The organism is Streptomyces tamarix, assembly GCF_032423885.1.
GTDB lineage: Bacteria > Actinomycetota > Actinomycetes > Streptomycetales > Streptomycetaceae > Streptomyces > Streptomyces tamarix.
Genome location: NZ_JAWCTQ010000002.1, coordinates 113,072 through 170,094 on the forward strand (window position 1 = coordinate 113,072; position 57,023 = coordinate 170,094).

Here is a 57,023-nt window from a genome sequence, read left to right on the forward strand (position 1 = left end):
TCGTCACCTGCATGATCGACACGGCGAAGGGCAGGGTCATCCGCGCGGAGCACGACGTCAGCTCCCCCCGCCCCTACAGCCGCATCAACTCCCTCGCCGGAAGCCGCGGCATCTTCGAGGACTACGCCGGGGTCGCCTCGGCCGGCGGCGGTCGGATCTACCTGGAACCGGACCACACCGGCCACGCCTGGCGCGACTTCGCCCCGTACCGCGAGGAGTTCGACCACTGGCTGTGGAAGAAGGTCGGCGACGACGCGGCGAACAACGGCGGCCACGGCGGCATGGACTACGTCCTGCAGTGGCGCACCGTCCAGCTGATGCGCACCGGCGCGGTCCCCGACATCGACGTCTACGACGCGGCGGCCTGGTGCGCTCCCGTACCGCTCAGCGTCGCCTCCCTCGCCGCCGGCGGACGCCCGGTGGCCGTACCGGACTTCACCCGCGGCGAATGGGTCAACCTGCGGACCGGACTCGACTCCCGGCCCTCCGACATGCCGCCCGCCGCCTGACGCCCCGCCAGCGGGGCCGGTGGACCGGGCCGTACGGCCCTTCCCGTGCGACGTCGGCGCCACCTCGCCGGCGCGGTCGCCGCCTTCGTCCGGTCCCTGCCCCGCGCGACGTCGGCGGCGCCCCGCCGCAGACGCCACGGCACGGGCCGGGTTCCGGGGCCGGGTCCCCGAACGGCCCCGGAACCCAGGGCCCGGGCGCGGCGCGCCCGGCGGACCCTCAGACTGCGATCACTTCGATGCCCGCGTCCGCGAGCCCGGCCGCCGCGTCCGGGGGGAGGTCGGAGTCGGTGACGACGACGTCGATCCGGTCCAGGCCGCAGATCCTCGCGAAGGCGCGCCGGCCCATCTTGGAGGAGTCCGTCGCCAGGATCACCCTGCGGGCGCGTTCCGCGAAGTGCCGGCTGATGCCCGCCTCGTCCTCGTGGTGGGTCATGACGCCCAGTCGGGGGTCCACGCCGTCGACCCCGAGGACGGCGACGTCGAGCACCACCTCGTTCAGCACCCCTCCCGTCAGCGGGCCCACCAGTTCGTAGGTCTGCGGGCGCGCCACACCACCCGTGACCACGATCTTGAACTGCGGCCGCACCGCCAGCTCGCCGGCGATGTTCAGCGCGTTGGTGACGACGGTGTACGACGGGCCGGACCGGTCCTCACCCGTCCGCAGGGCCAGCGCCCGCGCCACCTCGGTGGTCGTCGTGCCTCCGTTGAGGCCGACCACGTCCCCCACGCTCAGGAGGTCCGCCACGGCTCCGGCGATCCGCTGCTTCTCGGAGGCCCTGCGGGAGGACTTGTACCGCAGGGGCAGCTCGTACGAGACACCGTGCGCGATCGCCCCCCCGCGGGTGCGGACGAGCAGCCGCTGCTCGGCGAGCTCGTCGAGGTCCCTGCGGATGGTGGCGGGCGACACCGCCACGGACGCGGCCGCCTCCTCCACGTCCAACCTGCCCTCGACGGCCAGCAATTCGAGCAGCCTGCTCCACCGCTCCTGCTTGGACATGTGCCGCACCTTTCCGGGCCCCTGGGACGTCCGACCGCGCGCTCGGGCCTGCCGGCCGCGTGGGGCCCGCAGCGGGCCGAAGGAGCGTGCGCGAAGTTGATCGTAGCGCGGCCGACACCGAGCACCGCCGATCGTCCCGGACAGGGCCGCGGGGCACGTCCCGCACACGAGTCCAGCCATTACTACTGTTCATCTCTGCTCGAATCAGCGATTTATCGAGCATCAATTGACATCAAGAGTGGGCGTGACCGAGCATGTGCCGGACGGGGCACCGCCTGGTGCGGCGCCCCGTCCCCGCCCCGCCCGCGGCCCCGTCCCGCCTCGCCTCCCCGCCCCCACCGAGCCCAAGGAGTCGCGTGACCGCATCCGAGCCCTCCCTCACCTCCGTCGAGATCGCCTCCCAACCGGACACCTGGAGGCGCGCGGCCGAATCCGTCGCCCCCCTCGCCCAGGCCCTGCCCCGGCGGGGCGAGCGCGTGGCGGTCGTGGGCTGCGGGACGTCCTGGTTCATGGCCCTCGCCTACGCCGGACTGCGCGAGGGCGGCGGCCACGGCGAGACCGACGCCTTCGCCGCGTCCGAGTTCCCGTACGGTCGGGCCTACGACCGCGTCATCGCCCTCACGCGCTCCGGCACCACCACCGAGGTCCTCGACCTCCTCGCCCGAACCAGGGGCACCGTCGCCACCGTCGCGATCACGGCCGACCCCGAGACCCCTGTGGTGACGGCCGCGGACGAGGTCGCCGTGCTGGACTTCGCCGACGAGGGGTCCGTCGTCCAGACCAGGTTCGCCACCTCCGCCCTGGCCCTGCTGCGCGCGCACCTCGAAGCCGAGGACGCCCTGCCCGCCGGGGTGCGCCCACTGGCACGGGCCGTCGAGGACGCCGAGCGCGCCGTCGCCGAGCCGCTGGACCCCGCCGTCCGCAGCGCCGAGCAGTTCACCTTCCTCGGCACCGGCTGGACCTACGGCCTGGCCCTCGAAGCCGCCCTCAAGATGCGCGAGGCCGCCGGCGCGTGGACCGAGGCGTACCCGGCCATGGAGTACCGGCACGGCCCCGTCAGCATCACCGGGCCCAACCGCGTCGCCTGGATCCTCGGCCCCGCGCCGCACGGCCTCACCGACGACGTCGCCCGCGCCGGCGGCCTCTGCTCCGCCGCCTCCGGCGACCGGGCCGACGCCCTCGACCCGCTCGCCGACCTCATCCGGGCCCAGCGCCTCGCCGTCCACCTCGCCGAAGCCCGCGGCCACGACCCCGACCGCCCCCGCAACCTCACCCGCTCCGTCGTCCTCGGTGGCGCCGGCGCCTGAACACCCGCCCGTACGGGTGCGACCGGCACGGGCAGGGCCCCCGGCCCGCGTCGACCGCGCCCCGGCGCCGGCGGCCCTCGCCGCCGCGACCGCCCGGCCCGCCTCACCGGCCGTTCCCCCCGCCACCGCTCCGTGGAGAACCCCATGCCGCTGACCCCCACCGACCACATCGTCGGGCCCGCCCGCGCCGCCCGCATCGGTGTCGGAGCGTTCAACGTCGTGCAGATCGAGCACGCCGAGGCGATCGTCACGGGCGCCGAGCGCGCCGCGCTCCCGGTCATCCTCCAGATCAGCGAGAACACCGTCCGCTACCACGGCGCCCTCGCCCCGATCGGCCTGGCCGGCCTCGCCATCGCGCGTGCCGCCGCCGTTCCGGTGGCGGTCCACCTCGACCACGCCGAGTCGCAGCAGCTCGTCCACGAGGCGGTGGAACTCGGCTTCACGTCGGTCATGTTCGACGCCTCGAAGCTGCCGTACGCCTCCAACGTCGCCGCCACCCGCGTCGTCACCGACCACTGCCACCGGGCCGGCGTCTGGGTCGAGGCGGAGCTCGGCGAGATCGGCGGCAAGGACGGCGTCCACGCCCCCGGCGCGCGCACGGACCCCGGCGAGGCCCGCGAGTTCACCCGTGCGACGGGCGTGGACGCCCTGGCCGTCGCCGTGGGCAGTTCGCACGCCATGCTCACCCGCGACGCCGTACTCGACCTCGACCTCGTCGCGCGGCTCAGGGCCTCTCTCGACGTGCCGCTCGTGCTCCACGGTTCCTCGGGCGTCGACGACGAGGGCCTGGCGAAGTCCGTCGCGGCGGGGATGACGAAGGTCAACGTCTCCACCCGTCTCAACCAGCTCTTCACCCGCACGGTGCGCGACCGGCTGGAGGTGTCCCCCGCCGTGGCCGATCCGCGCAAGTACCTGGGCCCGGCGCGCGACGCGGTGGCCGCCGAGGTGGCCAGGCTGCTGGGCGTGCTGGCCGGCCGCTGACCGACGTGCGCCCGCAGCGGCCGGCGACCACGTGCGTTCGCGCCCCCGGTGATCACGTCGGAGGCCGCCTCCACCAGGCGGTTCCGGCGTCCCGGCCGTTCGGCCCCGCCGGCTCCCCGCCTCGGTCTCCCCTTCCTCCGGCCCTCCACCAGCGTGTACGTTTGCGCATTCTCGTCCGAAGGGGACTCCGTCCCCGTTGAGTTTGGATCGAACCTGTTGTGATGGATCCGGCCACACGCCGTCGCCGCACGGCACTGTTCCTCTTCTTCCTGATGCCCGGCCTGTCGATCTCCTCCTGGGTGACCCGGACCCCCGACATCAGGGACCAGCTGGGCGCCTCGACCGCGGAGATGGGCCTCGTCCTGTTCGGTCTGTCCGCCGGCTCCATGCTCGGCATCCTCGGTTCCGGGGCGCTGGTGGCCCGGTTCGGCACCAGGCCGGTCATGGGTGTGGGGACCTCGCTGGTGGTGCTCAGCCTGGCGGTGGTCGGCGGCGGCACCCTGCTCTCCTCCGCGCCCGCCGTCACGGCCGGGCTGTTCCTCTTCGGCGCCGGCATGGGCGGCGGGGAGGTCGCGGTCAACGTCGACGGCGCCGAGGTCGAGCGGATCACCGGCCGGGCGGTACTCCCCACCCTGCACGGCTTCTTCAGCCTCGGCACCGTCGTGGGGGCGGTGCTCGGCATCCTGTGCACCACCGTCGGTTTCCCGGTGCACCGGCACCTGGCCGCCGTGGCCGTCGTCACGGCCGGGATGTTCGCCTACGCCCTGAGGGCCGTCCCCTCCGGCGTCGGCAGGACCCGCGGCGGGCCGGAGCGGACCGGGGCCGGCCCGCGGTCGGCCGGGGCGGTGCCCTGGAAGGACCGGCGCCTGCTGCTGATCGGCGGCATCGTCCTCACCATGGCCCTGGCGGAGGGCGCCGCCAACGACTGGCTGCCGCTCCTCATGGTCGACGGCCACGGCATGGACCCCGCCCTGGGGTCGGCCGTCTACGCGGGCTTCGCCGCCGCCATGGCGGTCGGCCGCTTCGGCGGCGGGTTCTTCATCGAACGCCTCGGCCGCGCCCCCGTCGTCCGCGCCAGCGCGGTCTCCGCGGCGCTCGGCCTCGCCGTCGTCGTCTTCGCCGACTCCCCCGTGCTCGCCGGCGTGGCGGTGCTCCTGTGGGGGCTGGGAGCCTCGCTCGGCTTCCCCCTCGCCCTCTCCGCGGCCGGTGACTCCGGTCCCGACTCGGCGGCCCGCGTCAGCACGGTGGCGATGATCGGCTACGTCGCGTTCCTCGTGGGGCCGCCCGCTCTGGGCTTCCTCGGCGACCACTACGGCCTGCGCGCCGCGATGACCGTCGTCCTCGTCCTCGTCGCCGCAGCGGTCTTCCTGGCCCCGGCGGTCGACGTCCGCCGCGTGCCGTCCGCCCCCCTCGTCCCGGAGCGGCGGCCGTCACCGGCGGACGGCTCCCCCCACCGCCGGCGCCGCTGACCGCGCGGCCCCGGCGGGGCCGCCGGACGCCGCGCCGCCCGGGCGCGGGCCCGGCCGCTCACCGCCGGTGCCGGTCCTCACCGGTCAGCGCCGCCGCCCGGGGCGGCGGGCCCTTCGCCACCGGCCCCCGCGTCCCGGAAGACCGCCTCGTCGAAGTCGGCCGGCAAGCCACCCCCGGCCAGGTCCCAGGCACACAGACCGGCGAACGCGCCGGTGAAGCCCAGGGAGCGTATCCGCCCGTCGACGATCTCCTCGGCGTGCTCGTCGGACAGCACGGACGTGTCGAGGGGCAGCCCGACGGGGCTCCAGCCGCCGCCGGTGTCGTACCGGAAGCGCGCAGCCGGGGTCCCTCGAAGTCGAGGCCCAGGCAGAGCCGTGCCGTGTCGCCGAACGGTTCCTGCCCGGCTTCGTCCACGCTCACCGCGCCCCGGTCGCTGGTCGCCACCCGCAGCACCGCGCGCCCTTCGTCGTCGGTGACGTGCAGGAAGTACCAGTCGCGGGAGTTGTAGTAGGCGGTGATGCCCGCCGGGTGCTGGAAGCCGCGGGGCCGGTACTCCATCGTGGCCTCCAGCGCGTAGTGCCAGGAGGTGATCCGCCGGGCGACCAGGCTGGCCCCGCTCAGGCTCTGCGGGAAGCGGCCACCGTGCAGCCGCAGGTGCGAGGGGCGCGCGGTGAGGTCGCACCACTCGGGCGCGGCGGGGCGGCGCAGGGTCGACCAGTGCGGTCCCAGGGCGGGCGCGTCGAACCCGTCGATCTCCTGTGCGTACGGGTCGCCGCCCTCCCGGGCGGGGACCTCGCCGGGCCTCGGGGCGGGACCTCGACGCCTGGCGGGCCGGGTGGCTGGACACCGCGGGTCCTGACCGGCTGACCCTCCGCCATGAGTCCGGTGGCGTGGTGTTGCACGCGGTTGGGCCGTCCGGTTCCGCGCCCCGCCCGCACGTCCTGGCCGTGGGTGCCCACCGCCGCCACGGTCTACACGGGCCGGCTCCTGCCGCGGTTCGCGATCGACGGCGGCTTCCCCGACCAGGTACTGGAAGCGGCCGAGGCGGCGCCCCCGGTCGTGCGCAAGACACTGACCGAACACACCGACGTCACACGCCGCATGCTCCGCTCACGGAGCACCCCGGTGTAGGGCTCGCCGGCGGCCGGGAGGGGCCCGCGCCGCGGCGGGGTGCCCCGGCCGCCGGGCCCGGGGCCGATGCTCCCATGGCGCGCCCCACTTGACCTTGACACCGTGACAAGGTCTTCACTGGGGCCCAGGAGGTGGTCCCGATGACCATGCCGGAACAGGACACGGATACGGTGCGAGCGCTCCAGGGACTGGAGGACGGCCGCCCGTCGGTGCGGCTGCGGGCCGCGCTGGCGGTCGGCACGGCCCCCGACCCGCGGTTCGTCGACAAGCTCGTCGAGCGCTGCGCGGTCGAGCCCGAGTTCCAAGTGCGCGAAATGCTCACCTGGGCGCTCGTCCGCCACGCGGCGGCGGCGACGGTCCCGCGGCTCGTCGGCGAACTCTGCTCGGAGCGGACGCAGGCGCGGAGCCAGGCGTTGCACACCCTGTCCAAGATCGGGGACCGGCGGGCGTGGCCGGCGGTCACGCGGGCGCTCCTGACCGACGCCGACGACGAGGTGGCGCGCAGCGCCTGGCGGGCGGCGGTCGCGCTGGTGCCCGAGGGCGAGGAGCCCGGACTGGCCGGGGTGCTGGCGACGCAGCTCGGTCGCGGCGGGCGCGAGACGCAGCTGAGCCTCAGCCGGGCGCTGGTCGCGCTCGGCGAGGTGATCCTGCCGACCCTGCGCGCCGCGGCGGCGGATCCCGACCCCCGCGTGCGCCGGCACGCGATCGCCACGGAACGGCTGCTGCGCGACCCGGACGCCGGATTCGAGTTCGCGGTCGAGGAGGCGAAGCGCATCGTGCTCCTCGGCGGGGCCGGCCGGGAGGGATGACCGACCGTGCTGATCGGTGACGTGGCCCGGCGCTCCGGGGTCAGCGCCCGCATGCTCAGGCACTACGACTCGCTCGGCCTGGTGCGGCCGACGGGCCGTACCGAGGCCGGCTACCGCGAGTACTCCGACGAGGACATCCGGCGGATCTTCCACATCGAGAGCCTGCGGTCGCTGGGGCTGTCGCTGCGTGACGTCGGGCGCGCGCTGGACGACCCCGGCTTCGCGCCCTCGGAGCTCGTCGACGACCTCGTCCGCCGGACGCGGGAACGCATCGCGGCGGAGACGGAGCTGCTCACGCGACTGCGCCGGATCGGCGCCGCGGAACCCGCCGGCTGGGAGGACGTCCTGCGGACCGTCGCCCTCCTCAAGGCGCTGGGGTCGAAGAGCCCCGGGAAGCGCCAGCGCGCGGCCCTGTCCTCGGCCGAGGGGGCCCCGGTGCCGGTGGAAGCGCTGGTCGAGGCCGTGTTGGGCGAGAAGGACCCGAACGTCGCCGGGGCCCTGCGATGGGCCCTGGCGCGGTCGGGCGGGGGCGTGTCGGCGCTGCTGGCGGAGGGCCTCGACTCACCCGTGGCCGAGGTCCGGGAACGCGCCGTCCAGTGCCTCGCCGAGATGCCGGACGACGAGGCGGCCGCGCTGCTGCGGGACGCCCTCGCGCACCCCGACGCCGTGGTGCGCGGGCACGCCGCCTTGGCGCTCGGGGCACGCGGGGTGGCCGACGCGGTCCCGACGCTCGTCGACATGGTCGTAGAGGAGGTGAACGACGTCGACGCGGCCGACGCCCTGAGCGCGCTGGCGGGCGACCCCGCGTCGGCGGACCGGATCGCCGCCCTGCTCGTCGACCGCCTCGCCCGCGGCGCCGCCGGCCCGTCCGTGCGGCGGCGGCTGACCCAGGCGCTCGCGGACATCCCGGGGGCCACGGCGTCACGTGCCCTCGCGGACCTGTCGCACGACGAAGACCGTGGTGTCGCGCTCACCGCGACGTACGTCCTGCGGATGCGCGACGCGCGGTGACGGGCCCTTCGGGGTGTTGCGCGCGCCACCGGCCACCCGCTTCGTCTCGGCGGCCCGGCGGCGATGCCGGCTCCCGGGCCACGCGCGGGAGGACGGCCCGGACGCGCCGCCGGCCGGGGGCGGGCGGCGCCTCGGGTGTCGCCGGCCAGTCCGCAAGTCCGTCCTCGAAGTCCTCGATGGTGGCGTTGCCCGACGGGCACATCGACATCAGGTACAGCGGCTTGGTCAGGTCGGCCAGGGCCTGTTGCGAGAGTGGATCTTGTTCGTTGATCATCACGTCTGCGGGGCGTGGGGACCTGACGAACGGCCAGTGGGCCCGGCTGGAGCCTTTGCTACCGAGGGGCATCAAGCCGGGTCGGCCGCAGGTGTGGACGCGGCGGCAGCTGATAGACGGCATACGGCTGCGGACCCGGACCCGGTGCCCCCTGGCAGGACGTACCCGAGCGTTATGGGCCATGGGACCGCGTCTACGACCTGTTCCGGCGCTGGCAGCGGGACGGCACCTGGGCAAGGATCCTCACCCGGCTCCAAGCCGAGGCGGACGCCAAGGGCCTGATCACCTGGGACGTGAACGTCGACTCCACCGTCTGCCGGGCCCACCAGCACGCCGCCGGAGCGGCGAAAAGGGGGACCTGCAGAAGGAACCGCCCGGCGGGACCTTCGTCGAGCCGGCCGGCCACGGCCTTGGACGCTCCCGCGGCGGGCTGACCAGCAAGATCCACCTCGCGGTCGAGCAAGGGCAAAAGCCCTTGTCGGTGGTGATCACGGCCGGGCAGCGGGGCGACTGCCCGCGGTTCGAAGCGGTCCTGGAAGCCATCCGGGTGCCGAGGCTGGGGCTGGGCAGGCCGCGCAAGCGCCCGGAGCGGGTCCGGGCCGACAAGGCGTACGACTCGCGCGGCAATCGCTCCTACCTGCGCAGAAGCGGTATCAAGGCCACCATCCCGGTCCCGGCGGACTGGGTCCGCAACCGCCTCAAGCGCGGATCGCGCGGCGAGCGACCGCCGAAGTTCGACAAGGGACGACTACAAGCAGCGGCACGCGGTCGAGTGCGGGATCAACCGGCTCAAGCACCACCGGGCCGTCGCCACCCGGTACGACAAACTCGCCGTCCGCTACGAAGCGACGGTACTGGTCGCAGCCATCAACGAGTGGCTGCGACCAGCACTTTCACAACAGGCCCTATGGTCCCGACGCCGCCCAGCCGTCTTTCTTGGAGGCACTGCCTGGGGCGTGTGCGACAGGGGAGGTGGCAGCGGTGCGTCCTAACGAGTTGGGGCGTGATAGCGGGTCACCGACGGCTGCCGCCAACCCCGACCATGAACCCGGCCATGGCTGGTCAGTGGAGCCTGGCCGGCCGCCCCCGGCGCCACGAGCGTGGCGCAAGTCCAGGAAGCAGCGCGGCCGTACACCGGGCTCGCCGGGCTCCAGGCTCGTACGGTCCGCCGGTGCGATCGCACGGAGCGGCGGGCAACTCCTGGACCGCGGGCGCGGTTTCGTCATCGGCTTCTCGCGATCTCCACTATCGCCGGAGATCGCGAGAAGCCGGGCGAGCCGGGCGCCGCGTGGACGACAGCGGCTGGGTGAAGGTGCCCGCGGGGGCGCCCACTTGGGGTGTCGCGGGCCGAGTGCGGCTGTCCGTCCTTCAGGTGCGCAGGAAGTCGGCATGACGGGCGTGGGGTCCGGCCGTCTTCCGGCCGACGGCGGTGGAGAGCACGCTGCGGTGGAGCCGGGCTCCCTGCCGGTCGCACCGGAGCCGGTACGGCACTCGGTTCGACGGTTCGGTCGGCGTCCAGCCGTGCGTGGACGTCGAGCCGTACGTCTTCACGGAGTCCGTCGAGAAGGTGGCTTTCCCGGCACCGCACCCGGCTGCACGTGCGACTCCGTGTTTCAATTCCGACCCCCGAGTATCTGGTTGGTATTAATCATTTGTAGATCGAATGTAAATCGGGGCCCATGAGGATGCCTGTGCCGTCTGATCACAGACTGCTACGCCAAGAGGAAAGGCATACTCATGAGATACGGCAGAACCAGCCTGTGGGCTGCGGGTTCGGCCCTGGCCGCGGCGATGGCGCTCGTCGGCACCCTCGCTCCGGGCGCCAGCGCCGAGCAGCAGCGCGACGGTAACAGCGAGAAGAGCGTCCCGATCTCACAGGTTGTCGGCGCCGACAACCTGCGGAAGATGAACGAGCAGCGACCCCTCGTCGCCGCTGCGAGCATCCTGGCCAAGGCCCAGGAGCGGGGCCACTACGAGGGCTACACGGGCATCGGCCTTCAGGAAGACCACGTCACCCTGTGGTGGAAGGGCGACCTGCCCGAGCCCGTACAGCGGGCCGCGGAGCGGGCCCGCAGAACCGCCCCCGTGCACATCGTCGCCGCGGACCACTCGCTGGCCGAGCTCAAGGACGCCTCCGAGCTGTTACAAGCCCGGCTGGAGAAGGACCCCTCGCTCGGCCACAGTGTCAAGATCCCCACTGACGGCAGCGGACTGGTCCTGGCACAGGACACCACCCGCGCAGCACGCACCGCCTCCGTCGCGCAGGACCACAGCACGGTCGACCGGATCGCCGGCGTGTCCGTGAAGACGATCAGCGAGGAGCCTCTCCAGGAACGCTCGCGTGTGAACGACGGTGCGCCGTGGTCGGGCGGAGCACAGATAAACTTCAATGGCGGGGCGTGCACGGCCGGATTCGGTGTGCGTGACGCAAGCGCGACCTACCTGCTCACCGCTGAGCACTGCGGTCGGAGCGGCAATCGGTTCACCAACCCGCAGGGCACCTACATCGGCACCTCCACCAAGTCCAGTGACGCCCACGACGTGATGCTCATCCCCACGAACTCCGACAACTTCATGTACACCGGGGGACCCGACAGCGACGCGGGCGTGCGGGTCGACGGCTGGGACCACGTCTTCCCGGGTGAGTACCTGTGCCAGTCCGGAATCACCAGCGCACGAGTCACGGGCGGCCCGGTCTGCAACATGAAGGTCCTCTTCTTCTACAACGACTCCGAAGACCTGGTGGAGGCGGAGCAGATGGACGGCCGGGAGGCGGCCCGCAGCGGTGACAGCGGCGGCCCGATCTACACCGCCTCGGCCACCGGCGGCGCGATCGCCAAGGGCACGGTGACCCGTAGTGCGGGGGCGCGCCTGGGCTTCCAGGACTTCTACACGGCCACGCGGGACTTCGGCATCTGGATCAACAGGTAGATCCGTCCTCGCGGCCCGTGCCAGGGCCCGCCCGGCGTCCTCGGCGGCCGTGAAGGCCGGGAGGACGCCGGCTTCCGTCGCGGCGGCCTCGGCGAGCCGCAGCGCCTGGCGGCGGGAGCCGAGGCGGGACGGCTGTCAGTGCGGCAGTTCCTGTCCCCGCACCAGCGGCAGGGTGTCGGCGAGCCGGACCGCTGGTGGGCCAGGCGCCGCCGGACGGGGCCGGGGACGCCCGGCAGCCGCAGCAGCCGCTCGCCGGCGGCGCGCAGGATGCGATTCTCGGCGGTGTCAGCGGTGTACGCGTCGTAGCCGTACACCAACGCGGCGGCGGCCGAGGAGGAGTTGCACTCGATGTCCCGGGCCGCCACCCAGCGCGCCCCGGGGCCGGCCGGGGCGTCCACGAGCGCGCCGCTCGCCCGCAGTTCCGCCCGGAACCGGCGTGCTACGACAACGGCTTCTGAGACAGCCTGCTCCTTGCCTGACCGACCCGCCCAGCCAGGGCTGGCCGCTCGCCACACCGGGCTCCACGCGGCCGTGGATCCCGCTCCCGCACGGTCGCTGTCGAATGCGGCCGGTACTTCCGCGCGGTCCGCGTGCGCGCCGACATCGCCGCGCCAGCCCTCCAGCGCCTTGGAAGCGGCAGTCGAACACACAGGCCAGTAATTCACTCAGGAGTTCGAACTCCTCGTCGGGCAGAGCGACGCGGTTGGCCCACGTCCGCAGTGTCCGCACCGCCTGCGCGGAGTGGTCGGTCATGTCGTGCGCGGCCTTCGTCCCGCTCGACCGGGCGTCGCCGATCGTGCTCTCCCGGTTCCGCCAGAACTCCGCGAGGATCTGGTGGGGAACCCACACGCGGTCTTCCAGTGCGGCGAGCGCTTCGAGGAGGTCGGTTCGCGCCTGCTCCGTGTAGCGATAGAGATTCAGCAGGACATTGGCGTCCGGGACGACCAGGCCACCTCTCAGTACGACCGTGAAGTCCTCGGTCGTCGGGCTCCGAAAGGCCCCGAAGTCGTCGAAGAGCCCCCGACCCTCCGCGTCCGCTGTCCCCGGCTCCATGACCACGCCCCCATGCGCCCCCGCACCGGCCCCCGCCGGTGTGTCAGGGGGTTGACCATAACGCCTGGTGCGCTGTCCATGACGGTGAACGGCAAGGCTCTAGGGACTATCTTCAGCTGTGATCAAAACCGGGTTCTGGCCCCGCCCGGGTGCGAGGCGTGCCGGGGGGAGGCCGGCTGCGCTGTCGGCACGTGGCAGCGAATGTCCCTTGGCGGGCTGCCCGGCAGCGCGGGTTGTCCTGTGCCATCGAACTTTGAGCATGTGCCATCGAAGATTGGGCGGCGTGGGCCACTACAGGCGGTTGGTGGGATGCGAGCCGCAAGTCCTCTTCCCCGCCTTCGGGGCTTCGTCGGGGCTTCAGTCCGCGGGTGCCCCGACGGTGCCCGACGTTTGTCGCGGGTCAGGCCGTGTTGGAGCGGGTCGAGGTGATCACGACGGATGTGTAGGGCACGGTGGCGTGGCCGCCGAGGATGTCGATCGCGTTCCCGGCGCGGTCCAGGACCTCGGCCATTTTGTCTGCGGGGAGTTGGGTGAGGCCGCCGAAGGTGGGGAGTTGGTCGAGCCACTCCTCTCGGGAGTAGGTGCGCTCCCAGGTGAAGTGCCACTGTTCCGGCTCGCTGAAGCTGCCGGTCTGCCGGATCCCGTCGACGATCTTCGCGAACAGCGGCTGGTACGCGTCCACGGCCGATCCCCTCAGTAGACCGGGGTTGAACGGGGAGTCGGGAGCGACCCGTTGAAGTGCTTCGGCGAGGGCGTCGATCACCTCGGCCGGAAGCTGGGGGACGTGGTGGAAGGGGGCGAGTCGGCCGCCGGGCCGGAGCACTTGGGCTGCCTTGGCCGCGCCGGCGACGGGGTCGACCCAGTGCCAGGCGGTGCCTGCGATGACCGCGTCGAACTGCCGCCCGGCCGGTTGCCAGTCCTCGAACCTGGCGACCTCGACCTCGATACGGCTGCGTCGCGCGAAGGCGGCCATCCGCTCGTCGGGCTCGACACCGAGCACCGTGCAACCGGCCGCCTGGAACTGCCGGGCCTCGATGCCGGTCCCGGCGCCGATGTCGAGGACGTGCCGACCGGGGCTTGCCGCGACGATCCTGTCCACCAGGGGCTGGGGATACGGCGGTCGGGCGCGGTCGTAGCGTTCGGCGTCCACGCCGAACGACTCGGCCGTCTGCCGGTGGCGGTGGGGCTCGGGTCCGGACTCGTCCGGCTGTCCCTGCGATAAAGTGGGCATGCGCCCACACTAATGGGCGGTTGCCCACTTGTTAAGGCGAGGGTGGCGCGGAAAGGGAGACGATGCCGACAGGGGTGCACATCCACAACGTGCGCGGCCAGCTGTTCGAAGCCGCCGAGCGCGTCCTGCTCCGGGACGGGCCCGACGCGTTGACCAGCCGGGCCGTCACGGAGGAGGCGAACTGCGCCAAGGGTGTGCTGCACCGGCACTTCACCGACTTCGACGCTTTCCTGGCGGAACTGGTCCTCGACCGCGTCCGCGGCATCGAGGACCAGACCACGACTCTGCGCGCGGCCGCCGGCACCGGCAGCGTGGTGGACAACATCGCCGACGCGCTGCAGGACCTGTTCGGACCGGTCACGGTGGCGATCGTCGCGCTCATCACCTTCCGCGACGGCCTCCGCGCCCGGCTGCGCGAGGCCGGTCTGACCGGCCTCCCACTGGCCATGCAGGGCACGGCCATGATCGCCGCATACCTCACCGCCGAGCGGGAGTCGGGGCGCCTGGCCGGCGACGCCGACATCGACACACTCGCCCCCACCCTCGTCGGGGCCGGGCACCTACTGTTCGCCGACCGGACAAGCGCCCCACCGCAGACCGCCGCCGTCCGCAAAATGGTGACCACCGTCATCGCCGGCGCCTTGCGACCGCCTCAGCCGTGACCAAAACCCCCAGGTCGCACATCGCGCCACTCCCGCCCCCTCGGGTCTGAGCTGCCCCGTGCCACCGAGCCTGAGTGACCTGGGTCACTCGAAGCGCGGGTCGACGCCCGCCGGTGCACCGACCGGGGCAGCCTTCCGCGCAGCCGGGCGGCGCGACGGCGACGTGCTCCTGGTGGCACGCGCCGGACCCGACGCGATCACCGGAGCAGCAGGGGTGGGGCAGCGTGTTCACTGGCGCGGCCTCGGCCGCGGCCTCGGGCCCCTGCCCCGGGGACGGGACCCGCGCTTTTGCCACCGGGGCGGGAGGCGCGCCGGTGAACGCGGCCGGCACCTCGGCGGCGACTTTCCGGGACGGTGCGGCCACGGGGCCGGGGAGCGACGTGGCCGCCGCAGGGGCGGGGCCGGCCGCGTCAGTCGGGGCGGGGTGGAGCTCGGCGAGCTTGTCCAGCAGCCGCGCGTACGCGTCGCGCTCCGGCGGCCGCGGCTCGGTCTTGCCCGACTCCCACTCGCTGACCGTGGCCCGACGCACTCGCAGCGCGGTCGCCACCTCGTCGATCTTCGGCCCGCCCTGGTGCCTCCGGCGGCCTGGAGACGCCGGCCGACGTGCTCGTCGAACTCTGGCCGCGCCCGCCCGCCGCCAGCAGGAACACCGCTCCGTCACCGCCTCCTGCCTCGCCGCCGTCGTCGTCGTAACGGACGCAACTGCTGCCCGCCGAGCTGCACGAGATGGCCGTGTACCACCTCGCCAAAGCCCACCGCGACCTCGGCGACACCACCGCCTCCCGCCACGGAATGCAAACCGTCACCGACGGCGACGGCCGCCTCACCCCCGCCGCCCGCCGCGGACTTGCCCACCTCGCCCGCCTCGCCGGCGACTCCCCCACCGCGTACACCACCGCCCGCACCCTCGGCTGGGCTGGCCGCCGGCACCGCGTCGAAGGCGACATCCACTGGCCCCACGGCGACATGACCCGCGCCGCCGCATACGCCGCCGCCCGCTACCAGGCCGAGCGCACGGCGTCGCCGGCGAACGCGCCACCAGCCAGGCCCACCGCGCCCTCGTCCCGGCCTTCGCCGACCCCGACACCGCCGACGACGAAACCCACCTCGCCCAGCAACTCCTCACCGGCCTCGACCTGCGCCCCACCGGCTTCACCGTGAGGATCACCGCCCTCGTCCGCGACGCCGGCACCCCACACTGCCTCGAAGCCGCCCGCGCGCTGCGCGCCGAGATCCGCGACGCCGGCATCACCGCAATCGAAGCCGTCCTCGAACTCGCCTTCCACACGCCGTGTGGGGCGAGCATGACAAGGTCCGCGCCGTCATCGACCGGCGCGAGCACTCCGAGAGACGGTCACACGAGCCCTTTGAGCTGCGACTTCAAGGGGGCGGAAGCTCCGTGTGAGGCATCGCGGTCTCCCCGCCCTCAAGGTGATCGCGCTCAACCGAACAGCCCGGAACCGAGCGGGCGTCGCCGGTCGAAGCCGGGGAGGACCAGGAAGGTCGCGCTCGCGGTTGTGGTGGTGAAGGGCAGCAGCGCGTCGGAGGTCTCCATGTGGGTGAGGGTGGCGGTGAAGGTCCGCAGGTCGTTCTGGAAGCTGATGAAGAACAGGCCGGGGGCGGGCTCGTCGGTGCTGTAGGAGCGGCGGAGCATGAGGCCGACCCCGACCACGGTGGCGTGCGCCCTGCGCACATGGGCGTCCGCGGGGACGAGATAGCGCCCGTCCGGTGTCTTGGCTCCGAGTTCCGGGCCCGAGGCGGCGGTACCGCCGGAGAGGGGGACGCCGCCGGCCCGGCGCCGCCCGATGACCGCTTCCTGTTCGGCTACGGACAGGGCGGCGAACCGCGGCAGGTCGAGTTCCATACGTCGCAGTACGGCAAGGGTGCCGCCGGCGACCGCAGGGGGCCCCGCCAGCCACAGGTCGCGTCGTTGTTCGGCGGTCGTGTGGGGGCCCACGATGCCGTCGATGAAACCGAGCGGGTTGCGCGGCGCGGCAAGGCCGTCGCCGACGGATACGTTCGTACCGCGGCGTGCGGACTGGCGCCAGCGTTCGCGGATGCGGTCACCGGCCTGGTCCACAAGCGCGGCGGCGACGACCGGTGGGAGCAACGCGTCGCTGGCGCAGATCTGGATCAGCAGGTCACCGCCGCGTGCTTGCGGGGCGATCCGCTCGCGGGAGAACCGCGGGAGGTCGGCCGCGCCGGGCAGCGAGGCACCGGCCGCGCGCACCAGCCGGGGGCCTACGCCGACGGTCACGGTGAGGTCGCCCGGCGGCAGGCCCAGGAGCCGCGCGTCCGTCCCCGATGTGAGGGTGCGGATGGCCTCGCCGAGTTCGGCCAGCAACGGACCGGGAGCCACGGTGGCACCGAGATCCGCCACCACGGCGAGCAGGTGGGGCTGGACCGGCTGGGGAAGCGTGATGCCCGCCTGATGGCGGCCCGTCGCCGACACCTGCGGGGGCGTGGCCCCTGGGGCAGGGGCGTGCCGGCCCGGCCGGGTGGAGTCCGATGTGCACCCGGCGGTCAGACCGGCAACCATCATGGCGCCGGTGACTTCGAGGAACGTGCGGCGTGTCGGGTGGTGATCGGCTCGGCGCATGGGGGCAGGGTGCCACACCCGCATCGCGCGTGCTGCTCAACATGGCAATTCTGGCGTGGAATTGGGTGGCATGTCAGACTGGGATCATGCCTCGATTAGCTCTTCGCGTGCTGGCGGCGGTAGTGGGCGCGCTGACCCTGGTGGCCGGCTGCGGTGGCGATGGCGGATCGGGCAAGGGATCGGGAAAAGGCCGGCGTCCGGCCGGTGCGCACGTGACGATCCGGGTACCTGCCGACGCCCCGACGATCTCGGATGCGGTGTCCTTGGCCCGGCCCGGTGACCTGGTCCTGGTCGCGCCGGGCGTGTACCACGAGTCGGTGAGGATCGACACGGCGCGCATCACTCTTCGCGGTCTGTCCCGGGACCAGGTCGTCATCGACGGGCGGTTGCAGCAGCCCAGCGGCGTCGTCGTCTCGGCGCCTGGGGTGGCCGTGGAGAACCTGACCGTGAAGAACAACACGCAGAACGGGGTCCTGGTCACCGGTTCGGCGAAGGCGGCCGCCGGTCTGCCCGGGGGAAGCGGCGGCTACGACACCGGCGACGAGCCCGTCACCTTCCTGAAGTCGTTCCTGGTCTCCCACGTGACCGCGACCCGCAACGGCCTGTACGGCATCTACGCGTTCTCCGCCCAGAACGGTGTCATCGAGCACTCGTACGCCTCGGGCGGCGCCGACTCGGGGATCTACGTCGGCCAGTGCAAGCCCTGCAACATCGTGGTGCGGGACAACGTCGCCGAGCTCAACGCGGTCGGCTACGAGGGCACCAACGCCAGCGAGAACATGTACGTGGTCGGCAACCGCCTGGTGGGCAACCGGGTCGGACTCACCACCAACTCCAACCACCAGGAGAAACTGCTCCCGCAGAAGGGTTCCGTCATCGCGGGCAATCTGATCGCCGCCAACCAGCAGACGGCCACCCCGGAGCAGGCCGACGGCGGGTGGGGCATCGGCGCCGGCGTCGACGGCGGCAGCGACAACCGATTCGTCCGCAACCGCATCACCGGCAACCGCAACGCCGGGCTGGTGATCACCGCGACCGCCGACATACCTCCGACCGGCAACCAGATCGTGGACAACGCGTTCACCGGCAACGGCGTCGACGTCGGCTGGACGTTCCCCACCGCCACGCGGGGACGGGGCAACTGCCTGCGGGGCAACGACCTGCGCACCACCGTGCCCGCCCGGCTCGCGACGACCGCGGTCTGTCCGCTGCCGGCCGGGTCGTCCTCGCCGGCCGGCACCTGGGCGGCGCCGACGGCCCCCGGTGGCATCCCGTTCACCGAGGTCGCGGCGCCTGCTCCGCAGCCGCAGTTCCCCGACGCCGCCACCGCCGGCGCGACCGTCGTCCCGCCCGTCCCGGACCTGCCGAAGACGGAGGACATCCGGCTGCCGCCGGCGTCCCTGCTCGCCGCGCACGCGCGGGTGCGGACGTCCTGAACGGCGGCTACCGGGCCGGGGTGGTTCCGGGTACCGGCTCGACCGGAACGTAGGTGTGGGTGTCGAAATCGATGACCACCGGCTCCGGCTGCGAACCCACGCTGACGCGGACCCGGTACATGGTGCCGTCGGAGCCGATCCAGTAGCGCACATTGCCCGCCGTACCGGAGCGGTCAGGGGAGGACGGCCCGGCCATGACATCCACCCATCGCCCGTCCACCCGCTCCCGTCCCCACCAGGCGGCGCCGTTCTGCGGTAGCAGTTCGGCGTTGTCCGGCCGGTCGCCGCCAAGGCCGAGCGCGATGGACAGGGAGGTGTCCAGCGCGCTGCCGGATGACAGCAGCGGACGGTCGTACCAGCCCGAACGGGGCGGCGACGCGGGCGCGTGCGCCGGAGCGTCCGTCATCGGGCGGACGCGCACCGAGGTGGGCGTCCATTGGATCAGCCCGTCGCTGGACTCGCTGCGCCCGCTCCCGTGCACCACGCCGTAACCGACCTTGCGCCGATAGTCGACGGACCCGGTGACGGTCACCCCGCCGGCAGTGCCCGGTACGGTGATCGTCACCGCGCGGCCCTGTGCCTGGTAGTTACGGAATCGCGTGATGGCCAGTCGGTTCGCCTCGTCCGTCGTCAGCGAGCGCGGGCCGTCACCGCCGGATTCGCCGTCGGCGATCAGGAAGGCGGTCACCGCGGCCAGTGTGGCCACCGCGATGCCGATGGCGGCTGCAGCCCGGCCGTACCGGTGTTCGCCAGCGAACCCCCGCCTCCACCGGCCGGGGCCGGGTGGTTGGCGGGAGGTGCGGGCGACGGCGGCGTGGAGGCCGCCGGCGGCGTCGGAGCCGGTGTCGGGGTCGGTGTGGGAGACGGGGTTGGTGTGGGAGTCGGGGTCGGTGTTTCCTTCGGGATGTACACCCCGGCGTCGATCGTGTGATCGACCCCGCCCGGCTTGTCCGGGGCGGTGACAGGCGCGTAGCCGTTGCACAACCGCCCGGTGGTGGGCGGGGTCACGTTGGAGTCGTGCGCACGGTCGGCACCGGCCCGCGGCAGCGTGAACCTCAGCTCACTCGCCGGGGGCTGCTCGGGCACCTTGCTGGTGTCCGCGGTGCACACGTCGAACTGCACCGTGTACTTCGCGCCCGGCGTGAGCTCGTACGCGGCGCCGACACCACCGAAGTAGTACTCGCCGGCGGCATTGGTCCTGGTCGTGGCGACCTGTTTGCCGTCCGCGTCCAGCAGGTTGACCGTCGCCCCCGGCAGCAGCACGTGCCCCGGGTCCTGGATCCCGTTGCGGTCGCCGTCGAACCACACGACGTTGCCGATCTGGATCGGCGCGTTCGCCGCCGCGTACGCGATGTCACCGAGCCCGCCGGCCTTGCCGAACCCGCCCTGTTCCGCGCTGACGAACTGGAACCCGTTGGCGGTCGGGTCATTGCCCGGGCCCTGACCGGTCGTGATGTGGTGGTACCCGGTCCCCGAGGTCGCGACCTCGACGACCGGGTCGAACTCCGTGCTGACGACCCACTGCTGCTGCGGAATATAGGCAACCGACCCCAGCGCGGTCTCCTGGTGCGCGCCGCGCCCGTAGAAGTCGCCCGGGAAGTACTCGACGACATCGGCGTCCTGGGTGCCGCTGTTGGCCGGGGTGGCGCGGTTGGGGCAGCTCCCGGTGCCTTCCCACTCGTACCCACCGGTGGGAGTTGCGCAGACCATGGTGATGTCACCACCGGACATGCCGTTTTGCGGCGTGTCGTTCCCCGGGCGCGGGTCCAGCCCTCCCCAACTGAGCACGTCCATGAACCGGTCACGGAAACCCAGGATCATCGAACCGTCGCGGGTGAAGGCGAGTGAGGCCAGCTCCGGCTGCGGACTGATGAAGGTGTTGCGCACCTTCCGGTCGTCCCATGTGTCCAGGCTGGTGTTCCACGGGTTCCAGTGGGTGGCATGGTCGGCGTCGGAACGGTGGACGCTGCCACGTTTGGCTGTGAGCGGATGGCTCAGCAGTGTGGTGAACCGCTTGCCGTCGAAGGTGTGGACGACGGCTTTCAGGTCCGTGCGCTGCTGCGTGCTCTCCGCGCTGCACACGCCACCGACGTACAGCCTGTTGTCGTGGACCTCGAGACCGAAGGGCCGCCAGTCCTCGGGGCTCGCGCACCCCGGGTCCGGGATCGGGACCGTGGACCTGGGCGCCGCGGCGGTGGCCCCGGTCGCGTCGAAGCTCACCAGGCTGCGGGTCCGCAGGTTCACCGCGTACAGCGTGGAGCCGTCCTCCGACAGGGCCAGGCCACCGATGCTCTCCTTGCCCGGCGCGTCGGTGAACCCGGCGTCCTTGATCATGTTGGTGGTGTCGTGCGGCGTCACCGCGGCGTCCGGCACCCGCGCGAACAGCTTCGGCGCGCCCGAGCCGTTGACCGGCACCGTGTAGATCGCGCCCCCGCCCTGGGGCCCGTACGGGGCGTACCGGCGGGCGAACGCGCTCTGGAACAGCCGGGTCCGGTACTTGTCGTACGCCAGCCCGAACGTCGTGCCCACCTGGTCCTGTGTGGCCAGCGTGGTCGGGCACGCCGCATCGGTGGGACACGTGCCCCGGGCCTTCGTACCGAACGCCACCAAGGCCCGGTTGTCGGTCGCGTTGGGGCCGTTGTGGACCGGCACGAAGTACCGGGAGTCCGGCAGCGTGTAGTCGGCCGGATTCCACACCGCCGTCACCACCGAGGCGTTCTTTCCGTCCGACACGTCCACGAACGACGTGAAGCTGTCGAAGTGGTTCTCCGCCGTGGATGCGGGCGCCGCCCGCAGATGGTCGCTGTACGGCGCCGGGATGCTGACGTCGACGCGGTACCGGCCGCCGCTCAGCGCGGCCGACGGCGACACCACGACCTTTCCGGTGGCATCCGTGACGCCGGTGACCACGTGCCCGGCGGGGTCGGTGACCGCCACCTTCATGCCCCGCTGCGGCACGTCCATCGTCGCGTTGATCACGCCGGTGCCGAAGAAGTCACGCAGCACCTCGACCGTCAGCGTGCCGTCGGCGGTCGAAGCGGCGGCCGGTCCAGCCGTCGCCCCCACGGCGCCGCCTGCCAGGAGGAGAACGGATAACGCGATGCGCGCCGGCGGCTCCGCGAGCCTCCGGGGTAACCGGCGCGCGGTCCTGCCTGATCGGTTCATGGCATCACACTCCAGATTTCTCTCGTCGTGAAAACGAAGCACCCGCTTCTCGCTGCGCGTCCGCTTCCTGACCCCGGGCGCGGACACCGGCCGCGAACGTCACGGAAGGAAAAAGGGTCCACTCCTGTTGCGTGGACCGCTTCGTGGTGATCGCAGGAAGATTGTGGGTGAGTGGTAAGCGCCGCAGGCAAGGAAAAGCAAACATACGTTCACGACTTCGGGCGGGACCGCTGCGGGTTACGTGTTTTTGCAGCTCAACCATGGTGCCCTCTCCCCCAGCCCCCGACCTCACCGACTGCCGACGCAAGCAGCGCGCGATATCCTATCCCTGGCATCTCGCCGTCACCGGCAGGATCCCTCACATCCATCGGCATCCGCGATCGTTTCCGAGCGCTCGGAGAATGGCAACCGGAAAGAATGTGCGACAGTGAAAGTGATGGCCGAATCCGGTCCCTTCAGGACTAGTACCGTCCGGATGACGCGAGTACTCCGAACAGGTGGGCTCCTCCAGGACGCCCAGGACGGCTGCACCCCCCGATTCTGCCGATGTGAGACGCCGCGTCCCCGGCCCCTGGCGGGCCCGGCTCTCGCTGGGTCTGGGCCGGCAGGACGGCGTGATCGTGCTCCTCGACTCCCCGGCCGGGGAGGATGACCGGGCCGGCACGGTGCGCGGGGCCGGGCTGGTGCGGGCCGTGGCCGACGCCTGCGGCGCCGCGAGGCCGGACCGCGGCGGCGCGCTGTGGCTGGTGACCGGGAAGACCGGTCGTTCCCGGAGCCGACCGGGCCCGGACATCCCGCCGACGCCGCAGTGTGGGGGACGGACGCGTGCTGGCCAACGAGCGACCGGGGCCGGCGGTCCGCCGGCTGTCGGTGGAGCACCGCGCCGACCCGTCCACGGCTGCCGGGCGGATCACGCGGGAACTGCTCGACCCCACCGGTGACGACGAGGTGGTCCTCACCCGGCGGGGCAGATTCGTGCCCAGGCCCTTCGACTGCGCTCCCACCGCGTGGGAGGAGGACGGCGCCGGCCGCCCCCACGCCCTCCGGCTGCGCGAACCAGGGCTCGCACACCGGCCGGCGTGGGTGCCCGGCGGGCCGGCGCTCGGTCTCGAACGCACCGGGGACGTCGTCACCGTCGGACCAGGGGGGACGGAACCCGCGCCCAGGGACCGGGTGTTCGCGTTCGGTCACGGCCCGCTCGCCTCCCACGTACGGGTGCGAACCGAGCAGACCGGACGCATCCCCGACGGCATGGGTCACGGCGAGGCCGCGACCCTGCCCGCGGTCTACCTCCCCGTGCAGCACAGCCTGGAAGAGCTGGCCCGGCTGGCGCCCGGGGAGAGGCTGCTGGTGCACGGCGGGGCCGACGGGCCGGTCTCACAGCACTGCGGTACGCCCGCGACCTGGGCGTCGCACGGCCCTTGGGCACCGTCCTGGCAGACGACCTTCACGGTCGTCGTCACGGGGCAGTCGTTCCCGGGCTGCGTGTACCGCCGGCTTCCATGCAGGACGGCGCAGGAAGGTGCCCGCTCCGTGGCGGAGGCCGCGCCGCTCCAGGGCCGTGGCGACCTGAGGGCGTCAGTGCCGACGTCCCCGGGCGGACCAGCCGCTGCCGACGCCCGCGACGTGCAGGGCCAACAGGGCGAGCCCGACGAGCATGAAGTTGGTCGAGGCGAAGACGTCGTTGGTGGCGATGTCCGCCGCGTTGATCAGGAAGGCGATGAGGAACAGGACGGCGGCGACGATGGCGAGCACGGGACCTCCTGGGGGTGAACGGCGCCGCCCGGCGCCGTGACACCCGTATGCCCTCGACCGGGACCGAAACACGGGGCCGGGCGGACCGGTGCGGCCCCGTACGGTGGAAGGATCGTCGAACCGTTCGCCCGTCGGCAGGATGACGCGTACATCCTCGGCCGCACGCAGTTCCGCCTGCGGTGGCTGCCAGAGAGGATCGGTGATCCTCCTCCACCACAGGGCCCGGGTCTCGGTCTGCGCGGGCTTCGGCAGTCCCGGCCGGCTCTCCACGGTCCGGTCGAGTCGGCCGGATCCGACGAGCGCAGCGAGCTGCTGCTGCGTCTGGAGACGCTGCTGCTCGGCTTCCGCAGCTCGCTGGTCGGCTTTCTGGACGACGGCGTCGGTCTCCGGAGCGTAGCCGCCGATGGTGGTGGTGGTGAACAGCCGCACGGTGCACCCCCACTCGGCGACTTCGGCCAGGCCGCGTTCGTCATCGACCAGGTCCTGGCGGTCGTGGTCGAGATGCTGCCGCGGCCGGGTTTCCTCGAGCACGGCCGCGGCCTCGGTCGCGGTCATTCCGGCGGCTCGTCGGCGGACCGCACGGCGGCCGGCCTTCGCTGGTCCCGCTCCACCGGCGTCCTCGAAGGCTGGATCGCCGCCGACGTGTGCGCGGCACCGGGGCGCCGGCGAAGCAGCCGACGCGTCCGTCGGTCCGGAGCGATCGATCGCGCCGAGCCGGCCGGGAGACACCGAGCCCGCCCCGGCGCACGTCCATCAGGATGCCGGGCAGAGTGCGCGGGGGCGGGGCCCGGCGGCACGTTGTCACGCCATCGGTCGGCGGTGAAGGCGCCCTTGGCCCATCTGCACAGTGACCGCACCGGATCCACAGTCGCCTCGATGTTCCACACCCGTGCCGTGCCGTCCCTGCCCCAGCTGACCATCGTGCTACCGCCGGGGTCGAAGGCCACACCGGTGACGTCAGCGCTGTGTCCGTCGAGCGGATCGCCGATCTCGCGCCCGGTGGCGACGTCCCAGAGCCTGACCGTGCGGTCCATGCCGCCAGTGACCAGGATCGTCCCGTTGGGGCTGAACTCCACGGACGTGACGCCGCTGCGGTGGCCGGTCAGTGCATCCCCGATCTGCTCGCGTGTGGCCGCGTGGCCCCGGCCGGCTCCTGGACGCCGCGCGCGGGCACCTCCCCGGCGCCGACCGGCACCTCGCGCGTGCCCTGCTCACCGACATCGACGTCCTGGGCGATCCGGTGGCCGCCTGGACGGAGTTGTCCGCCGGCCCCGACGGCGCGGCTGCGGCATTCCGGCTCCTGGCGGCGCTCGCCGCGTTCACCCCGCGCCGGCCGGGCCCCCGGCGACGCCCCGCTGGAGCTGGCCGCCCGCACCGGGGTGGCAGCGGCAGCACGGTGGTGGACCGCGGCGCTGGACGCCGACCTGTCGCCCGGCGCCGCCCTTGACGACGAGGCGTGGCTGCCGCTGGCCCGGCACAACGCCGCTCACCTCCCGGCCCAGACCCGCGCTGGCGACATCGCCGCACGCGCCACCGCCCACCCGCACAGCCCCGATGCCCTGCTCCTGCTCACCCGCCTCGCCCCGCCCCGCCCCGTGGCACGACGGTGATGTCCGCCGCCACGCCCGCACCCTGCTCCTGGCCGCCGAGGCCTTGCTCGCTCCCGACTGCCCTGCCGCCACGGAGCGGCTGCACCGAGTACTGGTGGAGGCCGGGGAGGTGGACCTCACCCGGACGCCGTCGACGGCCGACTGATCGGCGACCTGCTCGTCGGCCGACGCGGTCTGGGGCCGACGCGGCTCGCCGCTCCGGGCGCCGGAGGAGGCGTGCTGCCGGCCGAAGCCGAGGTGCTGCTCGCTTCGCCGGCCCGCCGCAGGCTCACCTAGGTCTGCGTTGTGCCGCTCGTCCCGCCGGTCCTGCCGGACTTGCTCTGCGGCACCGGGAAGTTGCTGCCCGCCGCTGTCCGCACGACCTCATTCCTGCCGCGCCAGCCCCGCCCACCCCTGCTTCAGGCCCGCGCCCGTCGGCCGGGTGCCGCCGCTGTTCCGGCGTACGGCGCCGGGGTGCTGTTCGCCCCCGCCGGGGCCTCGTCCCGGCTCGCGTGGCGCCGCCGCCGTCGACGCTGCCGGCAAGCCCTCCCGCCACCCTCGCCGACGCCGCGTCGCCCTCCCCCTCCCCAATCGGCTCCGTGTCGCGCGGCAGGTAGGGCGTGGGCCCAGGCGGGGCGCGGGGACGCCGAGCGCCGGGTACGGGGTGGGTAGGCGCGCTGGGGCGCGGCACGGAGACCGGAGCGCGGTGGGACAACGCGCAGGCGCGGGGCGAGCGAGACGTGCAGCGAACCGAGCGGCGGCGTGGGACGGGGCGGGGCGAAACGACGGTCCTCAGCGAGCCGCATCGGGCAGGCCGGGCGGCGAAGCGGGCGGGATCGCGCGAACAGGGGACGGCAGGCGGACATGGCGCGGCCGGTACGGCGCGCGGCCAGGCGGACCGGCGGGTGGGTGAGCAATACCTCGGCGTCGGATACCGGAACCACGGTGCCGAGCGGGAGGAGCAACACGGATACGCAACCGACGGGTCGAGACCGCGCGGGTGGCGGGGGCACGGTCCGAAGCGCCGAGGCGGGGAGAGATCACGGATCATCGAGCAGCGCGGTCGAGACCGACGGTCAGTCGTGGTCGGTGCACGACGATGGCACGGCGACGAGCGCAAGGCCAGCAACAGCTCCCCCGGTGCCCGGAGCGCTGCAACGATGGGTTACGGCGGTCGGCGGGACGGCGCGCGGGCAAAGGCCAGTCGGCCTCCGATCAGGGCAGGAGCAGCGCGACGCCCGTGGTGTTCCCGAGCGGTGGAACGCTCGATACGTCCGTCCAACTCGCTGACGTGCGACGGTTTCAGGTATCGGAACTCATCCGAGGTATCTCAACTCGGCATGGGGCCCGGTACGAAGGCGAGGTAGGTGGCGGTGGTCAGCCCGCTGAAGGTGACGAGCTGGCGGGGCTTGAGGAGTGTGAAGGCGGCGTGCATGGCGATTCCGGCGGTGACGGCGTACGGCATCGTCTGCTCGATCAGCAGCATCGGGGTGAGGGCGATCTCCAGCGTGATGACGGTGGCCGCGGCCAGGCGCCACAGGAGGATGTCGCGGTCGGTGAGGTTGCCCACGTGGCGGTGGACGGCGGCGGGGACGGCGAACTGCCGGGGGCAGGGCAGTTGGTCGCGGACCTGGTGGAGGGTGTGCACCCACTGGACGAGGTAGAGCCCGGAGCGGAACTGCGGTGAGTGGATCTTCTGCCAGGCGGAGTTCCAGTAGATGTCGGTGGTTATCAGGACGATCAGGCACTGGGCCCAGGTGTTCGCGGTGCTGGCGCCGTGCTGGGCGTGCAGGCCGGTGCCGAGGTCGCCGACGAGGAGCAGACAGGCGCCGGTGAGCAGGGTGTGGCGGATCGCGTTGGGGCTGCGCAGGTAGAGCAGTTCCATGGCGGCGCCGGCCAGGACGAGGACGAGGGCCGGGCGCGGGAGGACGCCGAGGGTCAGGGCGAGGGCGGCGGCCGTGCGGGCCAGGAGTACGGGCCGGTAGACGGCTGTCAGCAGGCGGGCCCGGCCGGGCCCGAAGCGCTCGATCGCGAGGCGGGTGCTCAGCGAGTTGGGGGTGAAGCGGTCTCAGCCGCCTTGGCCGAGGGCCAGGGCGAAGCGCGCGGTGAGGACCGCGCCGAAGACGATCCGCAGCCAGTGCGGGCGGGCGGGGTCGGTCGGGGTCTGGAAGCCGGAGGCGAGGGCGTCAAAGAACCACACGGCTGCCCACCACCTTCACGGGCTGCTCGCCGCGGGCGGACAGGACGCGGCCGTAGCCGTCGATGCGGGTGTAGCGGCCGGTGGCGGTGAGGTGGTCGAGCACGGTCTGGAGCTGGGGCGGGCCGAGGACGAAGGAGCCGGGGGAGAGATAGGCGTAGACGTTGACCGGCTCGGTGCGGCCGTCGGGGGTGGTGCCGGTGAGGCTGGTGATGGTGAAGGTGGCCCGGCAGAACATCTTCCAGCGCAGCCAGCGGCCGGGCAGCGGGGTGAAGCCGGTGATCATCCAGATGACCAGGGCGGCGGTGACCGCGTACTGGACGGCGACAGCACGGATACGTACATGACGAGAACCTCCGTGGCGGGAGGGCGAAGGACGGGGGCGGGCCCGCCCCGGGGCGGGCCCGGGGCCCGGGGGGTCAGCGCTCGGGCTTGGGGGGCCGCTGCATCAGCGCGGCCGCGGCCTGGTCGAGGGTGACCTGCTCGTGCAGCAGGGCGGAGATGACGTCCGTGATCGGCATCTCGACACCGTGGGCGCGGGCCAGCTCCAGGACGGCGGCCGCGGACTTGACGCCCTCGGTGGTCTGCCGGGTGGCGGCCGTCGCCTCCTTCACGCTCATCCCCTTGCCGAGGTGGGTGCCGAAGGTGCGGTTGCGGGAGAGCGGCGAGGAGCAGGTGGCCACCAGGTCGCCCACCCCGGCCAGGCCGGCGAGGGTGGCGGGGTCGGCGCCCATCGCGGCGGCCAGGCGGGTGGCCTCCGCCAGCCCGCGGGTGATGAGCATCGCGGTCGCGTTGTCGCCCAGACCCATACCGGTGGCGATGCCGACCGCCAGGGCGATGACGTTCTTCACCGCGCCGCCCAGCTCGCAGCCGATCACGTCGGCGGACGTGTAGGGGCGGAAGTACGGGGTGTGGCACGCCTGCTGGAAGCGGCGGGCGGCGTCTTCGTCGGGGCAGGCGACGGTGGCGGCCGCGGGCTGCCCGGCCATGATCTCCCGGGCCAGGTTCGGGCCGGACAGCACCGCGACCCGGTGCTCGGGCAGCCCGGTCACCTCGGTGATGACCTGACTCGCCCGCAGCCCGGAGTGCTGCTCGATGCCCTTCATCAGCGACACGACCACCGTGCCGGGTCCGATGTGCGGGGCCCAGGCGGCGAGGCTGGTGCGCAGGGACTGCGCGGGGATCGACAGGACGAGGAAGTCCGCGCCCGCGAGCGCGGCGGCCGGGTCGGTCGTCGCGGTCAGGTTGGAGGGCAGTTCGACGTCCGGGAAGTAGCCGGGGTTGCGCCGGGTGGTGTTGATGCCGTCGGCGATCTCGGGTCGGCGGGCGTGCACGACGACGCTGCTGCCGGCATCCGCGAGGACCTTGGCCATCGCGGTGCCCCAGGACCCGGCCGAGAACACCGCCGCGCGGACGGAAGCGTGGGTCACGGGAGGATCCTCTCGGGGGCGGCGGGCCGGGCGTCGGGCTCTTTCGGCGCGGCCATCGTAACGGCCCGGCCCGGCCCGGCCGGTCCGGTCGGCGGGCGCCGCAGGGTGAGCAAGACCGCGCGCCGGCCGCGCAGGGTGGGCAGGACCTGGTGCGCCTCGTGCAGCATCCGCTCGGCCGGGCCTGGGCCGAGTTCGGTGCGGAGCTGGTCGGCGTGGTCGATCCACAGCCCGTAGAGCCGTTCCCACATCGCGGGCTCGCCGGGCCGCTCATCCACGTGCTCCTCGTGCAGCCCGGCGGCGTCGACCTGCTCGTGCCACCCCGGTTGTGCGCCGCGCCGCAGCGCCCGGGTGACGACCAGTCGCCCGCCCGGGGCCAGGAGGCGGGCGAGTTCGCGCAGCGCGGCCCCGCGGTCGCCGGCGTGTCCGAGGGCGTCCACGCAGACGACGCCGTGGGCGCAGCCGGTCGGCAGGCCGGTGTCCTCCAGCTCGGCGACACGGAAGACGGCGCGTTCGGGGCCGGCGGGGAGGAAGTGCGGGCAGCGGGCCGCGGCCTGGGCCACGGCGATCGGGGAGAGGTCGAAGCCTTGCAGGCGGGCGCCGGTGGCGCGGGCCAGCCACAGGCCGACGCCGCCGGTGCCGCACCCGGCGTCGACCAGGAGCTGGCCGGGAGCCAGGCGCAGGCGTGCGGTCGCCAGCCCGAGCAGGGGCCAGTCGCAGGAGCTGGAGGCGGCGATCTCGGCCGGGTGGTCCTCTCCCATCGCCTCGGCGTACAGGCGGGCGACCAGGTCGGTGCGGGCCCGGGCGGCGTAGAGCTTGTCGTACTGGACGGCCCGGCCGGCCCGGACGTCCCCGTCGTGGTCGGGGGCGGTGGGGTTCGTGGTGGGCTTCATCATCGCGGCATCGACCTTCGGATGCGGGAGCGGGCGCCGGGACAGATCACCTGCACAGCGTGGACGGGTAAGGCCGGGTCGGCGGTCAACTCCAGGGCGATGGGCTGGTGCCCGGTGACCTGCTGGACGCGCCCGGCCACGGCGCGCACGCGGTCGGCGAAGTCGCCGCCGGGCGGCGGGGGCAGGTAGGCGGTGGCCTGCGGCCACGGGGCCAGCCCGGTGGTCTCGGCCGGGCGGAAACAGGAGGGGTCGACGGGGGCGACTTCGACGGGCAGGTCGTCGCGGGTGCCGGCGATGACGGCCAGCCGGGACTGCGCCGCCTCGTTGACCGCCCGGGTCAGCGCGATGCCCGGGTGGGTGTGGCAGCCGCCCCCGGCGAAGATCGTCGGGTGGTCCTCGGACCACAGGTAGGCGAGGCACACCGGCAAGTCGTAGGGGCCGTCCACCAGGGCGATCTCCACTGCCATGCCCGCGGCCGCCAGGCGGTCGAGCAGGTCGCGGCCGTGCGGGTCCTCCACGGTGGCCGGGTCGATCAGGGTGCGCCGCCACCCGTCCACCGCGGCGTCCCGGTGCAGCACGTCGCGCTCCACCACCTCCAGCAGACCGTGCAGCACCGCTTCGGCGTAGGTGTTGCCGGCCGCCAGGCCGGTACTGGTGGCGCGCAGCAGGTCCGGGGCCCACTTGGGCCGCTGGGCCCGGCGGCACACCAGGTCCACCGGCAGCAGCTGCTCGGCGCCGTCGACCAGGCCGGTGCCCGACATCCACTCCCACGCCACCCGGGCGAGCTCCCGCTCAGGGTGGGAAGCGAGGAGCGGGAGCGCGGCCACCGGGCAGTCGGGGGCGACCTCGACGGCCGGACCGTAGGCGGTGATGGGCAGCGGCTGCTCGACGTGCCACAGCTCGATCGCCTCCATCACCGCCGAGACCTTCGCCAGCACAGGGGTGGCGCCCTTGCCCTGGGAGGTGCTCACCGACATCCTCGTTCAGCGACAGGCCGGCCAGCACATCCGCGCGCATCGCCTCCCACCGCGGCCCCTCCGGCAACCGCGCTCGCGGGTCGGCCCACCGGTTGGAGGGGGAAGCAAAGACATCCCGCCGATTCAGCGCCCGGTGCAGTTGCTCCAGCACGCACACCACGTACGCGTCGCGGTTGACGGCGCCCCGCGGCAACTTGGCGTTGGAGAACACCACCCGCCACCACACCGCCGGCACCAGTTCGGCGTCCACCTCGCGCAGCAGCAGCGGACGCTCCTTGGCCCGCCGCCTCGACAGCGCCAGCAGCCGCCGTACCGCCTTCAGGACGTGCTTGCCGCCCTGGGCCGCGCCCAGCGCCGCCTGCCGCTGCACCGCCTCCGCGATGGCCAAGTCCACCTGGTACAGCCGGACGACCTGGCGGTGCGCCTCGACCACGCGGCGATAGCTCTCCGGCGGTGTCCGGCGCTCCATCGGTGTGACGGGCACAGACATCTGCGGGCCGGGTCGGCGGCCGCCGTGGTGGGGCCGGCCCTTCCCGGGACGATGTCGGCGCGGAAAAGGACGGGGTGCCTGCGGGCAGGGCTCGCACGGCGCGCACTGCGGCGACTGGGCGAGCCCTCGCGGTCCAGGGGCTCGGAGGGACTACCCCCGCGGGTGCGGGGGTAGTCCGCGGACTCCATCCGTCGGCACCTGCGGGCCATCGTCGTCCCCGTATCCGCAGGTGATGACGCTGGAGGACGCCACCGTCCGGTCGTCCCCGCACCCGCGGAGGTGGTCCCTTGTCCCGGCACGCCGGCCCGGGTGGGTGGTCCGGTCGCGGATCGCCCGGGCTCCGCCGGGCGGCCGGGCGCCTGGCTCACCCTTCGTCCCGGCCGCCGGTGGAGGGGTGCCGGCCCCGCGTGATGGCGAGGACGCCGCCCGCGACGGCGATCACGGCGATGGCCAGCGCGATGCTGACCCCGCCTTCGGTGTCCCAGTACACGTCCTCCAGGCTGATCAGCAGCGCCGCCTCGTCCAGGACCAGCGCCAGTCCCACCCCGTAGGCGAGGCCCATCCAGGCGCGCGTCCGCGCGGAGCGCTGGACCAGGCCTACCACCCCCACGGCCGCGAGCATGAGGATGCCCCACACGTAGTGGTGGATGTGCACCCCGCCGGCCTGGACGTCGCCCAGGCCCGCCACATCGATGTGGATGAGCCAGGTGAGCAGGCGCATCCCGCCGAAGGTGAGGGCGAACCCCCACCAGGCCAGCACCAGGCCACGCCGCTCCGGGGAGACGCCGGGCAGGACGCGCCGGTGCAAGGGCCTTCCCCCGTGCCCGGTCCGGGTACGGGGGGAAGTCTTCGACGGCTCCACGGGCGCCCTCCTGTCGAGAATGCTCTGGTCAGCGCGGCCATCACGCCCGGCGCACTGTAGTGGGCCGCGTGCGCGACGCCCGGGACCTCGGCGACGTGTCCGTCGACGACCGTGCGCGCCACTCGCCACACCCGGGTGCCGGAGGCGACAGGGCCGCTCGCCCCGCGCACGACGGGCACCGGCGCCCGGACCCGGGCCGGGCCCGTCTCGAAACCCCGCACGAGACGTACGGGCGGACCTACCCGGGCCAGACCGTCCCGCGATCCGCCGGACCGTCCCGCGGTCCCGCCTCCGTCAGGACCGGACCGATGCCGCTTCCCGCCGGTTCGGCTCGGGGGCCAGTCAAACCCCCCGGCCCCGCCACCGTCGGCGCAGCCAGCGGTCGTGGCCGGCGACCACGGCTGCAGACCGGGGTGCACGACGCGCTCGTGGGACCGGGCGGTGTGCCGGACGTTGCAGCGGCCTGCAGGAAGCTCGCCCAGGACCAGGAAGAAGCTGTCCGGCGGGGCGCCGCGCAGATCTCGGCGTGGACAGGCGACACAAGGTGTTGACCTGAATCGGCCTGCCCGTGGGCTGGTTCATGCAGCCGTTGCTTGTGGGAGGCGGGGTTCGTAGAAGGTGCCGTCGCGGAGCATTGCGAACAGCACGCTGATCCGCTGTCGGGCCCTGCCCGGCCCACCCAGCCCATGCCGACCGCAACACCGTGCGCGGCAGCGGGGACACCCATGGCCGGACTGCGGCCGGGCGGTGGCCTCCAGCTGTGCCGCACCCGCCGCGCCGCCACGAGCCGTCACGGCCTGGACCTGTCGGGGCCCGCTCGGCGCGGGCACGACGCGGGCCTGCTTTTCGGCGACGCGGGGTGACAGCCGGGTCGACGCGCCGTTCGGGCAGGCCGGCGATGGCGGCCTGGTGGGCGGCGAGGGCTTGGCGGTAGCGGGGTGAGGCCGTCTCCCCGGTCTTCACCGGCCCGGCAACCATGCTCCCCGCGCCCGCGGGGATGTTTCCTCCGCGTCGGCCGAACGGTCGACACGCGGCGAGTCCTCGCCACCGCCGTGGTCATAGTTTTCTGCACGCTCTGATGGAGCCCACCGTGAGGTCCCCGACCGGTGCCCGCGGCCCAGCCGGAAGGCTCAGGTGTTGCGAGGCCACCAGGCCTGCTGCCTGATCAGGGCTCAGCGACGGTGGGAGCCCCCGGCCGGACAGGGGCACGCCGGGCAGAGCCACGTGTGGACCCGCTACCGCCGCTCTGCCTCAGCACGAGCCACTTCGGCGTCGTACTGACCGGCGTCGAAGTGGAACTCCGGCGGCGGGGGCTCCGGGGCGTACGGAACCTCCCAGTCCGACCACTGCACGAGCTCCCCGATCCGCTGCACAACGACGGACAGGAAACCGCAACAACCACCGGTGCACTCCGGTTCCCCCAACTCCAGACGGCGCGCCTCGCCGGTTGCCCGCAGGAGGCTGGGCCGGCCGGCAGGACATCAGCCGCCAACGGCCAACGGCCGCCCTCGTGGACCGCCCCCTCGACCACGTCCTCGCCGTTGACCCAGAACCGCATCGGGGCAGCCCACCTCGGCCCCGGCGGCAACACTCTGATCTCCAAACGATCGAACATCAGACCCACTTTACGGGGGTGTGTTGAAGTCCGCGCGCGGCCCAGTCGACACCCGCCTCACCCTGGCGGATCTTCTGCGGATCCCGCTGCAGCCCCAACCGCTACGCCCGCCAGCACAGGGTGAAAGAGGTTTAACGAGGGATTGCAGAGGAAACACTTGTGGCTGACTGGGCGGGGGCGACAATTCTGACAAGGTGTTCCATATGATGAAACGTATTCTCGCTGGTTCAGCCCTGGTGGTCTCGTCCACGATCCTGGCCATGGGTACGGCCTCCGCCGCACCCGCAGCCCCCAGCGCCCCAGCATCCGCTGCGGCCACACAAGTCGTCCCCGATTTCTGCAACTACCTCAAGGGCATTCCGGTGGTCGGTAACGTGTTGTGCCCGCAGGTGTAGGACCTTCAGCGGAGTTGCCTCCAAGCGCTCGGTGCCCGTCGCGAAAGGGCACCGAGCGCTGCTGCACGGCCACCAGATGCTGATCCCGCAAAAGCCGGGCAGAGGTGACGGCACGCCCATTGACACCGGGCATTGAGATGCCCCGTCGTCGTCCCCGCACCCGCGGGGATGGTCCCGTCACCCAGGAGGTGGCGCGGCTCCTCGCGTTGTGCTCCCCGCGCCCGCGGGGATGGCCCCCCTGGGTCACCCGGGCCTGCCACTGCTCGTCGCGGCCCGTGCCCTGCCTCCGGGCTGTGGTGCTCACGCGGTGCGCTCCAGTCGTACTGCACCCGCCGCGTCGTGCTGCACTACGGCCTGGTCCTGCCGGGCAGCTCGCTCGGCGCGGGCGCGGCGCAGGGCGGCGGCTTCGGTGGCGGCGGCTTGACGGTGGCGCTGGATGCGGGCCTGTTCGATCGGGGCCGGTGCGTCGGCCGGGACGACGTCGGTCTCGGGGAACGCATGGCGGCTGAGTTCGAGCAGGGCGTGGATCTGTTCTTCGGCGGCGCGGGCGACGGCCGGGTCGACACGTCGTTCGGGCAGGTCGGCGATGGCGGCCCGGTGGGCGGTGAGGGTTTGGCGGTAGCCGGGCGAGGCGGTCTCCCCGGTCTTCACCGGCCCAGCGGCTGCGGGCGGCGGGGCCGACCGGTTCCGGGAGGGGGTCGGTGCGGGGGTGGGTGGCGTAGGCGGGGGAGTCGGGGCGCAGGTCGAGGCGGCCGGCGCAGCGCGAACGGCCGGCGGCGTCGGGTCGGCGACCGTCGTGGCGGGGTCGGCCTTCCCGGGGGCGGGCGGCAGGACGTGCAGGGACTGTACGTTCGCGCCGGGCACCTTCTCGTTGGCCGCCGCGATCAGCTTCGGCGCGATCCAGCGCACCTTCGTGCCGTACGCGGGCGCGGCGGGGACGACGTCCAGGCGCCCGATGTTCGCGTCGAACTTCACCGCCTTCACGTGCCCGGCAAGTTCGGGCGCGGCCCCGGCGAGGATGGCCTCCCACTGGGCCAAGACGCTGCCGCCGGCGGCCGGGGCGACCCGGCCCCGCTCGGTCATCATCATCGTGATCGCCGCGCCCAGCCCGAGCGGTTCGCGTCCGTCCCGCCGCAGAGTCGTGCCGGTGCGCCGCTTCGGCTTCGTGGTGCGGGCGCCGTTCTTCCTCGCCGCCTCCCGGGCAGCGAGCAGGGCCTGGCGCGCGAGGTCGACGCCGGACATCTCTGGGACGGCACTCACGCGATCACTCCCAGAGCCTCGCCGTCCAGCGGGCGGGCGGCGAACTCGGGAAGGCGCTGCGACCACGGCGCGGGCCGGACCGGCTCGGGGCGGGCCTAGGTGTGCAACTGCTCCAGCCGCACGGCGAGCAGGTGCTCGACGGTGCGGGTCTGCGCCGTTGCGGCGGCCTCGGTCGCGGCGGCCTGGCGGCGGCGCTGGAGGCGGGTCTGCTCAATCGGGGCCGGCGCACCATCGGGGCGACGTCGGGCTCGGGGAACGCCCGGCGGGACAGCTGCCGTACCCGTGCGCGGCGTCCGCGAGTTCGCACGCCGCCTTTGCCGCCCGGTCCGCGCACCGCGACCACTGGGAGTGGTTGAACGCCCTGGTCGTCGACCACCACCACTTCCGCACCCCGCCGGCCGTGGAGGACGCCAAGGAAGGCCGCATCCAGACCGTCCTGTCCGGCCGCTCCCTCATCGCGGTGCTGATCAAGCTGTGGGACACCCGCGCCAACGCCCGCCGCATGCAGGGGGACTGGGGAGACTGGGTGATGGCCACGACCATCTACAACCGCATCGCGGTGCGACTCACCGACATCACCGGCGAAGGCGAGACCATCCACATCATCCTCGACGACGGAGCCCCGCACACCACCCTTGAGGACTGAACGCCCCCAGGAAGAGACACGAAGGCCGCCCGACGCATGCCGGGCGGCCTTCGCACTTCGGACCGCTCGGGCATCTGGAGATCATGGGGTGTGACCCAGGTACGCCGAAAAGGGGCCAAGGAATGATCTTGAAGCCGTGAGCCGGTGGGCCGTCACCCGGTCAGGGAGGGCTCGTTGGAGGCCAACCGGAATACGCTGGAAACGTGCCGCAGGGGTGGCCGGTGAGCCGATGAGGAGCCTCTGCGGCGGACGGGTCGGGCCTCACGTGCCGTCGTCGGGTCCGGTGTCCGTGCGGCGGCTGCGCAGCGCTCGCGCGCCGAGGCGGCCGGTGGCGAGGACTAGGGCGGCGGCCAGGCCGCCGAGAAAGTCGGGCTGTCGCGCAGGCTCATCTCCTGGTCGCGGAGGTGGAGGGCCATGGACAGCATGGAGTCGTCGGTGACGTCGGCGCCGCCGATGGTCTTGCCGCGTCGGTGGGCGGACTCGTGGCCTTCGAGGGTGTGGTCGCGAATGAGCCGGGTCGCCCCGCTCTTGTTCGGGACCAGTTCCCAGTCGCCGTCTACCAACGTCCAGTTCGCCAACAATTCCTCTGGCGACCACTCTTGCCGCACGCCCGCCCCTTCGGCCTCGATCACTCGATCAGACCAACGAAGACACTCAAGGCAAGGAAACGGGGCTCGGCCGGCCACCTGCGGCCTACCTTGCGGCTGGTGCCTGAGCTAGGACTCCGGGGCCGGCCCGGCTGGCCCGGGCGTTCAGGAGGCGCGGGCCGCCCACGCGTGCAGCGCCTCCCTGTCCCGCGCCGCGTCCAGGTTCATCGCCGCCTCGATCAGCCCCAGGTGCGTGAAGGCCTGCGGGTAGTTCCCCAGCATCTGCCCGCCCGCCGTCATCTCCTCCGCGAACAGCCCGAAGCGCCCGGCGCGCGCGCACAGCGCCCGGAACCGCTCCCGCGCCTGCGCCCGCCGCCCGGCCAGTACCAGCGCCGAGACCATGTCGAAGGAGCACAGCAGGAACCCGCCCTCCGGCCCGGCGATCCCGTCGTCCGTGGCCCGCGGGTCGTAGCGGTGCACCAGCCAGCCGTCCTCGCCCAGCTCGGCGTCGATCCGCTCCAGCGTCGCCACCACCCGCGGGTCCCGCCCGTCGAGGAAGCCCAGCAGCGGCATCCGCAGCAGCGAGGCGTCCAGCTGCGGCTCCCCGTAGGCCTGGGTGAACGCCCCGCGCCCGCCGTCCCAGCCCCGCGCCAGCACGTCGGCGCGCACCGCCGCACACTCCGCGCGCCACCGCCCCGCCTCGGGCGCGGGCGGACTCCCGGGCAGGTCCGCCAGGCGCACGCCCCGGTCCAGGCAGACCCAGGCGTACAGCTTCGAACTGGTCCAGTGCCGCTTGCGGCCCCGCACTTCCCAGATGCCGTGGTCCGGCTCGCGCCAGCGGCGGCAGGCCGCGTCCACCACCGTCCAGCACGCGGCCAGCTCGCCGTGGCTGAGCGCGTGCGGCGTGCCCGCCGCCACCTGCTGGTACACCAGGGCCGCGTCCAGTACCTGCCCGTACACGTCCAGCTGCCACTGCTCGTCCGCGCTGTTGCCCACGCGCACCGGGCGCGAGCCCGCATACCCCTCCAGGTGGTCCAGCACCTCCTCCGGGGTACCGGTCCCGCCGTCCAGGTCCAGCATCGGCGTCAGCTCCCCCCGCTCGGCCGTGCAGTGCCGCAGCAGCACCCGCAGGTACCGCCCGGCCTCCGCGAAGTGCCCCAGGCGCATCAACACCAGCACCACCAGCGCGGCGTCCCGGTGCCACAGGAAGCGGTAGTCCCAGTTCCGCGGGCCGCCCGGCCACTCCGGCAGCGAGGTCGTCGGCGCCGCCAGCAGCGCGCCCGTCGCGCTGGACATCAGCCCCCGCAGCACCCGCGCGCTGTGCCGCACCTCCTGCGCGCCCACCCCCTCGTACGGGCTGCCGCGCGAGGACCACTCCCGCCAGGCCCCCAGCGTCTCCTCCAGCAACGCCCGCGCCCCCGCCGTCGTCACCGGCCCGCGCCGCACCCCGTCGTAGGCCAGGACCACCACCAGCTCCCCGCCCGCCTCCAGCTCCGCTGCGGCTACCACCGCCCCGTCCTCCACCGCCGGGCGCGCGCCGTCCGCCCCCAGCCACAGTCCGGCCTCCTCCTCGGCCAGCGCCCCGCCCTCCCCGGCCGGCCGCCAGCGCGCGCCCCGGCGCGCATAGTCGGGACGCGCCTCCACCCGGTGCCGCACCCGCACCCGCCCCTCCACGCAGCGCACCATCCGCACCAGCGCCCCGGCCGGCACCAGGCCCCGCGCGTCGTCCGCCCCGGGGGCGCGCGCCGCCAGGAAGTCCCACCCCTCCAGCACGCCCTCGGGCGCCTCCCAGCGCCCGGCCACCACCAGCGTTCCCTCCGCGTACCACCGCTGCGGCGCCCCCGCCCCCTCCACCGTCAGCTCCCAGGCCCCGCCGACCCGGCGGTCCAGCAGCCGCGCGAAGACGCTCGGCGCGTCGTAGCGGGGCGCGCACATCCACTCCACGGCCGCGTCCGGCCCCACCAGCGCGGCCGTGCCGCAGTCCGAGAGGAACGCCAGCTCGCCCAGCGGCGGGTACCCGCCCGCACCCGTCGCGGCCGGGACCCCCGTCCCGCCCCCGCTCACGTGTTCACCCGCGGCAGCACCTCGGCGCCGAAGGTCTCGATGAACGCCAGCTGCTCCGTTCCCACTTGGTGCACCATCACCTCGTCGAACCCCGCCTCCCCCTGCCGCGCCAGCCACGCCGCGTGCCGCGCCGGATCCTCCGAGACGTGCACGGAGCGTTCGATCGCCTCCGGCGGCACCAGCCCCGCCGCCTGCTCGAAGTGCTCCGGCAGCGGCAGCTCCCAGCCCGCGTCGCTGCCCAGCGACGCCTCCCGCCACTGGTCGTGCGCCGCCGCCAGTGCCTCCGCCCGGGTCGGCGCCCAGGACACGTGCGCCTGGAGAACGGCCGGGCCGCGCCCGCCCGCCTCCCGGTAGGCCGCCAGCGTCGCGCGCTGCCCCTCCTCCGGCTGGTTGACCGTGATCAGCCCGTCCGCCCAGTCCGCCGCCCACGCCGCCGTCGCCGGGGTGATCGCCGCGGCCAGCAGGACCGGGGGCCGCTCCGGCAACGACCACAGCCGCGCCCGGTCCACCCGCACCAGCCCGTCGTGGGAGACGGTCTCGCCCGCGAACAGCGCCCGCATCACCGCCACGCACTCCTCAAGACGCCGCGCGCGCTCCTCCTTGGCGGGCCAGCGGTCCCCGGTGATGTGCTCGTTCAGGGCCTGCCCGGTGCCCAGCGCCACCCACAGCCGGCCCGGGAACATCTGCGCCAGGCTCGCCGCCGCCTGCGCCAGCACCGCCGGGTGGTAGCGCTGCCCCGGCGCGGTGACCACGCCCATCGGCACCTCCGTGCTGGCCAGCGCGGCCCCCAGCCACACCCAGGCGTGCCCCGAGTGCCCCTGCCGCGCGCTCCACGGCGCGAAGTGGTCCGAGCACATCCCCGCCGAGAACCCCGCCTCCTGCGCGGTCCGCATCAGGACGAGCAGCTCGGCGGGCGAGAACTGCTCGTGCGAGGCGTGATACCCGTACGCGGTCACGCTCACCTCCCTGGGTCGCCTCCCAGCCTGCGCCCGCCTCCGCCCGGCCGCCCACCGGCATACGACATCCGGGTTCCTCCGCCCCCGCGTCGGGCGAGAACGGCCGGACCCCGCCGCCCGGGCCCCTTCGCGCAACGGCCCTCCCGCCGGGCCCGGCCCACGGGTGAACACCGCCCCGCCCGGCCGGGTCACCCGCCCCGTGAACGCCCCCCACCCCCGTGCCCCGCCCACCAGCCCGGACACGGCCGACCGCACCGCCCCAGGTGAACAGATGATGAAACGACAGGCTTCCGACCTGCGAAAACCCCCGAACGACCGCGCCATCCGGTACAACCAGCCGCCCCCTTCGCCGGTCTTCCTCTCCGTCTGCCGCGCCGAGGGGCGCGCTGCGGGGGAGGGACCGGGCCGACCGTCGCGGCGGGGGTGTGTGGGGCGCCGGTGGGCTGGACCCGCATGGCGCGCACCACAGCGACACCCGCTATCTCGTTGGCGGCCGTGATGAGGCGAAGCTGGGTGGCGTAGGCGGAAGAGTCGGGGCGCAGGTCCAGCCGTCCGGTCGTTGGAACGGTCCAGGCACGGTCGGCCGTCAGGCCTTGGAGCACTGAGGCGAACGGGTTCGGGTCGCGGTCGTCGCGCCGGGGCGGCAGCGGCAGCACGGTGGTGAACCGCGGCGCTGGACGCTGACCTGCCGCCCGGCGCACTCGCCGCCGCCGGCGATTTCGCCGACATCGCCCTCGACGACGAGGTGTGGCTACCGCCGACCCGACGCAGCACCGCCCACACCCCGGCCCAGACCCACGCTGGCGACATCGCCGCACGCGCCACCGCCCACCCGCATGAGCCCGACGCCCTGTTCCTGACCGCGCGCCTGCTCACCAGCCTCGCCCCCGCCCCGTGGCACGACGTCGAGGTCCGCGCGCACGCCAGCACCCTGTTCTTGGCCGCCGAAGCCTGCCCGTCCCCACCGCCCCGCCGGCACGGAGCGGCTGCGCCGAGTACTGCTGGAGGCCGGGGAGGTGGACCTCACCCAGACGCCGTCGACGGCCCACTGACCGGCGACCTTCCCGTCGGCCGACGCGATCTGGGGCCGGCGCGGCTCGCCGCTCCACGCGGGTGGGCGGCGGCGCGTTCGGCGACCCGGCCGGCGTCTGCCGGGGCCGGGGCGTGGGCGGCGCTGCGCCGAGCCAGGGGTAGCCACGCCTCGTCCGGCAGCGCTGCGGCGAAGTCGCCGGCGTCCGCGAGCGCGCCGGGCGGCAGGCTGGCGTCGAGGGCGGTAGTACCCCACACCTATTCGGTGTCTGCCGCGGTCCGTTGACCGGGCTCATCGCGGTGAAGAGGGCGAGGAACCCGAGGAAGCCGGAGGCGGCCTCGGCACCGCCCGGGCCAGCGACCAGCTCACGCCAGGCGACCGTGGGGGCTCCGAGCAGGCCGGGGCGACCGGTCAGCAACGCGTGCACCACGCGGAAAGCCGCGCCACCGGACGGTTCCTCGCACAGAGCGGCCAGGAGCTGGCCGCGGTCCAGGACGGTGAGCAGCAGCGGATCGAGGCCGGGGCCACGGCGGCCGTGCAGCCACGCGGCGGCCGGCGAGGGCCAGCCGGAAACGAGCGCGTACAGCTCACAGTGATGGCCGGCGGTGAAGACGGTTGCACGACGGTGCAAGAAGGGCAGGTGCGCGCCGATCACGGCGGCGACCGCCTCGTCGCCACCGCGGGCGGCCAGGACACCAGCGACCAAGTCCAAGACGTCGCCGGGCATCGCGCCACCCCGCAGGGCCCGGCTGGCGGCGTAGCCCAGGAGGCAGTCCGGCACGCGCACCGCCGGGTGGATGCCCGGCAGACCCGCAGGCAGCGCCTCCTCTTCCTCTACCGCCCGGCCACCGAACGGGCCGGCGGCGCTGGTGACGGGCGCTACCTCATCGGTCGGCGGCCGAGCGATGGGGCGGGCGAGGGGCTCGGCGAGGGTGTGCAGGCGATCTAGAACAGCCAGCAGGTCACCGCCGAGGTCGCCGTCGGTGCGCCACACGGCGTCCAGCAGACGGGACCACGCCCGGCCGGCGAACTCCGCCGCGTCGGAGACTCGCGGGTCGGCGGGAGCGGGCAGGCGCGGCTGAGAGTGAGGGCCGCGTGGACGGCCTCGGCCGGACCGGTGGGAAAGGCGCCGGGATGGCGCGCGGCGGCGGCGAGGTAGAACACGCCGAGCTCCGGGCAGACCAGGGCGTCGAGCACCCGGGGGACATCGGCGATCCAGGCGACCGGGTCGGCCCCCACCAGGCGCTGCAGCACGAAGGCGTGGCTGCGAGCCCCCGCGTCCGGGGCGCTTGCGAGGGCGGCGGTGGCCGCGAGCGGGCCTGCTCGTGGCGGCCAGATCCCGCAGGTCCTCCAGCGCGATGGCGGGTGGGCGGGGGCCTGCAGATCGGGCGGCCCGTCCGGCCGGGCCCGGCGCAGCGCGGCGAGCAACGGGCCGAAGCCGGGCCAGCACATCCGCGGGCAGGACCAGCGACCAGGCCCGCACCCGCAGCCAGGACATGAGCTACTCCACGGTCTCGCCGGCCCGGCCGGCGCCGAGCAGGCCGAGCTGGTCGGCTTGACCAGGGGCGGCCGGCAGCAGTTGGCCGACCGCTGCGGGGGCGGCACCTGCCCGAACGCCGCCCGTACCCGCTGTTGCAGGCCAGCGGCGCACGAGAGCGGGTAAGCAGGACCACCCCCGCCTGCGCGGAGAGGACGCGGGATGCACGATCACGGCCCGCATGGCAGCCGGTTTACCTCCGCCTGCGCGGAGAGGACGCTGAGCGCCGCGCTGCGGCCGAGGAGGATCCGGTCCTCTCCGCGTGAGCGGAGGTGAACCGATCCGGCCGTCGCCGGTCTCCTCGTCCTCGAAGTGGTCTCCGCCTGAGCGGAGGTGGCCCGATCCTTCAGCCGGAGTGGGACGAGGGCGACGTGTCCTCTCCGCGTGAGCGGAGGTCGACGGACCGGGCGCTGAGGCGTTGCCTTTGTCGTGCCTGCTTGTTCGGGTGGTTACGCTGCTGGTTGGTTGAGGTACGTCCCACGGGTCTGGAGGAGCCGCCGTTGTCTGCACTTGGTAAAAAAGCGGCAAAGCGGTGGTAGAACTGCAGGTCATGAAGGGGTGCTCTCCGCGCGAGCGGAGGTGAGCCGTAGAACCGGCCATCGACCCCCTCCTCGGTCAGCAGGGGCAAGGTCGTCATCACCACGGTGATCCGCCAGTTCGGGCAGCCGCGGTGGTGCAAGGCGGCCTCCCTCGTCGCTGGGGCCGCGCGGCATGGGGCAGGGGCGAAGACGAGACGAGCAGCAGCGGTGGGAAGGACCGGTCCGTGAACGGCCCGGCGTAGGTCTCCTGCGAGCGCGGGGCGCGGGTGGCGTTACCGCGTCCGGACGGCGGCGCGTTGCGGTAGGTGTCGTAACGCTCCAGCTTGGCCAGCAGGCGGGCGTAGGCCAGGCCGGGCGGGACGGCCGAGGAAGGCGTGACCGGGCCGGCGGAAACGCGCGGGCGACCCGGACACGGTCCCCGGCGTATCAGGGCGCCTGCTCCTCGTGGGCGGGGGCGACGAGCCCCTGTCCCCATCCCCCGTCGACCGGCAGCTCGATGCCCGTGGTGAAGGTGGCGTCGAAGGCCAGGAAGAGAGCGGCCTTCGCCACTTCCTCGACGGTGCCGTTGCGCCGCAGAGGGGTGCTCGTCTCGCCCTGCTTGAGGAAGGCGTCCCGCTGCTCGTCGGTCAGGCCCACGACACCCATGGTCGGTGTCTCGATGAACCCGGGCGCCACCGCGTTCACCCGGATCCGCCGGGGCAGCAGTTCGGCGGCGAGCACCTGGGCAATGGCCCGCAGTGCCTCCTTCGACCCCGAATAGGCGCTCAGGCCGGGGAAGATGACGTCGTTGGCGACGGTGGTGAAGACGAGCGAGGCACCGTCCGAGAGCAGCGGGGCCAGACGCTGCACCGTGAAGAAGGACCCCTTGGTGTTGACCGTGAACTGCCGGTCGAAAGACTCCTCCGTGGCCTCCTGGAGGGTCTGGAACTCCGCCGTCCCGTGGTTGACGAAGAGGGCGTCGACCCGGCCCAGCCGCTCCTCGACGAGCGCGCCGAGCGCGTCGATGTCGGCCAGGCTGGCGGCATCGGAGCGGACGACGTGGACCGGCCGGGAAGCCAGCTTCGTCCTCGCCTCCTCCAGGGTCTTCTCGTTGCGTCCGGTCAGGACGACCTCGGCGCCCCCGTCGAGCAGCGCCTTGGCGATCGCCAGCCCCATGCCGTGCGTACCACCGGTGATGACGGCCTTCTTGCCCGCGTACGTGTTCATGGTCCCTGCCTCTTTCCTACGGGTTCCCACGGGTTCCCGCGGTTCGTGTGGTTCGTGTGGTTCGTGTGGACGAGGACTACGGTGGCTGCGTGCGCTGGAGGAGTTCTGACGGTCTTCTTGCGGTCCGCCCGCCGGCAGCGGGCCGGGATACGCTCACCCCATGCGTTTTGGAGTGCTGGGGCCGCTGACCGTATGGACGGACGACGGCGTTCCGGTACCGGTGCCCGAACGCAAGGTACGGACTCTGTTGGCCGAGCTCCTGGTCGCACCGGGGCACGTGGTGCCGGTGGACACCCTCCTTGAGGATCTGTGGGACGGTCGCCCGCCCGCCGACCCTGCGGGCGCGGTGCAGACCCGGGTCTCCCGGCTGCGCCGCGCGCTGACGGCGGGCGGTGGCGTCCGTGACCTGGTGTCGTACCGGGCGCCGGGCTACGTACTGAACGTCGACGAAGAGGCGGTGGACGCGGCACGGTTCACAGCGCTGACCTCCCGGGCGCGAACCACCCGGGAACCGCGCCACCGGGCCACGCTGCTGTCCGAGGCGCTGGGCCTGTGGCGGGGGCCCGCGTTCGCCGACTTCCGCGACGAGCCCTTCGTACGGGAAGCCGTCGCTCGCCTCGACGAGCAACGGCTCAACGCCCTGGAAGAACACGCGCAGACACGCTTGGAGCTGGGTGAGCACGCCGCTGTGGCGGCCGAGCTGGCCGGCCCGGTGGGGCGGTACCCGTTGCGCGAACAACTGCGCGCGACCCACATGCGCGCCTTGTACCGGGCGGGCCGGACGAGCGAGGCGCTGGAGTCCTACCACGAGCTGCGCCGTCTGCTCGCCGAGGAGCTCGGTCTGGACCCCGGGCCCGCACTGACCGGCCTGTACGAGGAGATGCTCCGGCACGAGCCGGGGCTGCGGGCCGACGGCACCGCGCTCTCCGCACCCGCACCCGCACTCGCGCCCGGAGGAGACGACGAGCCCGCCGCCGAGGCGCGCCCGCGGACGAATCTCCCCGCGCCCGCCACCGCGCTCATCGGCCGCGACGAGGAGGTCACCGGGATCGAGGGCCTGCTGTCCGTCGGCCGACTGGTGACCCTGACCGGCCCCGGCGGTGTGGGCAAGACCCGGCTGGCCCTGGAGACGGCGACACGCGTCGCCGCGGACCTGGCCGACGGGTCCTGGCTGGTGGAGCTGGCGGGCCGCGGCCGGGCCGAGGAACCCGGTCCGCGGTGCACGGTCGACGAGCTGGCCGAGGCGGCCACCGCGGCCCTGGGCGTCCGCGACGACACCGAAACCCCCGGCGCGGGCACGACCGAGCGCCTGGTCGAGGCGGTGCGTGACAAGCGTCTGCTGCTCCTCCTGGACAACTGCGAGCACGTCATCGAACCCGCCGCCAGGCTCGTCGAGACGCTGCTGCGCGACGCTCCGGGCGTCCGGGTCCTGGCCACCAGCCAGGAACCGCTGGGAATCGCGGGAGAGCGGCTGTGGACGGTCGAACCCCTCGACGAGCCGGACGCCCTTCGCCTCTTCGCGGCCAGAGCCGCCGACGCCTCCCCCGGCTTCGCCCTGACCGACGACAACTCAACGGCCGTCGCCTCGATCTGCCGGCGTCTGGACGGCATTCCCCTCGCCCTCGAACTGGCCGCCACCCGCATCCGGGCTCTGGGCGTCGAGCAGTTGGCGCGGCGGCTCGACGACCGGTTCCACCTGCTCACCGCGGGACGCCGTGACGCGCCGGCCCGCCAGCGGACCCTGCGGGCGATGATCGACTGGAGCTGGGAGCTCCTGACGGCCGCCGAGCGGATCGTGCTGCGCAGACTGGCCGCACACGTCGAGGGCTGCACGCTCGAAGCCGCCGAAGCGGTGTGCCAGGGAGACGGAGTGAAGCCCGCGGAGGTCCTCGACCTGCTCGCCCGGCTGGTGGACCGCTCCCTGGTCCGCGTCACCCACGGAGAGGACGGACCGCGCTACCGCCTGCTCGAGTCGGTGGCCGCGTACTGCCTCGAGAAACTCGACGAGGTGCAAGAGACGGCGGCCGTGCGACTCGCCCACGCCCGGTACTACACGGACCTGGCCGTCCTGTCCCGGGACGGGCTGCGCGGCGCGGAGCAAGGGCGCTGGCTGCGCCGGCTCGACGCGGAAGCGGCGAACTGCCGTGTCGCCCTGGACCATTGCGTACGGCACGCGGCACCGGACGAGGCACTACGACTGGCCTGTGCCCTGTCCTGGTACTGGTTCCTGCGCGGCCGGACCGGCGAGGCCGCCCGCTCCCTGGCCGCTGCCCTCACCCTCCCGGTGAGCCTCCCCGCACGGCGGACCGCGCACACCACCGCCGCGGCGTGGCTGGCCGCCTTCGCCATGCTGCGCGGGGAGCGGGGGTCCGAAGCACGGTTCGGTTCGATCGCGGACGCCATCGACGATCCGCAAGAGCGGATACGGGCCCTGTGGGTCCTGGGGTTCGCCGCGTGCCGGATCGGCGACCCGGCGGAGAGCCAGAGGCTCATCGAGGGAGCCCTGGCGGGCGCCGCGGAGCTCGACGACCGGTGGGTCACCGCCGCGGCGCTCAGCACGCGGGGCGTACTGAGGCATGTGTGCGGTGACCTGGCCGCCGCCCGGACCGACAGCGAAGAGGCGCTGAGGATCTTCCGGGAACTGGGTGACGGATGGGGCCGGGTGCAGGCCGCCGCCGTGCTCGGCACCCTCGCGGAGATCACCGGGGACTACGAGCGGGCCACGTCGCACCACCGCGAGGGACTGCGGATGAGCGAAGAGCTCGGGATGTGGACGGAAGCCGTCCGACGGCTCGTCGAACTGGGCAGGATCGCCCTGTTGGCGGGCGACCAGGAGCAGGCGGAGCGGCTCCACGAGCAGGCCCGTGACCTCGCCGTGCGCCACGGCGACCGGCCCGGTCAGGAGATCGCCGAGGTCGGTCTCGGCCTGGTGGCCCGCAGGCGGGGCCGCCTCGACGAGGCCGAGGCGTACCTGACCGACTGGCTGGAGTGGAACCGCCGGCTGGACAGTGATCACGGAACCGCCCTGATCCTGGCCGAGTTGGGCTTCATCGCCGAACTGCGCGGTGACGCTCCGACCGCGCTCGCTCTGCACCGCGACGGCCTGGCCGCAGCCCGGCGCACCAGTGATCCCCGCGCTGTGGCCCTGGCTCTGGAAGGACTGGCGGGTGCCCGGGCCCTGGCGGGCCGACACCGAGGCGCGGCGCGGCTGCTCGACGCGGCCACCACGGCCAGGGCACGCCTCGGCGCTCCGCTGCCCGCGGCCGAGCGCGCGGACGTCGACCGGATCAAGGCCGCGATCGACAAGGCATCCGCGGACCGGTCCTCGACGCTGCGTCCACATCGAGGGGGCAGGTGACCGCAACCGCAGAACAGGCCGTACCGCCCCAGCGGACCCGCCCTGTCCCGCACCGCACCGTTCGACGCTCCGCCACGCTGGTCGGTGCGTCTGCCGTTACCCCGCCGACAGGGCCCCTGAGCGACGGGAGAAGTCTCGTCGCCGGTCCGGGGGCGGTCTTCCCGCATTCGATCAGCTCCTCCTTTCGCACAGGACCCGGACGGGCACCCTGTCAGTGCCCGTCGCACCGCCGCCCGGGGCCCTTCGAAGGGTCCGTGCCTCAGGGGGCGGTGCGGTTCACGACGTGCGTCATGTCATCGGCGGCCGCCAGCAGCAGCTCCGCCTGCCCGGGGTCGGTGACCGCCTCCCGCCTGGCAGCGAAGGCGAGCCAGGGGATGGTGCGCTGGAGCGCGGCGCGCAGGTCGGTGATGTGCTGGTCGCGGATGTCGGCGGCGGGGCGGGTGGGGTGTCCATGGGTGGTCCTCCTTGGTGGTTGGTCAGCGGTTGGTCAGGTGACGCGGATGATCAGGGCGGTGGCGTTGTCCGCATACGGGTCCGGTAGTGCGTGGGGCGCCGGACGGCGTCGTCGACCAGGCGCTCGGCGGTGTCGCGGGGGTCACTGGTCAGGTAGGGGGCCAGGTCGTGGTCGGCGTCCTTGTGGGGTTCGTAGGCGCCGCCGGAAGCCGGCGACAACCACCCCGGCCGGGCCGGGACGCGCAGGTGCTCGATGGCCGGGTGGCCCCAGAACTGTTCGGTCCCCCCGTCGCCTCGGACTCCGCCGAGGCAGGCGGTGATCAGGTTCCGGCCCCCGTAGCCGTCGCGGGCCACGCCCGCAGCCGCTCGGCGAGCGAAAGGCCGCCACGGTACCCACCACGGCAAGGCCGAGGATCACGCGGGCCAGCAGCGGCTCCACGAAGGCCACCGGGTCGCCGAGGCAAACCTCGTCCCGGTCGACGTCGAAAACCAGGTGCCGCGCGGCGGGCGCGGTCACCACGGCGTCGCAGCATCGCGGTATCGCGGGGCGGCAGGTCCGCCAGGGCCCCGCGCACGGCACGGGTCCGGCAAAACGGGCCGCCGGCGGTGTCGTGGATGGTCGCCGCCAACTCCCGCGGCAGGCCCGCGGCCTCACGGCCGGGCAGACGGTCGGCCGTCGCGGCGACCGGTTGCACCGGTGGGGGTGCAGTACGTCGCCCACCTGCTCTGACAGGCGCCGGCCTCAGCCACCGGGGCTGATGGTGGTGCAGGCGACGTCCCAGAAGAAGCCACCCCGAATCGAGGTCGTCTGAGATCATGAAGCATGCTCCCGGATGGCTGGTACCTCACCCAAGACGTCGAGGACTTCCTCGCCCAAGCCGGGGACTTCCTGTCCTCGCGCGCCGCCCTGCACAACACGCCGCTGACGGACATCGAGAAGCTGCGGACACGCGGGGTGACCGATCACAACGCCGAAGCCGCCGTCTTCGGCCGACTGGAGTCACAGGGCGAGGTCCGCGCCATCTTCTATCTCACTCCCCGCGGACGCCTGGGCCTCACGCCCCTCTCCGCCGCGCAGACCGGCACCCTCGCCGCACACCTGACCGACCTCGGCCACTCCCCCTCCAACGTCATCGCGGACCACGACACCGCTGGTGCCTTCGCCGAGTCATGGCAGCAGCACACAGGCGCGGCCGCGGAACCTTTCTGGAGGACGCATCTCTACCGTCTCGGCACGCTCACCCCACCGCAGCCGCGACCGGAGGGCCAAGGGCGTCTCACGGACGAGAAAGACCGCGAGCAAGTGGTGCGCTGGTGCCGTGAGTTCTGTGTGGACGTCGGGGAGCAGTCCTCCATCGACTTGATCGATGCCGGCTCCTGGGAGGACTCGCGTTTCGGCGACAGGCACTTCACCTTCTGGGAGACCCCGGAAGGTGCCCCCGTCTCGATGGCGGCCGCCACCTCGGTCATCGGCGGCATGGTCCGGATCGACCCCGTCTACACCCCCGCCCACCTCCGCGGTCGCGGCTACGCGGGAGCTGTGACCGTCGAGGCGAGCAGGGCCGCGCTGGCCGCGGGAGCGACGGACGTCGTCCTGTTCACCGACCCGGACAACCCCACCAGCAATGCCCTCTACCAGCGCATCGGGTACGTTCACCTCGCCGACTTCGCCGGGTACACATTCTCCTACGGCGCACCGGAGGCCGGATGAGGGGCGCCCCTGGACAACGGTCCGGGAAAGCTCGTCAGTAGCCCCCGTGCCGGCGGTACGACGGGCTGCGGGCACCATCCGCCGCAGGCCGCTGCGCGAATAGCGCATGGATCGAGCACTGCCTCTTCACCAGGAGGACGGCCGCCGCGCTCAACGGGCCGTCGGCTTTGTCCACGAGACCGGGTTCTGGCCCGACTTCTGTGGCGTCGGCTCGTGCGAGCCGTCGGCGGCCTCCACACATGAGGGGCTGACCTGATGGTTTCCTCGCCCCTTGCTGTCATGCGGCAAGTTGGTCACCCCGGATCACAGAAGTTGGGTCAGAACCCCGGCGGGTAGCGGCGGCGAGGCGACCACGGCAGGAGGCCGCCGGGAAGCCGTAGTCCGGCCGGACTGCGGCCGCGACGCCGACTCGGGACGCGGGAGCGATCGGCCGGGGCGGCACTCGCGGACGCCGGTGGTGTCGGGACATTCCCCCCACCTTCGGCACCTTCCACGCTCACCACCGCGGGACCCGCGCGAGGGGGCCGCCACCACGGGCAGCGGTCCGGTCACCGGCGACCTCGCCGGACTGCCCCTCGGCGGTCCCTCACTGCGGCGGAGCAGACGTGAACGTCCCGACGGAAGTCGACGAGGAGACTGCCGAGAACAGCCGCATCGACTCCGGGGTGGTGTGATGAGGTTCGCCGCTCCTTCCGCGTCGGTTCGGCCGGCGGCGTGCGCGAGGGCACACGGTGAGGGGTGCGGTGGGTTCGCAGTCCGCCGCCCGCACGGGGATCGGTCGTGTCCGGCGGTGTCCGGGCGGCGTCTGCGCGCACCACGGTGTCGCGGCCGTGGGTGCCGGCTCCGTCAGCCGATGAGGTTGTAGGCGTTCCAGCCGCTGCCGACCTTCACGCGGTTGTGGAGGGGCGCTGCGAGGTTGCCGGTGCCCTTGTAGAGCCAGAGAACCCCGTCGGCGTCACGGACGAAGAAGTCGGCCTTGGCGTCGCCGTTCGCGTCACCGCTCGCGGCGTACGCGGTGTAGTTCCAGCCCGTACCGATCTGGACGCGGTTCTTCCACGGCGTGGCGCCGATGCCGGTGCCCTGGTAGAGCCAGAGCTTGCCGGCCGTGTCGCGGGTGAGGAGGTCGGGCTTGCCGTCACCTGTGTAGTCGCCGCTGCCGAACGACGTCAGGCTGCCCCAGCCGGTGCCCGTCTTGATCCGGGGGAGGAGTCCGCCCCACGGGGCCTTGAAGGGGTAGACCCACTGGACGCCGTCGGCGTCCACGGTGACGATGTCCGGCGTGCCGTCACCGGTCACGTCGCCGGGCACCGTGATGGAGCGCATGGCGTTGAACCCGGATCCCAGCTTCGTCGTGTACTCCTCGTAACTCTCCGGGTAGCCCCACGAGTCGATCTCGACCACTGCCCAGTGGCGCCAGTAGAGGTCGCCCGCCGCGTCGCGGAAGATGTGGTCCTGGGCGCCGTCCCCGTCGAGGTCGGCCTGGCGGAAGCGGGTGTACGTGGAGGGGAGCTCCCGCTGCCGGACCGGCGCGGACAGGCCGCTGCCGGTGCTGTTGTAGTGGTACGCCTTGCCGTCCGGGGTCATGGCGAACAGGTCGGCCCGGGCGTCACCGTCGAGGCTGGTGGCCTGGATGCGCGGGGCGAGCTCGCCGACGAACGCGCTGACCTTCGTGAACACGGCCTGCCCGCCCTCGGACGTGCACCCGGGGCCGGTGCCGCGCGAGTAGATGCCCACCAGGCGCCCCCGCACGACCAGCGGGCCGCCCTCGTCTCCCGTGCAGGGGGCGACGGTGCCCGTGTCCGCGCCGGTCGCCGGCTCGCCCGCGCAGAACATCCGTCCGGGCTCCCAGGCGGCTCCCAGGGCGGTGGCGCACTCCGCGTCCGCGCGCAGGGGCAGCGTGGCCTCGCGCACCGACGGGGCGGGCTTCGACGAGGTACCGCTGGTGCTGCCCCAGCCCCGGAAGGTCGCCGGGGTCCCGGGCGCGTACGAGGCGGTGTCGTCGGAGGTCGTCAACCGGACGGTGACGTGCGTGTTCAAGTGCCCCAGGGCGCTGACCAGCGCGACGTCGTTGCGCCCGGTGGCCGGTTCGTACTGCGGGTGCACCCAGGACAACTCCGCCTCGGAACCGGGGATGGCCACGTCATCGAGCTGCGGTGGCCAGTCCGAGTCCGTCGCCAGGCGGGCGAGGCCGGAGGCGACGCGTATCTCCTTCGCCCCCGCCACGCATCCTGCCGACGTGAGGACCTTGAGGTTGCCGCCGACGGCGGCGCCGCCGCAGAGGCGCTTCGTACCGTCGGGAAGGGTGACGTGGACCTGCACCATCCAGTCGCCCTCACCGCCCACCTCACTGCCCCCCACCACCGCGTGCGCGGGCGGCGCGGCCAGCATGCCGCCGACAAGGGCGGCAGCGGCTGCCGCCGCCGGTATGGACCAGCCGAAGAATCGCATGGTGTTCCCCTCACGTGAGCCGTCATCCGGCACTTCACGATCTTGGACTGCGGGAGGGGGCGAAGGGTTGTACGCGACCACCGCACTGTCCGGGCACGGCAGGCGGCCGGGTGCAGAGGCGGCGACGTACAGCGGTCGACGTTGTCGGCGCGGCGAGCGGGCAGGACGGCGCGACCGGACACCGCCCCCAACGGCGACCTCGGCGCCAGGGCAACGAGGCGGCGGGGCAGCGGGGCGGCGGTAGAACGACGGCGGCAGAGCCGTGCGGCGGTCGGCCGGGAGGCGGCAGAACGACGGCGGGGCGGGGCGAGGTGGCAGCGGCAGCGGCAGCGGCAGCGGCAGCGGCAGCGGCAGCGGGACAGAACGCCAGGCGTCGCCCTCCGCGGTCGAAGCAACGGAACCGACGACCGGGGCGCGGGGAGCGACGGTGCCGGCGACAAGGCGAGGGGGCGGGCGACGGGGGGCCGAAGCGGCGGTCGACGACGGCGTCGAGCGGCGCGGCCGTACGGCGCCCGGCCGGAAGGTGGCGGTCGTACGGACGAGCGCCGACGACAGGGCGACGGGGAGCGGCCCGGTGGTACTGCCCCCAGAGCGCTGGGCACCGGGCCTGACCCGCACACTCCATACCGGCACGGACTGCTCGCGGTCCTAGTCACGGATGCCCCGTCCGCGTGCCAGGGTCGACCGGCCCCGCGCTCAACGGCCGTCACCCGGCGCGCAGCGGCGCCGGACGGGGTGTTCTCCGCGTCGTACGTCTTGTTGGCCATCTTGAAGGTCCGCTGCACGGCAGGCCCGCCGCCCGCCGTCGACGGGCCGCGCCCCGCGTCCGCGGCCTCGCGCTGAACCGGGGCGGGCCCGGACATCACCCGGTGCGCGTTCTCCTCAGCCGCCCGCTCGAACCGGTCCGACGGGTCGCTGATCCGCAGGGCGTCGCCGGTGTCGGTGCCCGCGACCGGGCCCTGGCTCTGCTGGATCACGTGGGTCAACTCGTGGGCCAGGGTGTGCTTGTCGCCGCCACCCTCGCCGATCACCACGTGACTGCCGGACGTGTACGCGCGGACGCCGATCTCGTCGGCGGAGCGCTGCGCGGCAGCACCAGTGTGCACCCGCACGTCGGAGAAGTCCGCGCCGAGCCGGGCCTCCGTCTCCGCCCGCACCGGCGCGTCCAACGGCCACCCGGCCGAGGCCAGCACGTCGTGCACCACCGAACGCTGCCGGGGAGGAGCCGGGTTGCCAGCGTGCCCGCAGCCGGGTCGGTGCTCGTGCTGCTCGCCCGCGCGCGCCTGCTGGACGTACCGGGTGACGGCGGCGTTCCCGGCCGCCCGCTGAAGGGCGAGGAGAGCGGCGGCGGACAGCGACACGGCGTTCCTCGCCCCGGCGGCCGGAATGGGCCGCCGTAGGTCTCGACGATCACGGCCGGAGCTCCATCCCAGTAAATCCGGCATTTACTGCGGCAGTTGCGAACGCGTCTCCGCGATCGAGCACCCGCCCTGATGTGCTTCTGCTGTGCGGACTTGAGGTGAGGGGACTGTCAGTGCCCGACGCCGACCACACCCGGCGCCAGGCTGTTTGTCTGGGTCATGTCCCCAGGTCCTCCGTCACGGGCAGGCACTCGGCGAGCAGGTCGACGACGTCGCGCCAGGCTCGCTGCGCGTGCTGTGGGTGGTGGCCGACGCCGGGGACCACGGGGTGGTCGACCGGCGGGTGGTGGAAGGCGTGCAAGGCGCCGCCGTAGATCGCGAGGCGCCAGTCGACGCCCGCGGCCTGCATCTCGGCGGTGAACGCGTTTCGTTGCGCGGGCGGCATGATCGGGTCTTCCGATCCGACCCCGGCCCACACCGGGCAGCGGATGCGCGCTGCCTCGCCCGGTCGGCCCGTGGTAGTTGCGTTGACCGTCCCGATCGCGCGCAGGTTGGCGCCGTCGCGCCCGAGTTCCAGCGCGATGGCGCCCCCGGTGCCGTATCCGATGGCGGCGATCCGGTCGGGGTCGGTCCGCGGTTCGGTGCGCAACTCGTCGAGTGCCGCGTGGCCGATGCGCCGCATCCGGTCGGGATCAGCGAGCAGTGGCATGCAACGGGCCAGCATCTCCTCGGGGTCACCCAAATAGCGCCCGCCGTGAAGGTCGAAGGCCAACGCTACGTATCCCAGCTCGGCGAGGGCATCGGCCCGGCGGCGCTCGACGTCGCTGAGTCCCATGCCCTCTGGCCCGAGCAGCACTGCGGGCCGGCGGTCGACACCGGCCGGGAGCGCGAGGTGCCCGATCATCGTCAAACCGTCGGCCGGGTACTCGACCGTACGCGTCGTGATCGTCGTCATGAGACTGGACTGTAGTGATCGTCGGGCCCGGTTCGGTCGGTGTTCTGCCGCTGGCAGAACACCGTGCGTCTCCCTCGTGTCCCTTTGGAATGCGGGGCCGAGCGCTCAGGACTTCGAGATCATCTCGTTGCCCCTTTGGCGCGTACCTCGGTCACACCCCCAAAGGAAACGACGTCTGGAGCCCGGCACGGTCACTCCGTGTCGGCGAGGGCATCACTCCGGCTGAGGCCCCATCGGCAGACAGGAAGTCGGGTACCTCGTACGTTCCAACGCCTTGCGGGCGGCGAGATAGCCCGCGATCTTGAACGCCAGTTCGTGAGAGCCGAACGTATCGGCGCGGGCGTGTCGCAGTACCACCCGAGTGGCGACCACGACTCCGTGCTCGGGCAAGCTCAGCTGTTCCTCGATCCCCACGGAGGCAGCCTCGAAGAAGCGTGACAGGGCCTCGGCGGGTTCGTAGTCCACCGTCAGCTCCTGAGCCACCTCGAAGGCGAATCCCTCAGCCGCGGGCTCGAAATCCACCTCTATCTCCGCGAAGTGCGGCGCGCAGTTCTGCTTCCGGTGCAGTACTCGTACGCCACGGATCGGACGTGGCGGGAACCGGGGCGGCACTGACGTCATGCCGGAACGCTACCGCTCCTGGTACCTCGCTCCGCTTTCGCCGTCGGCCGTGGTGACAGCAGACCTGCCTCTGTGACACCCCTCGTGCTTCGGCTCATCGGTCCGGGTCCCGCGGACTGTTCGGGGCGCGGCTTCCACAGCTCGAACTCGAGGTGCTCGATGTCCGTGGACCACGTCTCCTCCAGGATCCCGGCGTGGCGGCCGTTGTCCTGGAAGGGGACCTCCTTGAGTGCGTCGGCGGTGATCTGCGGGAGCTGGGCTTCGCCGACGCCGGCTTCCCGGCCGACCAGTGGGTCGCGGCGGTGATCAGCGGGTGGAGGACGGGAAGGCGTAGTGGACGATGCCCCGGCTCACGATCTGCGTGGTGCGGGGGGGTGAACAGGGCGGCGCGGGGCCGCGACCGGTCCCCTGTTCCGGTCGCGGCCCCGTGCACCGGGATGTGGATGTCTGTCACGAGCCGCAGCAGCCGCCCGCCGGGGCTTGCTCGCCGGCCGCCCCGACCGCGGTGGGGGCGCCGAGCCGGACGGGTTGCGGCGCGGGCGTACAGCAGCCTCCGTCGCCCTTCTGGGCCTCGGGGGCGTCGAAGAGGCCGGCGCCGCCGCAGACTCCGGTCTCGGGCAGGGTGAGTTCGACGCGGTCGGCGGAGGCGAGGTCGCCGGCGATCGCGGCGGCGACGGAGCGGACCTGCTCGTAGCCGGTCATCGCGAGGAAGGTCGGGGCGCGGCCGTAGGACTTCACGCCGACCAGGTAGATGCCCTGCTCGGGGTGGGAGAGCTCGCGGTGACCGTGGGGGTAGACGGTGCCGCAGGAGTGCTGGTTGGGGTCGATCAGCGGAGCCAGGGCGACGGGTGCCTGGAGGCGCTCGTCGAGGCCCAGGCGCAGCTCGCCGAGGAAGGACAGGTCAGGGCGGAAGCCGGTCAGCACGATGACCTCGTCGACCGCGTCCAGGCGGCGCCCGTCCTCTCCGACCAGGACCAGGCGGCCGTCATCTGCCCGCTCGATCGCCTGGGTGCGGAAGCCGGTGACCGCGTCCGCGTGGCCCTCGTCGACGGCGGCCTTCGCCGCCAGGCCCAGGGCGCCGCGCGCCGGGAGCTGGTCGGCTTCTCCGCCGCCGAAGGTGGAGCCGGAGATGCCCCGGCGCAGGATCCACGTCCCCTTCGTCCCGGCGCCGTCGTCGGACTTGGCGAGGTCGGCGAGGTAGGCGAGCGCGGTGAATGCGGAGGCGCCGGAGCCGATGACGGCGGTGCGCTTGCCGGCGTACCGGGCGCGGACGACTGGGTCTTTCAGGTCCGGGACACGGTAGGCGATCCGGTCCGCAGCGGCCTTCTCACCGAGCGCGGGCAGCCCGCTGCCGCCGGCCGGGCCGGGCGTGGCCCAGGTGCCGGAGGCGTCGATGACGGCGCGGGCGAAGACGCGCTCCTCACGGCCGTCGGCGTGGGCGACGTGCACCACGAACGGCTGCTGCTCACGGTCGGCGTCCACGATGCGGTCCCGGCCGGCGCGGGAGACACCGGTGACGCGCGCGTCGTAGCGGACGCGGTCGCCGAGGACGTCGGCGAGCGGCTGCAGGTAGAGGTCGACCCAGCCGCCGCCGGAGGGGTAGGTCGCCGGGTCGGGTCGCGTCCAGCCGGTGGGGGCCAGGAGCTTCTCGGCGGCCGGGTCGACGACCTCGCCCCAGGTGGAGAACAGCCGCACGTGCGACCACTCGCGCACCGCCGCGCCGGCGGCCGGACCGGCTTCCACGACCAGGGGCTCGATGCCCCGGTCGACCAGGTGGGCGGCGGCGGCCAGACCGGCGGGCCCGGCCCCGATCACGACGACGGGCAGCGCGGTGGTGGCGGGCGCGTTCACGGCGACTCCTTACGTATTTCGACATTCATCGATGTATTGCGCAGCCCAGCATGGCACCTGTATCGATGAGCGTCAACATAGACATTTATCGAAACCGGGGAGGTTCGTTCATGGAGCACGTCGACGTCGCGGTGATCGGCGGCGGGCAGCCCCGCCTCGTCACCGCCCACGCCCTGCTACGGGAGGGCCTTCGGGCCATGGTCCTGGAAGCGCCCGACACCGCAGCCGGGCCTTGGCCCCGGTACTGCGACAGCCTCACCTCGTCCTCCCCGGCGTTCTCCCCGCGTTCTCCCCGGCCCGGTACAGCTCCCTGCCCGGGATGCCGTTCCCCGGCGGCCCAGGCCGCCACCCGCACCGCGGCGAAGTCGCCGCCCACCTCACCAGCTACACCGCCCGCGTCGCCCGCCACCTCGCCGCACACCTGCGGAGCCGGTGACCCACCGACCGCCTGGTTCGACATGTGTCAACATAGACGCATGTCGAATACGAAGGTGCTGCCGCTGCTCGAGCCCGACGACGGCCGAGGCGTGGCGCCGTGCTGCCCACCGCTGACCGAGCGCCCGATGACCGCCCAGGAGGCCGAGACCGCCGCGCGGATGTTCAAGGCGCTCGGCGACCCGGTCCGCCTCCGCCTCTTCTCGGCCGTCGCCTCCCACGAGGGCGGCGAGGCGTGC

The 57,023-nt window shown here is 73.3% G+C and carries 49 protein-coding genes and 6 pseudogenes (2 of these 55 running past the window's edge); 18 read left to right on the top strand and 37 right to left on the bottom strand.

Annotation, left to right across the window (positions count from 1 at the left end):
* Nucleotides 1-509: the end of a Gfo/Idh/MocA family protein gene (locus RND61_RS02580; protein WP_315875977.1), read on the top strand. 919 nt of this gene lie to the left of the window's left edge; the window shows 509 of its 1,428 coding nt (coding positions 920-1,428); its start codon lies beyond the left edge, outside the window; it ends in the stop codon at nucleotides 507-509.
* A 217-nt stretch (nucleotides 510-726) separates the two neighbouring features.
* Here RND61_RS02580 and RND61_RS02585 read toward each other — a convergent pair whose 3' ends face one another.
* The gene (locus tag RND61_RS02585) at nucleotides 727-1,506 is read right to left on the bottom strand and encodes a DeoR/GlpR family DNA-binding transcription regulator (RefSeq protein ID WP_315875978.1); all 780 of its coding nucleotides are present in this window, start codon (nucleotides 1,504-1,506) and stop codon (nucleotides 727-729) included.
* 356 nt (nucleotides 1,507-1,862) lie between these two features.
* On the opposite strand from RND61_RS02585, the gene RND61_RS02590 reads away from it, so the two are divergent.
* The 3 genes from RND61_RS02590 to RND61_RS02600 all read left to right on the top strand — a co-directional run bounded on the left by RND61_RS02590 (nucleotide 1,863) and on the right by RND61_RS02600 (nucleotide 5,263).
* Nucleotides 1,863-2,813 carry an SIS domain-containing protein gene (locus RND61_RS02590; protein WP_315875979.1) on the top strand — a complete coding sequence of 317 codons (951 nt, stop codon included), beginning with the start codon at nucleotides 1,863-1,865 and terminating at the stop codon, nucleotides 2,811-2,813.
* A 144-nt stretch (nucleotides 2,814-2,957) separates the two neighbouring features.
* Nucleotides 2,958-3,794, top strand: a complete 837-nt coding sequence (locus RND61_RS02595; protein WP_315875980.1) for a class II fructose-bisphosphate aldolase — start codon at nucleotides 2,958-2,960, stop codon at nucleotides 3,792-3,794.
* A 221-nt stretch (nucleotides 3,795-4,015) separates the two neighbouring features.
* On the top strand, nucleotides 4,016-5,263 hold the full coding sequence (locus tag RND61_RS02600) for an MFS transporter (RefSeq protein WP_315875981.1): 1,248 nt from the start codon (nucleotides 4,016-4,018) through the stop codon (nucleotides 5,261-5,263).
* 77 nt (nucleotides 5,264-5,340) lie between these two features.
* Here RND61_RS02600 and RND61_RS02605 read toward each other — a convergent pair whose 3' ends face one another.
* Both RND61_RS02605 and RND61_RS02610 read right to left on the bottom strand, forming a co-directional pair.
* Nucleotides 5,341-5,757 (bottom strand): beta-xylosidase family glycoside hydrolase, encoded by a 417-nt coding sequence (locus tag RND61_RS02605; protein WP_315876112.1) that lies wholly within the window; start codon nucleotides 5,755-5,757, stop codon nucleotides 5,341-5,343.
* Nucleotides 5,676-6,290, bottom strand: a pseudogene (locus tag RND61_RS02610) (beta-xylosidase family glycoside hydrolase); the annotation flags it as partial. The pseudogene RND61_RS02610 and the gene RND61_RS02605, both read right to left, overlap by 82 nt.
* Between RND61_RS02610 and RND61_RS02615 the strand changes: the two are divergent.
* From RND61_RS02615 to RND61_RS02625, 3 genes are all read left to right on the top strand, one after another.
* Nucleotides 6,216-6,395: a hypothetical protein gene (locus tag RND61_RS02615; protein WP_315876122.1), complete on the top strand. Its 180-nt coding sequence runs from the start codon at nucleotides 6,216-6,218 to the stop codon at nucleotides 6,393-6,395. The pseudogene RND61_RS02610 and the gene RND61_RS02615 overlap by 75 nt on opposite strands.
* A 140-nt stretch (nucleotides 6,396-6,535) precedes the next feature.
* On the top strand, nucleotides 6,536-7,204 hold the full coding sequence (locus RND61_RS02620; protein WP_315875982.1) for a HEAT repeat domain-containing protein: 669 nt from the start codon (nucleotides 6,536-6,538) through the stop codon (nucleotides 7,202-7,204).
* Between the two features lie 6 nt (nucleotides 7,205-7,210).
* Nucleotides 7,211-8,215: a HEAT repeat domain-containing protein gene (locus tag RND61_RS02625; RefSeq protein WP_315875983.1), complete on the top strand. Its 1,005-nt coding sequence runs from the start codon at nucleotides 7,211-7,213 to the stop codon at nucleotides 8,213-8,215.
* On the opposite strand, the gene RND61_RS02630 is transcribed toward RND61_RS02625, so the two are convergent.
* Nucleotides 8,175-8,492: a hypothetical protein gene (locus RND61_RS02630; RefSeq protein WP_315875984.1), complete on the bottom strand. Its 318-nt coding sequence runs from the start codon at nucleotides 8,490-8,492 to the stop codon at nucleotides 8,175-8,177. The two genes, RND61_RS02625 and RND61_RS02630, sit on opposite strands and share 41 nt — an antisense overlap.
* Between RND61_RS02630 and RND61_RS02635 the strand changes: the two are divergent.
* Nucleotides 8,488-9,373: pseudogene (locus tag RND61_RS02635) on the top strand (IS5 family transposase); the annotation flags it as partial. The gene RND61_RS02630 and the pseudogene RND61_RS02635 overlap by 5 nt on opposite strands.
* 21 nt (nucleotides 9,374-9,394) lie before the next feature.
* On the opposite strand, the gene RND61_RS02640 reads toward RND61_RS02635, so the two are convergent.
* Nucleotides 9,395-9,880 (bottom strand): DUF6207 family protein, encoded by a 486-nt coding sequence (locus RND61_RS02640; RefSeq protein WP_315875985.1) that lies wholly within the window; start codon nucleotides 9,878-9,880, stop codon nucleotides 9,395-9,397.
* Nucleotides 9,858-10,040: a hypothetical protein gene (locus tag RND61_RS02645; protein WP_315875986.1), complete on the bottom strand. Its 183-nt coding sequence runs from the start codon at nucleotides 10,038-10,040 to the stop codon at nucleotides 9,858-9,860. Before RND61_RS02645 ends, RND61_RS02640 begins: the two co-directional genes overlap by 23 nt.
* Nucleotides 10,041-10,226: 186 nt before the next feature.
* Here RND61_RS02645 and RND61_RS02650 point away from each other — a divergent pair, with 186 nt between their 5' ends.
* Nucleotides 10,227-11,420 (top strand): trypsin-like serine protease, encoded by a 1,194-nt coding sequence (locus RND61_RS02650; RefSeq protein ID WP_315875987.1) that lies wholly within the window; start codon nucleotides 10,227-10,229, stop codon nucleotides 11,418-11,420.
* 138 nt (nucleotides 11,421-11,558) lie between these two features.
* Here the strand turns inward: RND61_RS02650 and RND61_RS02655 are convergent.
* The 3 genes and pseudogenes from RND61_RS02655 to RND61_RS02660 form a co-directional block, all read right to left on the bottom strand.
* A pseudogene (locus tag RND61_RS02655) lies at nucleotides 11,559-11,725 on the bottom strand (restriction endonuclease); the annotation flags it as partial.
* Entirely contained in the window at nucleotides 11,706-12,473 is a 768-nt protein-coding gene (locus RND61_RS32595) for a PIN-like domain-containing protein (RefSeq protein WP_391652764.1), read from the bottom strand. The pseudogene RND61_RS02655 and the gene RND61_RS32595, both read right to left, overlap by 20 nt.
* 400 nt (nucleotides 12,474-12,873) lie before the next feature.
* Complete coding sequence (locus RND61_RS02660; protein ID WP_315875988.1) at nucleotides 12,874-13,704, bottom strand: class I SAM-dependent methyltransferase; 831 nt, start codon at nucleotides 13,702-13,704, stop codon at nucleotides 12,874-12,876.
* A gap of 62 nt (nucleotides 13,705-13,766) precedes the next feature.
* On the opposite strand from RND61_RS02660, the gene RND61_RS02665 reads away from it, so the two are divergent.
* The gene (locus tag RND61_RS02665) at nucleotides 13,767-14,366 is read left to right on the top strand and encodes a TetR/AcrR family transcriptional regulator (RefSeq protein ID WP_315875989.1); all 600 of its coding nucleotides are present in this window, start codon (nucleotides 13,767-13,769) and stop codon (nucleotides 14,364-14,366) included.
* Here RND61_RS02665 and RND61_RS02670 read toward each other — a convergent pair.
* From RND61_RS02670 to RND61_RS02680, 3 genes are all read right to left on the bottom strand, one after another.
* A complete protein-coding gene (locus RND61_RS02670) occupies nucleotides 14,332-15,027 on the bottom strand; it encodes a helix-turn-helix domain-containing protein (RefSeq protein WP_391652721.1) in 696 nt (231 codons plus the stop codon). The two genes, RND61_RS02665 and RND61_RS02670, sit on opposite strands and share 35 nt — an antisense overlap.
* A 337-nt stretch (nucleotides 15,028-15,364) precedes the next feature.
* Nucleotides 15,365-15,652, bottom strand: coding sequence for a hypothetical protein (locus tag RND61_RS02675; protein ID WP_315875990.1), 288 nt, complete (start codon nucleotides 15,650-15,652; stop codon nucleotides 15,365-15,367).
* Nucleotides 15,653-15,807: 155 nt separating this feature from the next.
* Entirely contained in the window at nucleotides 15,808-16,965 is a 1,158-nt protein-coding gene (locus RND61_RS02680; protein ID WP_315875991.1) for a Dyp-type peroxidase, read from the bottom strand.
* Nucleotides 16,966-17,051: 86 nt separating this feature from the next.
* Here RND61_RS02680 and RND61_RS02685 point away from each other — a divergent pair, with 86 nt between their 5' ends.
* Nucleotides 17,052-18,401, top strand: coding sequence for a right-handed parallel beta-helix repeat-containing protein (locus RND61_RS02685; RefSeq protein ID WP_315875992.1), 1,350 nt, complete (start codon nucleotides 17,052-17,054; stop codon nucleotides 18,399-18,401).
* A gap of 7 nt (nucleotides 18,402-18,408) precedes the next feature.
* Here the strand turns inward: RND61_RS02685 and RND61_RS02690 are convergent, their stop codons facing one another.
* From RND61_RS02690 to RND61_RS32605, 5 genes and pseudogenes are all read right to left on the bottom strand, one after another.
* Complete coding sequence (locus RND61_RS02690) at nucleotides 18,409-19,089, bottom strand: hypothetical protein (protein ID WP_315875993.1); 681 nt, start codon at nucleotides 19,087-19,089, stop codon at nucleotides 18,409-18,411.
* A complete protein-coding gene (locus RND61_RS02695; protein ID WP_391652725.1) occupies nucleotides 19,086-21,467 on the bottom strand; it encodes an SdrD B-like domain-containing protein in 2,382 nt (793 codons plus the stop codon). The genes RND61_RS02690 and RND61_RS02695 overlap by 4 nt, the downstream gene beginning before the upstream one ends.
* A 1,385-nt stretch (nucleotides 21,468-22,852) precedes the next feature.
* A pseudogene (locus RND61_RS32600) lies at nucleotides 22,853-23,086 on the bottom strand (hypothetical protein); the annotation flags it as partial.
* Between the two features lie 58 nt (nucleotides 23,087-23,144).
* A complete protein-coding gene (locus RND61_RS02700) occupies nucleotides 23,145-23,876 on the bottom strand; it encodes a hypothetical protein (protein ID WP_315876123.1) in 732 nt (243 codons plus the stop codon).
* Nucleotides 23,873-24,439 (bottom strand): WD40 repeat domain-containing protein, encoded by a 567-nt coding sequence (locus RND61_RS32605; protein ID WP_391652765.1) that lies wholly within the window; start codon nucleotides 24,437-24,439, stop codon nucleotides 23,873-23,875. Before RND61_RS32605 ends, RND61_RS02700 begins: the two co-directional genes overlap by 4 nt.
* A 261-nt stretch (nucleotides 24,440-24,700) precedes the next feature.
* Here RND61_RS32605 and RND61_RS02705 point away from each other — a divergent pair, with 261 nt between their 5' ends.
* Entirely contained in the window at nucleotides 24,701-24,931 is a 231-nt protein-coding gene (locus RND61_RS02705; RefSeq protein WP_315875995.1) for a hypothetical protein, read from the top strand.
* A gap of 1,309 nt (nucleotides 24,932-26,240) precedes the next feature.
* On the opposite strand, the gene RND61_RS02710 is transcribed toward RND61_RS02705, so the two are convergent.
* The 8 genes and pseudogenes from RND61_RS02710 to RND61_RS02745 form a co-directional block, all read right to left on the bottom strand.
* Nucleotides 26,241-26,795: a hypothetical protein gene (locus tag RND61_RS02710; protein WP_315875996.1), complete on the bottom strand. Its 555-nt coding sequence runs from the start codon at nucleotides 26,793-26,795 to the stop codon at nucleotides 26,241-26,243.
* A gap of 183 nt (nucleotides 26,796-26,978) precedes the next feature.
* Nucleotides 26,979-27,110 (bottom strand): hypothetical protein, encoded by a 132-nt coding sequence (locus RND61_RS02715; protein ID WP_315875997.1) that lies wholly within the window; start codon nucleotides 27,108-27,110, stop codon nucleotides 26,979-26,981.
* On the bottom strand, nucleotides 27,097-27,393 hold the full coding sequence (locus RND61_RS02720) for a hypothetical protein (protein ID WP_315875998.1): 297 nt from the start codon (nucleotides 27,391-27,393) through the stop codon (nucleotides 27,097-27,099). Before RND61_RS02720 ends, RND61_RS02715 begins: the two co-directional genes overlap by 14 nt.
* A gap of 133 nt (nucleotides 27,394-27,526) precedes the next feature.
* Entirely contained in the window at nucleotides 27,527-28,537 is a 1,011-nt protein-coding gene (locus RND61_RS02725; protein WP_315875999.1) for an NAD(P)H-dependent glycerol-3-phosphate dehydrogenase, read from the bottom strand.
* Entirely contained in the window at nucleotides 28,534-29,430 is an 897-nt protein-coding gene (locus RND61_RS02730; RefSeq protein WP_315876000.1) for a class I SAM-dependent methyltransferase, read from the bottom strand. Before RND61_RS02730 ends, RND61_RS02725 begins: the two co-directional genes overlap by 4 nt.
* The gene (locus tag RND61_RS02735; RefSeq protein ID WP_315876001.1) at nucleotides 29,427-30,404 is read right to left on the bottom strand and encodes a YcaO-like family protein; all 978 of its coding nucleotides are present in this window, start codon (nucleotides 30,402-30,404) and stop codon (nucleotides 29,427-29,429) included. Before RND61_RS02735 ends, RND61_RS02730 begins: the two co-directional genes overlap by 4 nt.
* A pseudogene (locus tag RND61_RS32610) lies at nucleotides 30,388-30,759 on the bottom strand (Tn3 family transposase); the annotation flags it as partial. The gene RND61_RS02735 and the pseudogene RND61_RS32610, both read right to left, overlap by 17 nt.
* A 499-nt stretch (nucleotides 30,760-31,258) precedes the next feature.
* A complete protein-coding gene (locus tag RND61_RS02745) occupies nucleotides 31,259-31,702 on the bottom strand; it encodes a hypothetical protein (protein WP_315876002.1) in 444 nt (147 codons plus the stop codon).
* Between the two features lie 1,872 nt (nucleotides 31,703-33,574).
* Between RND61_RS02745 and RND61_RS02750 the strand changes: the two genes are divergently transcribed.
* Nucleotides 33,575-33,766: a hypothetical protein gene (locus tag RND61_RS02750; RefSeq protein ID WP_315876003.1), complete on the top strand. Its 192-nt coding sequence runs from the start codon at nucleotides 33,575-33,577 to the stop codon at nucleotides 33,764-33,766.
* A 300-nt stretch (nucleotides 33,767-34,066) separates the two neighbouring features.
* Here the strand turns inward: RND61_RS02750 and RND61_RS02755 are convergent, their stop codons facing one another.
* The gene (locus RND61_RS02755; protein WP_315876004.1) at nucleotides 34,067-35,026 is read right to left on the bottom strand and encodes a DciA family protein; all 960 of its coding nucleotides are present in this window, start codon (nucleotides 35,024-35,026) and stop codon (nucleotides 34,067-34,069) included.
* 352 nt (nucleotides 35,027-35,378) lie between these two features.
* On the opposite strand from RND61_RS02755, the gene RND61_RS02760 reads away from it, so the two are divergent.
* Nucleotides 35,379-35,672, top strand: coding sequence for a hypothetical protein (locus RND61_RS02760; protein ID WP_315876005.1), 294 nt, complete (start codon nucleotides 35,379-35,381; stop codon nucleotides 35,670-35,672).
* Nucleotides 35,673-36,010: 338 nt separating this feature from the next.
* On the opposite strand, the gene RND61_RS02765 is transcribed toward RND61_RS02760, so the two are convergent.
* The 3 genes from RND61_RS02765 to RND61_RS02775 form a co-directional block, all read right to left on the bottom strand.
* A complete protein-coding gene (locus RND61_RS02765; protein ID WP_315876006.1) occupies nucleotides 36,011-36,250 on the bottom strand; it encodes a hypothetical protein in 240 nt (79 codons plus the stop codon).
* 174 nt (nucleotides 36,251-36,424) lie between these two features.
* The gene (locus RND61_RS02770; RefSeq protein WP_315876007.1) at nucleotides 36,425-38,323 is read right to left on the bottom strand and encodes a glycoside hydrolase family 15 protein; all 1,899 of its coding nucleotides are present in this window, start codon (nucleotides 38,321-38,323) and stop codon (nucleotides 36,425-36,427) included.
* Nucleotides 38,320-39,279, bottom strand: coding sequence for a TIGR03885 family FMN-dependent LLM class oxidoreductase (locus RND61_RS02775; protein ID WP_315876008.1), 960 nt, complete (start codon nucleotides 39,277-39,279; stop codon nucleotides 38,320-38,322). Before RND61_RS02775 ends, RND61_RS02770 begins: the two co-directional genes overlap by 4 nt.
* Before the next feature lie 1,451 nt (nucleotides 39,280-40,730).
* Here RND61_RS02775 and RND61_RS02780 point away from each other — a divergent pair.
* Nucleotides 40,731-41,258 (top strand): hypothetical protein, encoded by a 528-nt coding sequence (locus RND61_RS02780; RefSeq protein WP_315876009.1) that lies wholly within the window; start codon nucleotides 40,731-40,733, stop codon nucleotides 41,256-41,258.
* Here the strand turns inward: RND61_RS02780 and RND61_RS02785 are convergent.
* On the bottom strand, nucleotides 41,255-41,563 hold the full coding sequence (locus RND61_RS02785) for a hypothetical protein (RefSeq protein ID WP_315876010.1): 309 nt from the start codon (nucleotides 41,561-41,563) through the stop codon (nucleotides 41,255-41,257). The two genes, RND61_RS02780 and RND61_RS02785, sit on opposite strands and share 4 nt — an antisense overlap.
* Nucleotides 41,564-42,811: 1,248 nt before the next feature.
* Nucleotides 42,812-43,591 carry an SDR family oxidoreductase gene (locus RND61_RS02790; RefSeq protein WP_315876011.1) on the bottom strand — a complete coding sequence of 260 codons (780 nt, stop codon included), beginning with the start codon at nucleotides 43,589-43,591 and terminating at the stop codon, nucleotides 42,812-42,814.
* 160 nt (nucleotides 43,592-43,751) lie between these two features.
* Here RND61_RS02790 and RND61_RS02795 point away from each other — a divergent pair, with 160 nt between their 5' ends.
* The gene (locus RND61_RS02795; protein ID WP_315876012.1) at nucleotides 43,752-46,949 is read left to right on the top strand and encodes a BTAD domain-containing putative transcriptional regulator; all 3,198 of its coding nucleotides are present in this window, start codon (nucleotides 43,752-43,754) and stop codon (nucleotides 46,947-46,949) included.
* Between the two features lie 504 nt (nucleotides 46,950-47,453).
* Here the strand turns inward: RND61_RS02795 and RND61_RS02800 are convergent.
* Nucleotides 47,454-47,756: a hypothetical protein gene (locus RND61_RS02800; RefSeq protein ID WP_315876013.1), complete on the bottom strand. Its 303-nt coding sequence runs from the start codon at nucleotides 47,754-47,756 to the stop codon at nucleotides 47,454-47,456.
* Nucleotides 47,757-48,225: 469 nt separating this feature from the next.
* Between RND61_RS02800 and RND61_RS02805 the strand changes: the two genes are divergently transcribed.
* Nucleotides 48,226-49,113, top strand: coding sequence for a GNAT family N-acetyltransferase (locus RND61_RS02805; protein WP_315876014.1), 888 nt, complete (start codon nucleotides 48,226-48,228; stop codon nucleotides 49,111-49,113).
* An 846-nt stretch (nucleotides 49,114-49,959) separates the two neighbouring features.
* Here the strand turns inward: RND61_RS02805 and RND61_RS02810 are convergent.
* The 5 genes and pseudogenes from RND61_RS02810 to RND61_RS02835 all read right to left on the bottom strand — a co-directional run bounded on the left by RND61_RS02810 (nucleotide 49,960) and on the right by RND61_RS02835 (nucleotide 56,349).
* A complete protein-coding gene (locus tag RND61_RS02810; protein WP_315876015.1) occupies nucleotides 49,960-51,561 on the bottom strand; it encodes a trypsin-like serine protease in 1,602 nt (533 codons plus the stop codon).
* Between the two features lie 1,016 nt (nucleotides 51,562-52,577).
* Nucleotides 52,578-53,006: pseudogene (locus tag RND61_RS02815) on the bottom strand (eCIS core domain-containing protein); the annotation flags it as partial.
* A 133-nt stretch (nucleotides 53,007-53,139) separates the two neighbouring features.
* The gene (locus RND61_RS02820; RefSeq protein ID WP_315876016.1) at nucleotides 53,140-53,877 is read right to left on the bottom strand and encodes a dienelactone hydrolase family protein; all 738 of its coding nucleotides are present in this window, start codon (nucleotides 53,875-53,877) and stop codon (nucleotides 53,140-53,142) included.
* Nucleotides 53,878-54,090: 213 nt separating this feature from the next.
* Complete coding sequence (locus RND61_RS02825; RefSeq protein WP_315876017.1) at nucleotides 54,091-54,498, bottom strand: hypothetical protein; 408 nt, start codon at nucleotides 54,496-54,498, stop codon at nucleotides 54,091-54,093.
* Nucleotides 54,499-54,948: 450 nt separating this feature from the next.
* Nucleotides 54,949-56,349, bottom strand: coding sequence for an NAD(P)-binding domain-containing protein (locus RND61_RS02835; RefSeq protein WP_315876018.1), 1,401 nt, complete (start codon nucleotides 56,347-56,349; stop codon nucleotides 54,949-54,951).
* 476 nt (nucleotides 56,350-56,825) lie between these two features.
* Here RND61_RS02835 and RND61_RS02840 point away from each other — a divergent pair, with 476 nt between their 5' ends.
* On the top strand, nucleotides 56,826-57,023 hold the 5' portion of the coding sequence (locus RND61_RS02840) for an ArsR/SmtB family transcription factor (RefSeq protein WP_315876113.1). The gene runs 177 nt beyond the window's last position; the window shows 198 of its 375 coding nt (coding positions 1-198); it begins with the start codon at nucleotides 56,826-56,828; its stop codon lies off the right edge, out of view.

Coding starts and splice junctions, on each gene's coding strand:
- RND61_RS02820 (WP_315876016.1), bottom strand. CDS start 53,877: ATGACGACGATCACGACGCGTACGGTCGAGTACCCGGCCGACGGTTTG.
- RND61_RS02720 (WP_315875998.1), bottom strand. CDS start 27,393: ATGATCACCGGCTTCACCCCGCTGCCCGGCCGCTGGCTGCGCTGGAAG.
- RND61_RS02810 (WP_315876015.1), bottom strand. CDS start 51,561: ATGCGATTCTTCGGCTGGTCCATACCGGCGGCGGCAGCCGCTGCCGCC.
- RND61_RS02620 (WP_315875982.1), top strand. CDS start 6,536: ATGACCATGCCGGAACAGGACACGGATACGGTGCGAGCGCTCCAGGGA.
- RND61_RS02600 (WP_315875981.1), top strand. CDS start 4,016: ATGGATCCGGCCACACGCCGTCGCCGCACGGCACTGTTCCTCTTCTTC.
- RND61_RS02790 (WP_315876011.1), bottom strand. CDS start 43,591: ATGAACACGTACGCGGGCAAGAAGGCCGTCATCACCGGTGGTACGCAC.
- RND61_RS02640 (WP_315875985.1), bottom strand. CDS start 9,880: ATGCCGACTTCCTGCGCACCTGAAGGACGGACAGCCGCACTCGGCCCG.
- RND61_RS02795 (WP_315876012.1), top strand. CDS start 43,752: ATGCGTTTTGGAGTGCTGGGGCCGCTGACCGTATGGACGGACGACGGC.
- RND61_RS02730 (WP_315876000.1), bottom strand. CDS start 29,430: ATGATGAAGCCCACCACGAACCCCACCGCCCCCGACCACGACGGGGAC.
- RND61_RS02595 (WP_315875980.1), top strand. CDS start 2,958: ATGCCGCTGACCCCCACCGACCACATCGTCGGGCCCGCCCGCGCCGCC.
- RND61_RS02825 (WP_315876017.1), bottom strand. CDS start 54,498: ATGACGTCAGTGCCGCCCCGGTTCCCGCCACGTCCGATCCGTGGCGTA.
- RND61_RS02750 (WP_315876003.1), top strand. CDS start 33,575: ATGATGAAACGTATTCTCGCTGGTTCAGCCCTGGTGGTCTCGTCCACG.
- RND61_RS02665 (WP_315875989.1), top strand. CDS start 13,767: ATGCCGACAGGGGTGCACATCCACAACGTGCGCGGCCAGCTGTTCGAA.
- RND61_RS02660 (WP_315875988.1), bottom strand. CDS start 13,704: ATGCCCACTTTATCGCAGGGACAGCCGGACGAGTCCGGACCCGAGCCC.
- RND61_RS02700 (WP_315876123.1), bottom strand. CDS start 23,876: ATGACCGCGACCGAGGCCGCGGCCGTGCTCGAGGAAACCCGGCCGCGG.
- RND61_RS02710 (WP_315875996.1), bottom strand. CDS start 26,795: ATGGAACTGCTCTACCTGCGCAGCCCCAACGCGATCCGCCACACCCTG.
- RND61_RS02680 (WP_315875991.1), bottom strand. CDS start 16,965: ATGCGCCGAGCCGATCACCACCCGACACGCCGCACGTTCCTCGAAGTC.
- RND61_RS02585 (WP_315875978.1), bottom strand. CDS start 1,506: ATGTCCAAGCAGGAGCGGTGGAGCAGGCTGCTCGAATTGCTGGCCGTC.
- RND61_RS02685 (WP_315875992.1), top strand. CDS start 17,052: ATGCCTCGATTAGCTCTTCGCGTGCTGGCGGCGGTAGTGGGCGCGCTG.
- RND61_RS02805 (WP_315876014.1), top strand. CDS start 48,226: ATGCTCCCGGATGGCTGGTACCTCACCCAAGACGTCGAGGACTTCCTC.
- RND61_RS02650 (WP_315875987.1), top strand. CDS start 10,227: ATGAGATACGGCAGAACCAGCCTGTGGGCTGCGGGTTCGGCCCTGGCC.
- RND61_RS02735 (WP_315876001.1), bottom strand. CDS start 30,404: ATGTCGGTGAGCACCTCCCAGGGCAAGGGCGCCACCCCTGTGCTGGCG.
- RND61_RS32595 (WP_391652764.1), bottom strand. CDS start 12,473: ATGGAGCCGGGGACAGCGGACGCGGAGGGTCGGGGGCTCTTCGACGAC.